This is a genomic window from Halomonas citrativorans (assembly GCF_014898005.1).
GTDB classification, from domain to species: Bacteria; Pseudomonadota; Gammaproteobacteria; order Pseudomonadales; family Halomonadaceae; genus Vreelandella; species Vreelandella citrativorans.
Genome location: NZ_JABUYX010000007.1, coordinates 1 through 57,671, shown reverse-complemented (window position 1 = coordinate 57,671; position 57,671 = coordinate 1). Strand labels below are relative to the sequence as shown.

Here is a 57,671-nt window from a genome sequence, read left to right as displayed (position 1 = left end):
ACACCGGCACCCGCCAGCAGCGGTGTCACGTTCACCCCCAGGTTAGCCAGCCCGACAATAAACGCGATAATCAAAATGGCGACAAAGATCACGTTGCGAATCATCGGCGTAATGGTTTGCGCCCGCGCCTGGTTAACCCGCCGACCCCGAGCGCGGCCCGAGGAAGTCAGCGCCCGCTGAATGGCCGTGTCGGCAAATATCCACACCAACCATGCCAACAAAATTGTCGCCCCCAGGCTAACCAGCGCTTGGCCGATACGCGTACTGGCCACCGCTTCTTGACCTAGCCCAAACAGCGATCCTCCCCACACTTGCATGGAGAGTTCAGCAAATACCATCCATGAACAGATATGCGCCAACACAAACCCAAAGCGCTCGAGGCGTTTTCGGTACTGGCTAAAGCGCCGACGGCGACGCTTACTCAAGCGCTCGGATTGACGGCGTATCAACCCGGTAACCACCAGGGTAAGTACCAGCAAGCTCGCAGAAATTATCGAACGTGCCAGCGCGGTCCCGACATCGCCCACGGTGATAAAAATAGCCAATAACGAGCCGCCCACCAGTAGCAGTGCCGGGATATGCCATAAGCCGCCCAGGGTACGAACCATCTCAACGGCCGTGCTGGCCTCCCGGCGCTGCTTATAGGGCCGATTACAAATGAGATGGCGTACTGGCTGCTTGAACTTGATAATAAAGCGCGCAGCCAGCAGCGCGGCCAGCATATTGGACAGCATCGAGACAAGGCTTGAGAGTTCGGTCCCCAGTAGATCCACCAGGCGCGCTGAATTTACCGCATCGCCCAAAGCGATCAACGCCCCGATCACAAACAGCCCACGCAGTGCCTGCTGCTGCAACAGCTGCACAGCGGTAAAGCGGTGCCCTCGACTAAAGAAGGCAATGACGGTCTCGAACACTACCGATAACGCACGCCCAAACAGGCAGACATACGCAATAACCAACACCACCGTGCGCCCAGGGCTGTAGGGCAGCAGTTGGGCAATGCCCAGGATAATCGCAAAGGCCAGTGCCCAAGGCAGCATGCGGCGTAGAAAATGCGCCGCCAGCAGCCACGCCTTGGGGTCACGAGGCAAATCCAGGGGCCACTCTCGGCGCGTCGCAACCAAGCGGCCAAAGGCAATCATCAGTACCAGCAGCGTGACCCAGATAATCCCCATCACTGCGCCGTCAACAACTTCGCGGATCGCCTGCCCACGGTCCGTGCCAGCATTTAAGGCACGCAGATCAGCGGCCCCTTGCACCAGTTGCCGTGACCACTCATCAATCGGTGAGTTGCCTGCTTGGGCCTGCTCACCGAGATCCGTTAGCGTGTCGGCAAGCGCGCCCAGCAGCCCTTGGCGTACGATGCCTTCCTCTTGAGTAGCATCCGTTGTTACCTGTAGCTCGCGCAGCGAGTTAAGCAGCGCCGTACGCTGCTCTTCATTGTCGAGCATGGCGATAACATCATTCAGCGAGCGTTGGAATTCATCACTGCTGACCTCTTCTTCCTGGTTCGGCTCATTTCCACTTAAACCGGAAAGCGAGACGACCTGGGCCTGAACCTGAGCCGCCATTACGCTGACCAGTACCGTTAACGCAATGTAAATGGCAGTGTTAATTATCCAGTGCTGTCGCACACCATGCTCCTAAAATGGATTCAAAAATGACACCGCGCCTACTCCCTCTCGCCTCCCGGAATCCGCTCAGCCTACCTGCGCGACTATGATAGGCTGATGGTCTAAACGTTCACCTCACAGGATGCCGAGATGACGCTGCAAGCTCCCCCAAACCGGTTAAATAGCGACGGTAAGGTACGCCGTGTGGGCATTGAGATCGAATTTGCCGGCTTGCCACCCCACGACACGGCATTAGTGGTCCGCGATCTGTTTAAAGGTGAGCTTAACGTGGTAAGCCCCCACCGGCTACTGGTTGAGGGAACCCGCTGGGGTGTATTTGGCATTGAGCTTGACACCCAGTATGCCCACCCCGATCAGGCATTGCTTGAAGAGCAGGCCAACCAGGATAGCGAATGGGAGCGGCATCGGCACCAGCGCCGCCTGGAATTTCACCAAAAGACCCGCGAATTTATTGGCGACATGGTAACAGGCCTGGTGCCCACCGAGCTTATTTGTCCGCCGGTGCCGTGGAATGAACTTGAAGAGCTGGATACTATTTTTCAGGCATTACGCGACCAGGGTGCAAAAGGCACGGATGCTAGCCTGCTGTATGGTTTTGGTTTGCACCTTAATTTGGAGGTAGCGCGTCTGGACGTTGACTACCTGCTGGCGGTGCTGCGTGCTTATCTCTTGCTGGCCCATTGGCTGCGCGATGAGATCAAAGTGGATATCACCCGTGAAGTGTTGCCCCATGCTAATCCTTTCCCCAAGGAGTACGCATTAAAGGTGCTGGATAGGCGCTACCAACCAGACCTTGCATCGTTTATTAACGATTACCTGCACTATAACGCCACGCGAAATCGTGAGTTTGACCTACTGCCATTATTTGCATATTTGTGTCCAGAGCATCCTCACGCGCTGCTGCATACCAAACTTATAAAGCCGCGTCCCGCGTTTCATTACCGATTACCCAATACACAGCTCTCTCAGCCAGGCTGGGGGGCAGTAGTGGAATGGAACCGCTGGGTTGAAGTGGAACAACTCGCGGCGGACACTCCGCGTCTTCAAACACGCTGTGATGAATATATCGCCAAGCAAAATCGACCGTTCATGATGCGCTTAAAAGACAAACTGACAACGTGGATGCGCCGTTAAGACAGCGTTCCATGTCAGCAGCACGGCTATTTTTGACGACTCAAGAGAACCTATCTGAATGCAACGGCCGCTTATTGGAATTACCACCTCGGATTATAAAAGCCACCTTGCCTGGTGGTTTGACTGGTTTGCCGTATGGCGGCATGGCGGAAAACCCTTACGGCTATCCCCTTCCCGCCCGTTGCCAGCGTATCTGGATGGGTTAATTATTGGCGGTGGCGATGATATTCAGGCGACCCTTTACGGCGGTGAACTCCAGTTGGATGTACGTCTTGACCCAGCACGCGACGCCCTAGAACTTGCCTTGCTCGAACGATTCATTCCCTTAAACACACCCGTTTTGGGTATTTGCCGAGGTGCGCAATTAATCAACGTGCATTTAGGCGGCACGCTGGACCCCGATATTTACACCACCCACGAAGGCTTAAAACGTCGACGCACGGTACTTCCCCGTAAGACGGTCGATATCGTGGGGGCAAGCCAACTGTATCAACTACTCGGCGTCACCTGGTGCCGGGTAAATAGCCTTCATCATCAGGCCGTTAACCAAGCGGGCCAAGGGATAGAGATTGTCGCGCGTGACCGTGATGGCCTGGTGCAAGGCATCGAATCGCGCGAACATGATTTTTTAATCGGGGTTCAATGGCACCCCGAATGGCTGATATTTAATCGCCCCCAGCAACGCCTGATTAGTGCGCTGCTGGAGGCCGCTAAACGTTGTCAGCAGTCAGCTACGCCGTAAGTACGGCCAGCGCCGCATCGTAGTTCGGTTCGTTTTTAATTTCACTGACCAGCTCGCTATGCAGTACGCGATTATCGCTATCCAGCACCACCACGGCACGTGCACATAAGCCCTCCATAGGGTTATTACGCAGCGCGACACCCCAGGCTTCTAAAAACTCGGGATGGCGGAAGGTGGAAAGCGTTTTAACATTGTCCAACCCTTCCGCACCGCAAAATCGCTGAGCGGCAAAGGGCAAATCAGCTGACACCACCAACACCACGGTATCGTCCAAATTAGAAGCAAGCTCATTAAAACGCCGTGTCGACATGGCGCAGGTCGGCGTGTCGACGCTGGGAATTATATTGAGGACTTTCCGCTTGCCTGCGTAGGTATCCAGCGTTACGTCTTGAAGATTGCCATCGGTTAATACCATCTCTGGCGCGGCTTGATCAACGGAAGGTATTACCCCGGCGACATCCATCGGTTCACCGGCACGCGTCACGTGTTGCATTGTCATCTCCTTATTAAAGCTTAATGAGCAGGATCGCTCATTATTGGCGTTACTCACTGAATGGCGGTTACATCCTATTCGCCCTGTCGCATAATGACATGCTTTATCCCCCTGGTGCTCGCATCAACAGTGTGCGCACCAGGCTGCCTTTTTTCACAGGAATCAATATGGCCTCTGTCGTCATTATTAAAACCGGCGATGCATTTTCTGACGTTGCCGAACAGCACGGTGACTTTGAAACCCTCTTTGGGCAACAGCTAAACGATACGCTGCCTGAGCATTTAACACTTCGCGTATGGGACGCCCGAACGGAGTCTTCGCCGCTACCGCTAAACGCGCTGGCAGGCATTCTCATTACTGGCTCCCACAGCATGGTGAGCCACCAAGAGCCCTGGAGCGAACGCTTAAAACCCTGGCTACAGGAGGCGCTTCAAGCGGACATTCCCATGTTAGGCGTTTGCTACGGCCATCAGTTAATGGCAGCGGCTTTTGGAGGTGTCAGCGACTTCCATCCCAAGGGGCGTGAGCTGGGTACGCATAGCGTTACGCTGACGGATGCGGGCCTTCAAGACCCCCTGTTTAGCCAGTTACCCGCACATTTCATGGCCCACCTGACCCATGCGCAGTCTGTGTTAGGGTTGCCTTCCAATACCCAGGTGCTGGCCTGTAATTCCCACGATGCGCACCAGGCACTGCGTTACGGACCGCGCCAGTGGAGCGTGCAGTTTCACCCTGAGTTCACTGTACCTGTCATGCGCGCTTATATAGCGCATCAGCGCGAAGTGCTGCTTGAACAGCAACAAGACGCAGAGGCAATTGCCGCTCAGGTGGTTGAAACACAGGAGGCTACAAGCTTACTCAAGCGCTTTATCACGCTTTTATAAAACGCTCATCACATGGTCACGTGGGCCAGACATCTTAAAACAGCAAATTCTGTGGCTTTTTGACATGCTGGTCGCGCCTTGAAGCCAACCTGTCGGCCAAGCGGGTAGGCTCTGGCAACTTGGTACGCCCCAGGCAACGCATTACCCAATCAAGCGATGTTTCAAGACTAATTCGGTGGCCAGGCGAGACAAATACCGGCTTCACCTTGTCACGCGAGCGCAGTACGGCGCCAATCGTCTCGTTACCGGCTCGCAGTGGCACCCAATCCCCACGTACCTCGCCTACCTCATCGTGCTTGCCGTAAAGGCGTGATTTGGCAACGCCGATGGTAGGCAGGTCCAGCCACAACCCCAAGTGCGCGGCGATCCCGAGCCTTCTGGGGTGGGCGATCCCTTGTCCATCCACCATGATTAATTCGGGCAGTATATTGAGCTGCTCAAAGGCGCCCAGAGCCGCCGGTATTTCGCGAAAAGAGAGCAGTCCTGGAATATACGGCATTCGCGTCGGCTCACGATGAACAACGTGCTCAACAAGCGTTAAGTCAGGTGCTGTTTGTGGGTCCCACTTGAGCACCACCACGGCTGCCCGCGTGGTATCTCCGTTGTCTTCAAAGCCAATATCCATCCCGGCGATGTGCGTTACCGGCGCAATACGGTCATCAGACTCTAACCGTGTAGCAAGCTCTTTCTGAAGCGCGATAGCCTCTTTAGGCGCCAGGTTCCATTCATGCAAGGCTGCTTTCACTGTCGACTCCCTGTCGCTTTTTTGGTGTGTCATCTTTTAGCGTAGCAAAAAAATGCCCCCGCACCGGAAACCGGTACGAGGGCATTTTAGGCGCGGTTAATACCGCTATCGCATGCTTAAGCGATTACGCTTCGCGGCGACGGATCGGCGCATCGCCATCATCACGACGACGGCGCGGAGCACGCTCAGGCGCACGGTCTTCGCTGATTTCCAACGGACGACCAGCGACACGAGCACGGGCCATCTTGGTCAGAATAGTGGAAGGCAAACCGCTAGGCAGCTCAACCACTGAGAAGGCGTTACGGATATCGATACGACCGATACGCGCACCTTCAATGCCGCCTTCATTCGCTAACGCGCCAACCAGCTGGCCAGGCTTAACGCCATCTTTATGGCCAACGGATACACGGTAGCGAGTCATGCCTTCGCTAGGTGCGCGCGGACGCTCACCACGTTCGCCACGCTCACGGCGAGCACCTGGCTTGGCGCTGCCACCTTCACGCGGTGCACGCTCTTTACGCGGCGCTTGCAAGCGGCCAATCGGCGCTTCATCAGCACGTGCCATGGCAGCAAAGGCGCAGGCCAGCTGAATAGCGTCGTGACCTTCTTCTACCAGGCGCTCTACCAGTGCCTGCTGCTCTTCTGCACCTTTGGTAAGCGCTGCCACCACACGGTGGTGGAAAACTTCGTCACGGTGAGCGCGAATAGCAGCTTCGTCAGGCAGCGGCATTTCGGTCATTTTCTGACCGGTTGCCTGCTCCATCCAGCCTACTTTACGACCTTCACGGAAACCGGCAAAGGTAATCGCGATGCCGCTACGACCAGCACGACCAGTACGGCCGATACGGTGCGTATACGCTTCTGCATCTTGCGGAAGATCGTAGTTGATAACGTGCGTAATGCGCGGCACGTCAAGACCACGGGCAGCAACGTCAGTCGCAATCAGTACGTCGACCTTGCTACGCTTCAGGCGAGTAATCGTACGCTCGCGCAGGCTTTGGTCCAGGTCACCGGACAGGCCAGCGGCGTTGACGCCACGAGCCGTCAGTTGCTCAACCAGGGTAGTACAAGCGGCGCGAGTACGTACGAAGACAATAGCGGCATCGACCGGCTCGACTTCAAGAATACGTGCCAGCGCTTCAAGCTTGGCACCGCCGTCAACGCGTACAATGCGCTGCTCAATGTTTTCGCCAGTGGTCGTGCGCGACTCAATCGCCACTTTTACCGGGTCAACCAGGTAGCGGTTAACAATGCGCTCAATTTCAGTTGGCAGTGTGGCCGAGAAAAACACACGCTGTGCATCTTTCGGGGTATCGGCGACCACGCGTTTAACGTCGTCGATAAAGCCCATGCGCAGCATTTCATCAGCTTCGTCTAACACGAGTGCTGACAGGCCGTCCAACTTCAAGCTGCCGCGATCCAGGTGATCAATAATACGGCCGGGGGTGCCAACGATAACCTGGGCACCGCGCTTCAGCGCGCCTAACTGCTCACGGTACTCTTGGCCACCACACAGGATTGCCACTTCAAGGCCCTGCAGGTTTTGGCCATACTTACTAAATGAGGCTGCCACCTGCTGAGCAAGCTCGCGGGTTGGGGCCATGACTAATACTTGGGGTACACGACGTTGAAGTTCCAGTCGTGACAATAACGGTAAAGCAAATGCTGCGGTTTTACCGGTACCCGTTTGTGCTTGGCCCAGCATATCGCGACCTTCCAGCAACGCAGGAATAGTTTGCGCCTGGATAGGTGAAGGGGTTACATAGCCCTGTGCTTCAACAGCAGACAGAACGGCAGGCAATAGAGCCAGATCGCCGAAGCTCGGCGAGGCGACAGAAGTCGAGGTCATTAATCACACCTTGGTAGGCCGGCAGTACCGGCAAAAGAGCATCGTAAGCGTCTCTGACTCTGACATCGACGTGCGCTAAAAGGCAGCATCGAAAAACAGGTTCCGTCAATAAGCGGATAATGTCATCAGTGGAGTCGGAGACGCCGGTCGCACCTGGCATACGGCTGGCAAACCTATATATTTTCAAATCTATATAAAGGGCCAACCGCTGTGGCGACCTTCTGCGCCGATTTCACCCGTTTGGTGAAATGCTGGAGGCGCGCCATCTTCACAGCAATGAACATCTGCAATCATAGAGATGTTCCAGCAAGCCTTGCTACGCATCAAATATAAAAACTACGTAGACATCGCTTATCGTCGTGATGGAGGGGTCAACACATGCGAGGAGCGCGCATCCTAACACCTCAAATAATGAATGACCAGCCTTTTTACTTCACCTTCTTTTACTTCACCCAAAACAAACATCTTCACTTGCACTTGTGTAAACATCGTCTAACTTAATTAGATGCCTCAACACGTTCAGCCATTCAAGGAGTGATGTATGAACTGGGATCAAATTGAAGGCAAGTGGACGGAAATGAAAGGTAAAGCACGCACTAGCTGGGGCGACTTTACCGATGATGAGCTTGATCAGATTGGTGGCAGGAAAGATCAGCTAGTGGGCAAGCTTCAGCAAAAATATGGTCTGACGCGTGAAGAAGCTGAAAGACGTGCTGATGATTGGGCCAACACGCTATAACCCGTCAGCGCCATAAGCCTACTCGCTTCTATTTTAGTCAAACGTTGCAAGTTATTGGTGACGAGTAATGAATGGGCAGCCAATTGTTGACCATTCTGTATTTTAGCCACATGGAGAGAAGCTATGCGTAAGACAATGTTAACCACCGCTATCGGTACCGCCCTGCTAGGCAGTCTGGCCTTCGGAGTGCAAGCGTCAGAAGAGCCCCAAGGCATGTACTCCGCTAAAGATATCCTTGACGCTGACGTCTACTTCAACAATGGATCCGGCGATGAGATCGGTGAAGTCGATAATATTCTGTTCGATGAAGAGATGCGTATCAATGCGCTGGTCATTGAGAGTGGCGCCGTATTAGGCCTTGGTGGTCGTGAGATCGTTGTAGGCACTGATTACTTCTCGCTTGAAACTCACACTGAGAGCGACGGGGATACCGAGCACCGCATTATTCTTGATGCAACCCCCGAAGAAGTTGAAGAATTTCCTGCCTACAACCATGACTGGTGGGAACAAACCAAAGTAAATGCGCGCGATGCGTGGGAAACTACCCGCGATGGCGCACAAAGCGCTTGGCAATCAACACGTGAAGCCATTTCAGATCACGATTAACACCGTTAATCATCAAGCTAACGTAATAACAGAAGACCGCCTTTTCGGCGGTCTTCTGGTTTGCAACGGCGGCTGTGCTGAACAGGCTGCCTAAGCGCTCTGCTTAGAACGTACCCCACGTCCCGGCAAGCGCTCTCGATCATGGGGGCGTTCAAAATCAAGCAGCGGCCCAGCGGGTACAATGCGTGTTGGGTTAATCGTATCGTGGCTATAGTAGTAGTGACGTTTTATATGATCCATATCAACCGTTTCAGCCACCCCCGGCCACTGGTAGATCTCACGCACATAGTTGGACAAGTTGGGAAAGTCTTCAATACGCTTAAAATTGCATTTGAAGTGGCCGTAATACACGGCATCAAAACGAATCAGCGTCGTAAACAGGCGGATATCCGCTTCTGTTAGCCACTCCCCCGCCAAGTAACGCTGGTTACCCAAGCGTTTTTCCACACGCTCTAGTGCTTCAAATAGCGCGTGAACATGCTTTTCATACACAGCCTGCTCGGTGGCAAAACCGGTCTTGTAGACGCCATTGTTAATATGGTCATAGACATCGGCATTCACTTGATCGATCTGTTCGCGCAAATCCTCCGGATAAAAATCCAAGTGGTTGCCAGTAAGATCATCAAACGCGACATTCAATATACGTAACAAGTCGGCCGACTCATTATTAACGATGGCACTTCGCTTTTTATCCCAGAGCACCGGGACCGTTACCCGACCGGTATAGGTGGGGTTAGTCATGGTGTATAGCTGATAGTGGTAATCAACGCCGTTAACGGCGTCACCGCTTGAGCCTTCATTCTGCTCATAGGTCCACCCCTTATTTAACATCAAAGGGCTCACATGTGACTCGCCTATCAACGACTCCAGCCCTTTTAGCTTACGCATTATGAGGATGCGATGCGCCCAAGGGCAGGCTAACGAAACGTATAGATGGTAGCGGTCCTTTTCAGCGGGATAGCAGGCCCCGTCAGTTCCCGGTTGATCACCGACCCAATCACGCAGCTGAGCAGACTCACGCACAAATTCACCGCCGCTCTTTTTCGTGTCGTACCACTGGTCGTGCCATTCACCATTAACAAGCAAGCCCATAAGGCATCTCCTAAAGGGGGTAATAAGTATCTGACGACGCTACCTTCAGCATACCCCCGGTGCACAGATGCTCAAGCGGATGTTTTACGGTGTTTCATTCGAGATAATCGAACCATGAGAATAGAGTTCGTCGACCGCCTGCTTTAACGCAGTAGCCATGGCATGAGCGGCAGGCCCCGCACGATCACGATCCCGAAAAATCATCTGAACAGGTACTTCACGTATGCCACCCGCCGGAAGCGGTAGCGGCTTTAACTCGCCACGCGCTAGCTCTTCTGTAATATGGGATTCAGGCATCCAAGCGAACCCCAGGCCACGCTTTAACATATCCAGAGAGGTGTTCAAATGACCTACCGTCCAACGCTGCTCGGCCTTTAACCACCCTGCATCCAAAGGCTGACGCAAGGCTGAGTCACGAACCACCAACTGGCGATGCTGCGCCAGATCGCGGAGGTCCAGTGATCGCCCCAACTGGTGTAGGGCATGATCCGGATGGGCAACCGCAATAAAGCGAACGAGCACCAGAGGCTCGCCTAAAAAACCCTGCGCCGATATACCCGAAACCACGAGGTCTGCACGGCCGTCATAGAGCATTTCAATTCCACCGTGGAGCACGCTCTCATGTAGCTGCACGCGTACTTGTGGGTACTCTTCCGAGAAGCGCTCTAGCGCCTTCGCCTGGACCGCCGCAGGGAATATCTGCTCGATTGCCACGATAATTTCAGCTTCCAGGCCTGCCGCCAGCCTTGACGCCACATCTTCTAAAGAGGCTGCGCTTTCTACCAATTGACGTGCGCGACGCAGCAGTAATTCACCGGCCTCCGTCAAGCGCACCTGACGCCCAACCGGCTCAAGCACCTGAACACCTAACTGCTCTTCCAGCTTATGAACGGCATGGTTCAACGTAGAGGGGCTTTTATGGATCGCTTCCGCTGCACGCGCAAATCCTCCATGGTCTACCACGGCTGCCAGCATTTGCCATTGCGCAAGTGTTACCCGGGACATTTCGATTTCCTCGATGCTATACAGCGATACAATCCGCTTAATCTTCGAAAAAATCTCACTAGAATGCCAGTAATCAATAAAAAGTACCGCTTATTCAGCGCTTATTTATGCCACCCGGCACGATACAGCCTCTTTCTGAAAGAGCTTGCTTGAAAGGGCTTGCTTGAAAGCGCCTATCAGCAAAGACCTGCCAGTGCATGTTGGTTTTATCTGCGTCGCTCAAATACGCAGCGCGCTCTATTGCTCGTCTGGCCAACGCCCTAACCACGTTAAAACGCTAAAAAACCCGCAATTAACCTTTTGTTACAAAAAAAACGTCAAGATTAACCCCGCCTTAAGTCTGACAGACAGTATCCACGGCTCACGGTATTATCTTCGCCCAACCTAAAAATTCTTAACTAATATTAACAATAGCTTAAGTTCTTGTTTTCAAACAACAACAATAATAATTCCTATTAGACCTTACTTACCCGACACTCCTAACCGCCACAAAACCTCTACACTACTCTCTGCCTGTCTATGGTTAGGTTAGTAATTCTCATGTTTTTCATGATCAGAAGTATGCAATACACAGAGGTAGCCGACTCGCTTTATCCAAGCTTTTATTTACCTTTGTTAGCAAACAGTGTTCACAAACAGTGATATCTGCCATTTACTTATGCTCATATAGCAAAAGTATCTTTTATGTATAGACATACAGTCTATGCACCTTTTGCTCCATGGGGTATGGTTCCGGGGTTTGTTTACTTTCATATTCGTTTTCGATCACGAACTCGGCGGTCTATTTACCCATGTTGCGAATCCTTCATTCGCTGCCCCGCACGCATAAGTTGTTACTGTTACCTGTGGCTACAATGGTCACTGTGCTGGGCGCACAAAAATTAATTACAACGTATCACGATTTAAACCAACCCCATACACCGCTTGAAAGCGTGTTAGTACCGCTTCCCAGCGATTCAGCGCCAGGTCTGCCTTCCCTTGGTCAGGAACGAGCGCCGGTTGCTGATGCCATCAATCGCGCCTCAAGGGCCATTGATGCCACCCGCGAACATATTCCCCTTAGCGATTTAGCGGCAACAGAAATCGTTGATCTTGATCTTATCTCTAGTGCGGATGCGGCGGTAGCAGAACACCAGCCGCCCAGTGCAGTACTCAACGACAGCGCAATCGATAACGGCGCACTGCATATGTCGATTGTCGTAGGCACACTTTCAAGCGGCATGCTCGATATCGATCCGTCGTCCTCTGTCGAAATCGCAGATGCTACTTCTTATGAAGATTACGGCATTGATCTGTTCGATGACGTCTCTTTTCTTGAGTTGGAACTGGCTGCTGAAGAGCCCTATGCCCCTGAATGGAAGACCCACCTTGTTGAGCCAGGTGAAACCTTTGCCGTTCTGGCACAAGATGAGCTGGGGCTAGGCTATAGCGAAGTACTGGCACTGTTAGATGACATGCCAGAATCTCAAATGCTGACAAACTGGCGTGCAGGCCACAGCTTCGACTACCAGCTAGATGAGGACGGCCGCCTGCTTGCGCTTCGCATGATGAAAAACATGCGCGACGGGGTATTAATAGAAAGCGATACTGACAGTTTCGCCATTACGTCTATTGAGCGACAGGGTGAGCCGGTTCAACGCCTTTTTGCGGGTAGTGTTAGCGGTAGTTTCGCCCGTTCAGCTCAGGCAACAGGTTTGAGCAGCAGCTCGGTTACCGAGCTTACTCACTTGCTAGAGAAGAAACTTGATTTTCGCCGGGACAGTCGCCGTGGCGACCAATTCCAGGTGCTGGTTGAGTCCGACATGATTGATGGAGAAACGCTGGGCTCCCGCGTACTAGCAGTAAAGTATGCCGGAGAGCGCATGGACCTCACTGTCGTACGTAATGCCACCGACAATAACTTCTATACGCCCGAAGGCAATAGCCTGGATCCCTCTTTTGCACGCTACCCCTTTGACGGTAGTTACCGCCTTAGCTCCGGTTTCAATCCACGCCGTAAACATCCGGTAACGGGTCGGATCAGCCCGCACAACGGTACTGACTTTGCAATGCCTATTGGTACGCCGGTGACTGCCCCCGCCAATGGCCGTGTTGAGAAAATTGCCAACCACCCAGCCGCAGGCCGCTATATTATTATCCGCCATGACAATGGCTATCGTACGCGCTACCTGCACTTGTCCCGGCAGTTGGTAAGCCAGGGGCAGCGCGTCACCATGGGCGAGCGCATCGCGCTTTCGGGTAACACTGGCCGCAGTACAGGCCCTCACCTGCATTACGAGGTCATCGTTAATAACTCGCCCGTTAATGCAATGACGATAGACCTTCCTGAAAACATGGGCTTAAACGGCGACACACTAATTGCCTTCCAACGCCAGGCCGAGCCGATGCTTGCTGCGCTTGAAAGTGGCGAAACCGGCACGATTAGCGTGGCGGGCTACCAGTCAGAAAGCGATACTGAGTAATCCAGGTTTTTGTAATCCAAGTTTTGTAATCCAAGCTTTAACACCCTATAACAATGCCGCCCCCAAGGGCGGCATTGTCGTTTTTACCCTCTGAACGGTAGCCACGCACCTTGCGCTATCTACTCGCGGGCCTGCTCCTCTACGTTCATACAGAACGCTGGAGTGCTGCCAATAGTGACGCATCTCGCCGGTAGATATCCGTGCGAAACTCCACTTCCCCTTGGGCGTTGGGCCATGCGGTTAAGTAATGTAGCGCGACAGGAATGCGCTGAGGCAAGTTCACATTACGGTCGCTGCCACCACTATTTATTAGTGTGCTGAGCTGGTAACGACTGCCACTATCTTGCAAGAGCATTTGGGCAAATTCGCGCACCCCTTCCACGCGTACGCAGCCCGAGCTCAATGCCCGTTGATCACGCTGGAAAAGCCCCTGTGCTGGTGTGTCGTGTAAATAGATCATGTCATTATTGGGAAAGCGCACCACTACCCGACCCAAAGGGTTACTGCTCCCCGCTACCTGGCGCAACATAACGCCCCCAGGGCGTTGCCAATCGACCTCGGCGGGGTCTAGCTGCGCACCGGACATATTGATCACCTGCATATTATGCTGGGCTAAATAGTCGGTGTTCTGACGTATCCGGGGCAGAACATCTTCACGCAGGATGGTAGGCGGAATCGTCCAACTGGGATTGATCGTTAGGTGGCTGATGGATGAGTGAATAATAGGCGTTTCACGGCGCGGCGACCCAACGACCACCCGGGCATTCCACTGCTGGCCGTTTGGCCGAATATAGTGCAACTGGTAGCCTGCGATATCTACCCAGACCCGCGGCTCACTAGACTGCTGGGGGCCTATCCAGCGAGCACGCTCCAGATTAACCCGCAACTGATCAACACGTGAGGCGGCAGGTGCATTAAGCGCCAAGCGAGTACGATCACCGACGACGCCATCGGCGGTTAGTTGATGGCGCCGCTGAAAGCGTTTTACGGCCATTTCGAGTTCAGTATCAAAGGTGCGTCTATCGCCGCCTGGCGCCTGAACGCCAATCATGGGATAGGCGCTGCTGTCTGCCGAGACCAGGCCATCTTCTCCCCACATCGCCAAGCGTTGGCGCAGCAGGATTACGGCATCATCCCTATCACCCGGGCGCAGCGAGTCTTCGCGCGACGGCAAATACGGGGTGCTGCCTAGCGTGGCCACCTGGCGATAGCGACTGAGCGCCTCTCGCAACTGCTGATACTCACTTGAGGCTGGGCGAGCCAGCTCAAAGGCGCGCTCCAACGCCTGGTCATCAACGGCCTGAGCAACGCGAGCCAGCGAATAGCGACGCTCAGGGCGTGGGGCATCCCAATTTGGCTCAACGTCACGCGGGTTGACCTTGCCACGCTCCAAGTGATCGAGCGCCAATAACAGCGACGACGTTGCCTGAATATCAAACGCGACCTGAGCGGACTCTCCAGCGTTTTGGCTACTCTGGAAAGCGCTCAACAATCTATCGGCACGGTAGTCACTAGGGGTCAAACCATCACTTTCAAGCAGGTTAAGCGCATTGGCTAACGCCTCAACCGATGAAGCCTCGCGCCAAGCTAGCTGCTCATTACGCAATTCATAAAATTCACGGATCGGCAGCGACGCCTGATCTTCAGCCGCCAAGCGCTGTATAAGTGCCTGTTTAAGCGGCTCAGAGGCCGCATACGCCGGTGTTACACCGAAGGGGATATGGGACAGTGCTAGACCTAGAGCGGCCCCTATCGCCCATTGTCTTAGTGACTGCATCTCGTTCATCACCCTCTCCTTGCGTTACTATGAATTCCCATTCGCGGCATGCTTACTTTCATCATAGCCGTTTACTGTTTTTCGTCGTCGCTCTTGTCAGCAGGATTGTTCTGTATGGTAACCCGTTTGCGCCCACTATCGTTGTCATGCTGTTTACCTTTCGCGTTCATTAGCCTCCCTTTATACGCGAGCAGTTTCTTTTCTGATGTCGCCTCAACGCCCCCTCCCGGTGTGTTATCGCTTAATCATCAGTTGCTTCAATTAGCGCCTTCGGCTACCCCAGAAGCGCTGCGCCTTGCCGCCCAAGCGCTCAGCTGTGCGGACCCCAATGTCGAGCGGCTGGCAGTTATCGACTATTCACTGCCTTCCACCGAGCGGCGCTTGTGGGTTTTTGACCTGCGCCAGCACACGCTACTGTTTGAGGAATTGGTCTCCCATGGTCAGGGTTCTGGTGATGCGCAAGCCGAAACCTTCTCGAATATTCCTGAAAGTTATCAATCAAGTCTTGGCTTGTTTCGTACCATGAATAGCTATTACGGACGCAACGGCTACTCCCTTAGACTTAACGGGCTGGAACCCGAGGTCAACGACCTCGCCTACGAACGTGCCATTGTGATTCATGGAGCCGACTACGTTAGCGACGACTTTATTGCGCAAACAGGTCGTCTCGGCCGCAGCCATGGCTGCCCCGCTGTACGCGAGGATATCACTTACCCGCTGATTGATAGCTTAAGAGAAGATCAGTATGTGTTTGCCTATTACCCCGATGAAGAGTGGCTCGCCAGCTCAGATTTCTTACGCTGCCAAACGCCAGGTGCCCCCCATTTAGCGCAGCGTTAAATTCGTCTCATACGCGTTGGTGGTGGCATGTGTTGGTTCTTATGCCATGCTGAGAAGCAGTGCAGCATAAATAAGCTTACTAACGCATGAGGCCTTATGACTCAAGTCAAGAAGCTGGATCTCGCATTGCAAGGCGGTGGGGCGCACGGCGCTTATTCATGGGGCGTCATTGACCGCCTGCTTGAAGATGAGCGCATCGAAATAGAAGGTATTAGCGGCACCAGCGCCGGCGCCATGAATGGCGTGGTGATGGCAGATGCCCTTACCAGGGGCGGCAAGCCGTTAGCCAGGCAAGCACTTACAGATTTTTGGCAGGCGGTCAGCCGCGCGGGTATGGCAAGCCCGGTACGCCGTTCGCCGATGGATGTCTGGACAGGCAACTGGAGCCTTGATCATTCGCCTGGCTATATCGCGATGGACCTTATGACGCGCCTGATCTCGCCCTATCAATTCAACCCGTTAAACGTTAACCCACTGCGTGACATCGTTGATGCACACATTGATTTCGAGCGGGTGCGCCAATGCGAGCAGCTTAAGCTGTTTGTGGCGGCCACCAATGTGCGCACGGGCAAACAGCGTGTCTTTCGTCGTGAAGAGATGAGTCTTGATGCTGTAATGGCCTCTGCCTGTTTACCCTTGATGTTCCAGGCCGTTGAAATTGATGGCGAGGCCTACTGGGATGGTGGCTACATGGGCAATCCTGCGCTGTTTCCCTTAATGGAGGAGTGCAGTTCACGCGATATCCTGCTGGTACAAATTAATCCTATTAGCCGCGACTCAGTACCGACCTGTGCGTCATCCATCCTGAACAGACTTAATGAAATTACCTTTAACGCCGCGCTGATTAAAGAGATACGCATGATTGCGCTACTGCAACACGCCCTGGAAGAGCAAGGGATCAACAACTGTTACCAGCAGGCCCTCTTTCACCGTATTAGCGGCGAGCAAGCGCTGGAAAACCTTTCCGTTTCCAGCAAGATGAATTCGGAATGGTCGTTTCTTTCACACCTTTTTGAACAAGGCCGAGATGCCGCGCAGCGCTGGCTGGATGAGCACTTCGAGGCAATCGGCAATCACTCAACGCTGGATATCGACGCCGTTTACCTGCACGACTAAACAGCACTATTGTGATGCATGCCGCCTACGGCATGCCCATCAACAGCGCATGGGGCTATTCCTCTTTCTGTAAATCTTCGGCCTATAAAAAGTAACCAACTGATAAGGCTTATAAAAATCCCCGATGGCGAATTAATTGCTTAACTATCTCTTGTGATGGTAGGCGTAGACCAGGCCCAACCGGGTACGAGTGCGTCGAGCCTGACCTTCAATGACGAAGGCATGTTCTCGTGAACACGTAACGCAACAGAGCGATTTGGCGTTGCGTGATGCTCAACTGGTTAAGATCCTGTGAGGCCATCCCATGGACATACGCAATAAAGCCAATCGTATTCGACTGCTGACGTTCTCCACGCCTCAGATGCGTGCCTTCCACCTGTCGTGGTTTGCTTTTCATATCTGTTTCTTTGGCTGGTTCGGCATCGCGCCACTCATGGCGGTGGTGCGCGATGACCTTTCCCTGACACAGACACAAATTGGCAACACGATCATCGCGTCTGTCGCGATTACCGTTATCGTACGGCTCCTGATCGGATTGCTGTGTGACCGATTAGGACCGCGCAAAACCTACACGGGCCTGCTCATTTTAGGCTCCCTACCGGTCATGGGCATCGGCTTTGCCAATAGTTTTGAGACGTTCCTGCTAGCCCGCTTAGCCATTGGCGCTATCGGTGCCTCATTCGTGATTACGCAGTACCACACCACCATGATGTTTGCGCCCAATGTCGTGGGTACCGCCAATGCAACGAGTGCGGGCTGGGGTAATCTGGGAGGCGGTACCACGCAAATTCTCATGCCGCTTATCTTTGCAGGCATGCTAATGCTGGGCGTTAACGAAGCGCTAGGCTGGCGTCTTGCCATGGTCGTGCCCGGCATTGTGATGTTTATCACCGGGCTCGGTTACTGGTTCCTCACGCAGGATGCGCCTGACGGCAACTTTAGTGACCTGCGCGCACGGGGTGAATTGCCCGAGGCAACGGGCGAGAACAGCGCCACTCAATGCTTTTTAGCAGCGGCGAAAGACATCCGCGTTTGGGCACTGTTTGTCGTTTATGGGCTCTGTTTTGGTGTTGAACTTACGATCAACAATATTGCGGCTATCTACTTCTTCGACAAATTCGACTTAACGCTGGCAATGGCTGGCATGATTGCAGGGCTTTTTGGGTTGATGAATATTTTTGCCCGCACACTGGGTGGTGTTTTCTCGGACCTATTCGCCAAACAGGGCGGGTTAAAAGGACGCGTGCGCTGGCTATTTATTGCGCTGCTTTGTGAAGGCATTGCGCTGGTCGCCTTTTCGCAAATGCACATTCTAAGCTTGGCCATTGGCATCATGCTGGTGTTTAGCCTCTTCGTACAAATGGCCGAAGGCGCCACGTTCGGTGTCGTGCCGTTTATCAATAAAAAAGCCTTGGGCGCAGTTGCCGGGATTGTGGGTGCAGGCGGAAATGTCGGCGCCGTCTCGGCAGCCTTTCTGTTTCGCAGTGAAAGCTTAAGCTATCAACAAGGGCTATTTTACCTGGGCGTGACCGTTCTGGTACTGGCCTCGTGTGTATTAGTCGTTCGGTTTAACGACGTAACGGAAGCACAAGAAGCAAACGCTTACCGTGATGCCGTGGGCGATGATACCGGTGCGGGGGCCCTTTCATTACGTTAGCGCTAGGCATTACGTTAACACCAGGCATTACACTCAAGCAGCCCCCTACTCTCCGCCGCAAGCCAGCCATGGGAGAAGGGGGCAACGCGGCGAGTAAAAGGAAATCGTTATGTCATCTGCCCTGCAGCTACTCTTAACCGCCATTCGTTGCGATATCGACAATTTTCGCTATTTAGCAACGACCTCAGAAATCGTTGCGGATATTAGCCGTTTTATCCATGTGCTTCAGCGCGAACGCGGTGCCTCAACGATTTATCTCGCCTCTCAAGGTCAGCGCTTTAAAACACGCCGCCAGACGTATATTAACAAGAGCAAAGAGGCCGAAGCGCTGATGCGCAGGCGCTTAGAGGCGCTAAGCCAGGAAGCACGCCCACAGGCAGCGGCGCGCCTGCTGCGCCGAATAGCCGCCATGTGGAACGCCCTGGACGACTTAAGCGCACTGCGCAGCGCCATTGATAACGTTGCTATTTCTCCCGATGCCGCCACCCAAGCCTTTAATCACCTTATTGGCGGTTTGTTAGCGATTGTCTTCGAAGCTGCCGACACTTCAGACGATCCAGATATTACCCGCGCGCTGGTGGCTATTTTCCATCTCATGCAAGGCAAGGAGCTGGCCGGACAAGAGCGTGCCTGTGGCGCCTTTGGCTATACCCTTGGCCATTTTGATGACAGTCACCGCCAACTTCTCGGCCAACTGGTTAACGACCAGCAGCGCTGTTTTGACACTTTTATCGAATTTGCTACTCCAGACGCCGCGCTTGCCTGGCAGCAAGCCGTTTCAACCAGCGCGCTAACCGGCATTCAACAACTGCGCGAGGCCGCCTGCCAGCCAGCGTCGCCGCACATAGCGTCTAACCCGCTGGGTGAAACCTGGTACGAGCTAACCACGCTGCGCATTGATGCAATCAAAAGCGTCGAAGATACGTTAAACGCACAGCTAGCCGCGCTTTGCTATCGCAAAATACACCAGGCAGAAGCAACGCTTGAGCAGACCAAAGCCAAGCCTTACGCGCATAAACCCGCGCCTTGCGAACCGTTACTGGCCCTTAACCATCCTCAGCCGTCGGGTGATTTAACGGCCAGCGCGCTGACCTCACCGCTTGGCCGCTCCCTGATAGCGTTAACCCAGACCCAGTCCAGCCGCCTACAAGGATTAAGCGATGAGCTGGAAAATACCCGTAAGGCACTGCGCGAGCGCAAGCTTATTGAACGCGCTAAAGGGCTTATTATGGCGCACCAATCAATGAGTGAAGAGGAGGCTTACCGCTTCCTTCGCAAGACATCAATGGATCAAAGCAAAAGCATGGCAGACATGGCGCAAGCCATTCTCGACCTCTCCTCCATGCTCAAAGAGGCTCCAGCATACTCACGCTAAACGGGCCATCCACTGATGTCACCTCGTTTGATTGAGCCAGGCATGTCGATACGCCCTTTTTTGATGGACCGCCTGAAACGGCGCTGGAAGCTCGCGATATTGCCAACGCGGTTATTTATGCGCTCTCTCAACCGGCTCATGTCGACGTTAACGAGATCCTGGTTCGCCCCACCCCGCCGAGTGACTAACCGATCAAACAGGTTACGCAGCCCAAAAGGGCTGCTCCTTGCATTTGGCCTTCGTAGCCCGCATACACTCTACTAACAAGCGTGCTAATGATTTAACCGCGTACCGTCTCATTGCATACGCGCCCAAATTCTTAAGCATGCTCCACGTCTTTATTAGTAGGTGAAATATGAGCCAACTCTCTTCGACCGCGCTCTCTGTTCTCGACCTTGCCCCTATACGCCAAGGCGGCAGCGCTGCTGAAACGTTCCGTGATAGCGTTTCACTGGCACAGCGAGCCGAGCAGTTGGGCTATACCCGTTACTGGCTTGCCGAACATCACAACATTCCTGGAATCGCCAGTGCCGCCACGTCCGTTCTGATTGGCCATTTGGCAGGCCACACTTCCACTATACGGCTAGGCTCGGGCGGGGTAATGCTGCCTAATCATCCTCCGCTTGTGATTGCCGAGCAGTTTGGCACGCTGGAAACGCTCTACCCTGGGCGCATTGACCTGGGGCTTGGGCGGGCGCCTGGTTCTGACGGTGCCACTATGCGTGCCATGCGGCGCAGCATGCATTCTGGCGTAGATGATTTCCCCGAGCAACTAAGCGAGCTGCGTCGTTACCTGGGTGATGCAGAGCCCGGCCAGCAGGTGAAAGCGGTACCTGGCCAAGGAACTAACGTGCCTATCTGGCTGTTGGGTTCAAGCGGCTACAGCGCCCAACTGGCCGCCAGGCTGGGCCTGCCCTTTGCGTTTGCGGCGCAGTTTGCACCCGGCTATCTATTTGAAGCGTTACGCCTCTACCGCGATAACTTCCGCCCGTCTGAGCATCTGGATAAGCCTTATGCCATGGTCGGACTGCCGGTGATGGCCGCTGAAAATGATGCCATGGCGCATTACCTTGCTACCTCCGCCCAGCAGAAGTTTCTGAACCTTATTCGTGGCAAGCCGACTCAGTCGCAGCCCCCGGTAGAGCAGCTGGACTGGTCACCCATGGAGCAGTCGCAAGTCAACCAGTTCCTGGGTGCCGCGATTATTGGTGGTCCAGAAACAGTTAAAGCGGGACTTGAAGACTTTCAGGAACGTACAGGCGCCGATGAATTAATGATTAATAGTGACTTTTTTGATCATGCCGACCGCGTGCGTAGCTACGAAATCGTTGCTCAAGTAGCAAAATAAGTGCAACGTGCAGCCGCTTAAGGGGCTTCAGCAGATGCCCCTTCCATGTTGACAGCCGCATGTATCGCTGCGGCCTGGTACCATTAACGCCCATCACATGCTACGCGGCTTATCTCTACCAGGTATTAACCATGTCTACACTTACCTTCACCTTGATGACGCAAGACGACTTCGCTATTTTCTGGCCCACTTTTAAGGCGATTGTGGCGGAACAACACACCTATGCCATTGACCCCGACATTAGCTACGAGGCGGCCTACTCACTATGGTGCCAAGTACCCAAAGCCACGTATGCCGTAAGAGACTCAGCAGGCGAACTGGTGGGAAGCTACTACCTAAAAGCCAATGCGGCAGGCCCGGGTAGCCATGTGTGTAACTGCGGCTATATGGTCACCGCTGCCGCCCGCGGTAAAGGCGTTGCGCGCGCGATGTGTGAACACTCTCAGCAACTCGCCCGCACCCATGATTTTAAAGCCATGCAGTTTAACGCTGTCGTAGCTACGAACGACGCAGCGGTAGCGCTTTGGCAGCGTTTAGGATTTAGTATTGTGGGCACGGTGCCGAAGGCTTATTGTCACGCGGCACAAGGACTCGTAGACAGCTACGTGATGCATAAATTTTTATAAATTAATCGACTAACATATTAATTTTTATGATTTTTAATCGATATTACAACCACCCCGATGAGCCTTCCTGATTCATTAAGAAGCGGTTGTCCCTTTCCTGCTCCACTGCCCTTAAGTGAGAGATTAACGTAAAGAAAGATCTACCTGTGAACTATGCTCTTGCAGGTGCATTAGGTTTACTCGTTGTCATGTTGATTGTAGTGGCGGCGCTTGGCATACAAGCAGAGAAAAGCGCAACAATCGATCCAAAGCAAGGGCGTTTGAGCTTTACATAAACAGCACGAATAAGGCGTTATGGCGTTTTACCCGGAAATGCCCGTTGCGCTAACGCATCCTGAAGATAGCGCTCTGCCCTACTGCTCCCCATCGCGGTCAAGTGGGCCACATTGCGTTCCGGGATGACCGAGGTATCACCATAAAACTCAATGGCTTTTTCAACGCTCGCTTCGCGCAATAGGTGCACCATTGCGTAGGGTGAGCGGTTGGTGTAGTTCGAGGCGTCCTCTGGCGTGGCGTCCTCAAAGCAGTAGTCCGGATGAAAAGTCGCCAGCTGATAAACACCTTCATAGCCCTGTTCGGCCAGCATGCTTTCTGCCAGTTCTACATAGTCCAGATAGTGGTCAAAGTGCTTAAAAAGCGTGGGAAAGACCAGCAACGTGGTTTCTGTTTCCGGATGCTCATCCAACCACTGCACTTCGACCATCAGCTCTTCCAATGCCACCTCAAGCTTTTTTGAGCGTACGACGCCCACACGAATAGTGTCACGTTCTACTTCTCGCTGAGCAAAGGGACATACGTTTTCAGCCACAATAAAGTTGCGCACCCAGCTCAACGTTTGCTCAATGACATCACTATCTGAATATTGCATCGCTCTTTTACATCCACTTTATCGTGTTTAGTACGCGCCAGTGTACACTGATCGCTGACGGCTTAGCTGGTGCTTTTAGCCGTGCTGCGCAAAGCACGTTAGTGCAGCCTCATAGGATTTAAGGATATGCTCATCAAGAAGCTTTCGCGCTGCTTTCACGTCGCGCTTTAAAGCGAGCGCCACTAGCTCATGGTGCTGCTGATCCAACTCCTGGCGAATGACCGGCATTTTGGGGCCCAAGCGCCGGTACCGATCAAATTGATCGTGCAGCTGTTCAATAAACCGCAGCGACCATATAGAGCCGCACGATGCGACCAGCGTGCGATGAAACTGGGTATGCAATCGCTCCCACTCATCGTCATTATCCAGCGTCATGTCGGCACATTTCAGGCGATGCTCTGCCGCGAGAAGGTTTGCCTCCCACGCCGCATCCCCCAGCGAAATTGCCTGTTCAAATGCCATACTTTCCAAGGCCAAGCGCGTTTTTACAATATCATCCAGTTCACTGCGTGAAAGAGTCGGCACCCGAAAACCGCGCTGATTTTCCTGTATCAGCAGACCATAGGCGGCCAACTTGTTTAACGCTTCACGCAAGGGGCTTAAGCCCACTTGATACAGCTCTTTAAGCGCATTGATTGCCAACTTTTCGCCAGCAGCAAAACGCCCATTAACCAGGTCTTTGCGTAAAATATCGTAAATACGGCTAGATGCTGTCGTTGTGGAGGGCTGAATGTACTGGTTCATGGTAGGGTCCTTTCATCCACCGGTGAGCGCATATCATTTATTCCGTTTGACGCCTGCTAACGCTCTTGATTATATTATTCTACCCTGAAAAATAATCGATTTTATCACTTATAAACGATATAAAGAGAGAATATGGTTTTTCAACGCATCTACTACCGTTTTCGGCCTGCTTACCATAGCGTGACACGCTGATGAAACAGACAGCCCTGTTCTGGGCCTTTTTTCGAGTCGGTATTTTTGGTTTCGGTGGCGGCCCTTCAATGATACCGCTGGTACATGCAGAAGTCGTTACACGCCACCAATGGCTGACGGACGAAGAGTTTGCCGATGTATTAGCCATTGGCAACACCTTACCTGGTCCTATCGCAACTAAAATGCCTGGTTATATCGGCTACCGTGTAGGCGGCATTAGTGGCTGTATAGCGTCGGTACTTGCAGTTTGTTTTCCCATGATAGTTGCCATGGTGGTCATGCTGGGCGTTTTTAGCCGGTATCGGGATGTGGCCTGGATTCGTGGGATGGGGCAAGCCGTGGTTCCCGTCGTGATGGTGATGATGGGGCAACTGGCCTGGGACTTCTTTGATAAATCGCAAAAGGCGCTAGGTTGGCTTGTCAGTAGCCTAATGGCGATTACCGCTGGCATATTGATTTATTGGCTGGGCATTCACCCCGGTTTTATTATTGGTGCGATTTTGCTGGTGGCGCTGTTACGCCCTTCCACGGCTAAAAAAGCGGAGCGCTCAGCATGATTTATTGGGAGCTCTTCCTGGCGTTTTTTGTACCGAACATTGTTGGCTACGGCGGTGGTCCAGCCATTATCCCTCTGCTTGAAGCCGAAGTAGTCGGCCGCTATGGCTGGATGACGTCTCAGGGTTTCGCGGAAACGCTTGCACTTGGAAACGCGCTGCCTAGCCCGATTGCTACTAAAATGGCCGGCTACGTGGGTTATGAAGTGGCCGGCATCGGCGGTGCCGCCGTCGCGATAGCGGCAACGGTTGTACCTTCGTTACTGCTGATGATTGCCGCACTAGGACTTTTGTACCGTCATCGCGAGTCGCCCCAAGTCAAGCGTATGAGCCAATGGGTACGCCCAGTGATCGCCATTATGATGGTGTGGTTAACGTTTGGCTTTTTCCTTGAAGGCGTTAATGGCGCGGGGTGGGTACATACGCTGATTATCGGCGCCATTGCCGCGATTGCGCTGGTACGGTTCAGCGTTCATCCCGCGTTTGTGGTAATGGGTGCGCTTGTATACGGTGCCTTTATCCTTCCCTAAGATTTGTACGAAAAGAGCCTGTGCTCATCTTCTTCTCCTGCTGCAACCGTCGCGCGCTATAAGGCTCTGGCGGTTGAAGTGGCTATTGCGACGCAACCCACGCATCATAATAGCTTCTTTCGTTCTCGGTTCATGTTAACTCCCTATGCCCCCACTGTTTTCCACCTCTGGTAACGCCCCGTCGGTTAACGGTTTTTTCAACGTGTTTCGCTACAGCAAGCGAGCCTTGGGCCTTGTTTGGGAAACCTCCCGCTGGATGATGTTCGGGCTGGCGCTTTGTACTCTGGTGGCTGGCGTGTTGCCTGCGGCGGGTGCCTGGGTGGGCCAACTGATCGTTGATGGCGTCGTCAACGCGATGGACACCTATCACGACAATCCTTCCGCTAACCTGACGGTTATTATTATGCCGGTGCTTGAGCTTGTGGCTTTAGAGGCTCTCATCATCGCCTTGATCGCACTGGCCCAACGCGGTCTTTCTGCTCAGCAGTCGCTGCTTCGCGCCCTGCTGGGCCAGAAAGTCAATGTCATGATTTTAGAAAAAGCGGGCACGCTATCATTAAGCCAGTTCGAGGATTCAGAGCTTTATGACCAATTAACACGTGCTCGCCGTGAAGCCTCCACGCGACCTTTAGCGCTGGTTAATAAAACCTTCGGGCTGCTGCAAAATGCCATCTCACTGGTCAGTTTTAGTGTACTGCTTGTGCAGTTTTCCCCTTGGGCGCTGCTGATTCTAGCGGCAGGCGCCCTGCCGGTGTTCGTTTCAGAAGCCAAGTTTTCAGGTGATGCGTTTCGCTTGTTTCGCAGGCGCTCACCCGAAACGCGTATGCAGGGCTATTTGGAAACCGTGCTGGCCCGCGAAGACAGCATTAAAGAAGTCAAACTGTTTGGCCTTGAGACGCTTTTTTTGCAACGTTATCGCGACATTTTCAACCGGCTATTTAGCGAAGACCGGCGATTAACACTCCGCCGTGAGGGCTGGGGCTTCTTGCTTGGTTTGCTGGGCACGCTAACATTCTACGCGGCGTATGGATGGGTAGTGGTTGAGACGATTGCAGGTGCTATCACGCTGGGGCAGATGACCATGTACTTGATGGTGTTTAAACAGGGCCAGTCTGCGCTTTCTGCAAGCCTGACAGCTATCAGCGGCATGTACGAAGACAACCTCTATCTTTCCAACCTCTACGAGTACCTGGAACAACCTACCCAGCAGGAAGGCGGCACGCGCTTGCAAGGCGCGCTTCCCGGCGATGGGCTGCGCTTTGAAGATGTAAGCTTTGCTTACCCAGGCGGCAAGCAGGTATTGCAGCATATCTCACTGCACCTGTCTCCCGGTCAAAGCCTTGCCTTGGTCGGCGAAAACGGCTCAGGAAAAACCACCCTCATTAAGCTTTTAACGCGGCTTTATCACCCTACAAAGGGGCGAATTCTGCTGGATGGCAGTGATCTTCGTGATTGGGAAAGCAGTGCGCTACGCAAACGCGTCGGGGTTATTTTTCAGGACTTTGTCCGCTATCAATTGCCGGTTGGCGAAAATCTGGGCGTGGGCGACATCCAGGCGTTTAATAATCAAGAGCGCTGGCAGCAGGCCGCTCGCAATGGCATGGCTGACAGTTTTATCAAACGCATGCCTCAAGGCTATAACACTCAGTTGGGCCGCTGGTTTAAGGACGGACAGGAACTCTCCGGCGGGCAGTGGCAAAAAATAGCGCTCTCACGTGCTTACATGCGCGAAGAGGCCGATATTGTAGTACTGGATGAACCCACCGCCGCGATGGACGCTGCCGCTGAAGCCGACGTATTTACCCGGTTTCGGCAACATAGCCACAATAAAATGACGATTCTTATTTCGCACCGCTTCTCAACCGTTCGCAATGCGGATCTCATCCTCGTTATCGACCAGGGAGAAATTATTGAACGCGGCACGCATGAAGAACTACTCGCGATAAACGGCCGTTACGCCCATTTATTTCACCTGCAAGCGAAAGGCTATCGCTAAGAGGGATTGATCTATACCTGGGTAGAGCAGAAGCATTGCCAAAACGCCTGATTAAGCGGCTTGGCGATACCCCCGCAGGGCCTTGCGCCCTTTACGGGAGTAGCTGCCTTTGCCCTTTTTGGGCGTTTGTTGTTGCATCTTGAACATGGGGGTTCGTAGCTGCGCTTTGAGCGCGTTGTCGCGAATCTTTTGCTTCATGGAATCTTCCTGTACAGCCGATTATTTAAAAGCTATATAAAAGCGGTGCCTGCTAAAACAGGCACCGCTAAGACATTATAAGAAGCTTAAGGTTCCTCAGCACTCATTTAAGATCACTCGTCCCAGGCGGGCGCAAAGTCAGGGTTGGCGATGCGCTCCTTGCGGTCCAGCTTGGCAATGTCGGTCATTTCGCTGTCGCTTAGCACAAGATCAAACGCGGCAATATTGCTTTGGATGTTACGCGCCTTGGTGGAAGAGGGAATGGTGACCATATTGCGCTGATTGACCCAAGCCAAGGCAATTTGCGCAGGCGTTACGCTATGTGCATCAGCAATCTGCTTGAGGGTCGCATCGTCCATTACCTTGCCCACCGCCAGCGGCATAAAGGCCGTTACCTGAATACCGTGATGCTCGCAGCGCTCAACCAGCTTGCGGTTTTGCAGAAAAGGATGCACTTCGATCTGGTTGGTGAGGATTTCGCCTTTACCCAAAATCTCCACCGCTTTATCAAGCTGCTCGATGGTGAAGTTGGATACGCCGATATGGCACGCCTTGCCCAGTGCCTTTACTTCTTTGAGAGCAGCCAGATACTCTTCCATCGCCACTTCATTATCCGGCGATGGCCAATGGATCAGTAGTAGGTCAACGTAATCGGTGCCCAGTTTTTCAAGGCTTTCATCAACGCTCTCTTTCAAGCGCTGCGGCGCCAGGTTGTCGTGCCACACCTTGGTGGTTAGAAAAATGTCGCCACGTGGCACGCTGCTGTCACGGATCGCTTCACCAACGCCCTTCTCATTACCGTAAAACTGAGCGGTGTCGATATGGCGGTAGCCTGCTTCAAGCGCCGCATGAATGCTCTCTTTTAGCGTATCGCCTTCCAAGCGAAAAGTACCGAAACCGGGGTTAGGCATAACCTTTTGCATCATTAACATCCTTTTCTATTGATAGCGTGTTAATTAACATGGGGCAGCCGTCACGTGACTTCAACCACTCACTAGAAAAACCCCTTAATAGGCTTGGCATTAACCAGGCGGAATTTACGGGCATTTTGATCCACGTTTGGCGCCATAAGCGATAGAATTATAAAAATTCGCTTGCTAACATTCTCTTGCTAACCAAGATACCGCCCATGCCCCCAGACAACAACACGCTTGCAGCGACCGATGCCCCGCTGCTTCCCATTCATCGCCAACCGGGCTTTCTAAGCTTTCTTCTCTCCCGCCTTGCAGCCGTTTTTGCCATGCAAATTCAGGCCATTGTGGTGGCCTGGCAGGTATATGACATTACCCGTGATGCCATGTCGCTTGCCTATGTGGGGCTTGCGCAGTTTCTGCCTATGGTGATTTTACTGCTGCCCGCCGGCGATGTGGTCGACCGTTTTCCGCGCAAGCGCATTCTGCAACTCAGCTGGGCAGTACAAGGCATTTGTAGCGCACTGCTGCTTTTATTGGCGCAGGCCAATCACGGTAGCGTTATTGAATTTTATGTTGTGCTGGCTCTGTTTGGCTGTGCTCGGGCGTTTACCGGCCCCACGCTGCAAAGTATGTTGCCCAATATTGTGCCCCGCGCTCAGCTTGCCCAGGCCATTGCGCTGAATAGCTCGATCATGAAAGTCGCAGTGATTAGCGGGCCATTGCTGGGCGGCGTACTTTACAGTGTGGGCGGCGGCAGCCTGGCTTATGCCGTGTGCTTGGGCTGCTTTATCGTCGCGCTGGCCTTACTGATGCTGGTACCAGTGCTCTATGTTGAGAAAGCCAAGGTATTGGAAAGCACCGCCTGGAAGCGCTTTTCCGCAGGCATTCGCTATATCCGCTATCAGCCGATTATTCTGGGCGCCATTTCGTTGGATCTATTTGCCGTGCTGCTGGGTGGCGTCGTGGCGCTGCTGCCCATTTACGCTCAGGAAGTTCTGCATGTTGGCCCTGAAGGGCTAGGTGCATTGCGCAGCGCAATTGCGGTGGGTGCATTATTGATGGGGCTTTATCTTGGCGTTCGCGGCATCAAGCGCCGCGCCGGGCATGTGATGTTTGCCGCCGTGGCCGTGTTTGGCTTGGCGAATCTGGTGTTTGCCTTCTCAACCCTGTTCTGGGTGTCAATGATCGCCATGCTGGTGGCGGGTGCGGCCGATATGATCAGCGTTTATGTACGCACCACTGTGATTCAGCTGGCCACGCCGGATGAAATGCGCGGCCGGGTGAATGCCGTCAATATGCTGTTTATTGGCTCAAGCAATGAGTTGGGCGAGTTCCGCGCAGGCAGCATGGCTGCCGGGTTTGGCGTAGTGCCCGCCGCGGTGATTGGCGGCGTGGGCACGTTGGCGGTGGTCGGCCTGTGGATGCGCCTGTTCCCAACGCTACGTCAGGTCGACCGCTTCGATGATGCCCGCTGAGGCAAGCGCATTAGCGGGGCTGCTCGCCACCATACTCACCACGCTGCCCACCAGAATCACGCAGGGTGATGGCAGCGGATGATCCGCCAGGCGTTGGGGCATATCGTTAAGGGTACCCACCAATGCCTGCTGTTCAGGCAGGCTGGCATTGGCGACCAACATGATCGGCCACTCATCGGGCAAGCCGGCCTGACGTAGCCCTGCGCAAATGGCCTCTACCTTGGAAAGCCCCATATAAAACACCAGGGTTTCATCGCGGCGGGCCAGAGTTTTCCAGTCGGGCGCGCCGCCCTCACGGCATAGCTGTGCGGTAATAAAGCGCAGCTGCTGAGAGTGGCCCCGGTCGGTTAGCGGGATCCCCAGGCTTGCGGCGGCGGCAGACGCCGCAGTAATGCCGGGCACGATGTGCGCGGGCACATTGGCATCCGCCAGAGCGGCAAGCTCTTCGCCCATACGCGCAAAGATACCGGGGTCACCGCCTTTCAAGCGCACCACCGATTTTCCGGCGCTTGCCAGCTTGACCATCAAAGCGCCAATTTCCGCTTGAGGCATACTGTGATGGCCACTGGCTTTGCCAACGTAGTAGCGCTCGGCGGAAAGCGGAATCAGCCCCAGCACATCGTCGCCTACCAAACGGTCATACACGATAGCATCGGCCTGCATTAACAGCCGCGCGGCTTTCAGCGTTAACAGCTCCATATCACCACTGCCCGCACCAACCAGATACACATGCCCAGCCGTGCATTCGCCGCGTAGCTTAAGCGAAGGCGCACTTGAGGCGCTGCGCGGGGAGCGCTGGAATGGCGACAGCACACGCTGCGTAAAGCGCATCGTGGCCTCAGGCCACTTCTGTAGTAGACGCTTGCTTAGCACGCGCATGTGAACGCTCCTCTTCAATCAGGGACTTCAATTCAGGCAAACAACTACCGCATTGGGTTCCACAGGCAAGCCGTGCGCCCAATGCTTCAACGCTGGCATCACCGGCACGAATGGCATTAACAATCGCCGCCTGGCCCACCTGGTGGCAGCTGCATACCACGGGGCCGGTATCGGCGGCTCCATCGTCACACCCCGCTAACAGCCGGCGCCGGTGCTTATCACTTATGACTGTTTCATTAAAACGCGCTTCAAGCCAGGCAAGCCCGGGCAATTCGCGCGGCGGGCCGACCATCAGCCACCAGCGCAGTTTGCCCTGCACAATAGCCGCAGCGCGCAGGCGGCCATTGCCGCTGTCTTCACACCACAAAGAAGCCCCTTCGGGTAGCCACGTAGCGAGCAGCGCCACCCAGTCATGTACCGGTTTTGCATCTGCCAGCTGCCAGCGCTGACAGCCCTGCATGGGTACGCGTGCCCAATAATCGCTTCTGCACCACGGGGGCACTTCCTGACTATTATCCCCTAATGGATGGGCAATCAACAGCGTTGCCTCCCAGGCTACTTCAAGCGGTGCCAGCGCCACAGCGCCGTGCTTGGCTTCTGGCTGGCCTGACACAGGGTCGGTCAAAGCTTTTAGCATGGCACCGCTACGCGCCGATTTACTGAACGCATCGCTCCAGTGCATGGGAATAAACACCTCGCCACGCCGCTGGGCATTCGAGATACGCACGCGCCCCCGGTACTCGCCGCTGGCGGCGGACAATACTGCCAGTTGCTGGTCGCCAATGCCATAGTTCGCAGCATCGCCTGGGTGGAATTCGATAAACGGCTCGTGGCGATGATTCATCAGCCGGGGCGCGCGTGCCGTGCGCGTCATGGTGTGCCACTGGTCGCGAATACGCCCGGTGTTCAGGCGCAGCGGGTAGGCGTCACTCAGGCGTTGCTCCGGCAAGCGCGGCGTTATGGCGATGAAGTTGGCGCGCCCATCAGGCGTGGCAAACTTGCCATCTTCAAATAACCGCGCCGTTCCGTGAGGCGCTGAAGACGTCACCGGCCACTGAATAGGCGCCAGCGCGTCGTAGCCCTCGCGCCCAAGTCCCACAAGGCCGGAAATATCGAATAGCCGTTTGCTCTCTCCCTCATTCTCAAAGCCGGAAAGGCGCGCGTGCTCATCAAAAATTTCATGGGGATGGCTATAGTCAAACGCCTCCTGAAAGCCTAACCGCTTGGCGGCTTCGCACATAATCCACCAGTCGTGACGCGCTTGGCCAGGCGCGGGTAGCAAGCCACGCTGGCGTGAAATACGCCGCTCGGAATTGGTCACCGTGCCGTCTTTTTCAGACCACCCCGTCGCGGGCAGAATGATATCGGCGTAGGCCAGCAGGTCGGTATGGCTTGCGCACTCAGACACAATTACCAGTGAGCACTTTTCAAGCGCACGCCGCACGCGGGCGGCATCCGGCAAGCTGACCGCTGGGTTGGTGGCCATTATCCAAAGCGCCTTTATTTCGCCCCGCTCAACCGCGTCAAAAAGCTCGATCGCCTTATAGCCAGGCGCCTGGGGCAGTTCGGGCATTAACGTTTCCGTCGCCCAAAAGCGGGTGATTCGGCCAAGGGCGCCAGGGGTGTGATAATCCATATGCGCGGCCAGCTGGTTGGCAAGCCCACCCACTTCGCGTCCGCCCATGGCATTGGGTTGGCCGGTGATCGAGAAAGGCCCCGCCCCGGGCAAACCGATTTTGCCGCCCGCCAGATGGCAGTTAATGATCGCATTGCACTTATCAGTACCGCTTGTGGATTGATTGACGCCCTGGGAGTAGAGCGTCACGACATGGAGTTGGCTGGCAAACCAGTAGTAAAAGGTCTCCAACCGCTCAGGGTCGATATCACATATCGCCGCCACGTCATTAATATCATGCTGGCTCGCGGCCAGCAGCGCTTCGTCGAAACCTTGTGTATGGCGATCCAGATAGAGCTGATCCAGCTTGTTATTCTCAGCCATCCAGGCCAGCAGGCCATTGAACAGCACCGCATCGCTGCCGGGTGCGATGCCCAGGTACAGGTCGGCAATTTCGCAGCTGTCGGTCACGCGCGGGTCGATGACCACCACCCGCATCAGCGGATTGCGCGTTTTGGCGACCTTCAAGCGCTGGTAAAGCACCGGGTGGTTCCAGGCCAGATTCGAGCCCACCAGCACCACCAGTTCGGCCTCTTCAGTATCTTCATAGTTGCAGGGAACGGCGTCTGCGCCCAACGAGCGTTTATACGCCGCCACGGCAGAAGCCATGCAGAGTCGCGAGTTGGTATCCAGGTGCGGCGTGCCTAAAAAGCCTTTAAACAGCTTATTGGCCACATAGTAATCTTCGGTTAATAGCTGACCTGAAAGGTAAGCACCCACGGACTCTGCGCCGTAAGTTGCGCGAGTCGTTTGCAACCGCTCTGCCAAGGTGGTTAATGCCACATTCCAGTCAACGGCCTGGCCATCGACCCAGGGCGTGGTGAGCCGGTCATGGTGGCCAAGGGTTTCGTGCAGTGCCGAGCCTTTCACACACAGCCGGCCAAAATTGGCGGGATGGTCGCGGTCGCCTTCAACCGCGCTGATTGTGCCGCCTGCCACAGTGGCGGTTACGCCGCAGCCGACACCGCAATAAGGGCACGTCGTGTTTGCTTTACAAGCCGAGCGTGTGGCCTGGGACATACTGATTTCCTCCCGCTTAAAAAGCAAAAAGCGCCCAAGCGAGCCTCATAAGAAGCCTGCCTGGACGCCGTTGTCTCAGGGACACCTGCACCGGTGCCGAATGTCGCACTGCTGGGATTGGACACATTTATTAATGGCCTGTCGTCTGATGGCGTTAGCGTTGTTATTTGCCCGTCAAACTCGATGGCTGCATTTTATTGTGCCGATAAACCCGTCTGTGCTTTGTTGCTTGTTACCAAGGTAATAGCAAGGCCTGCGCCAACCAGCCTATTAAAATAAAAATACCAGCTTAAACAGCAGGTTAATAAACAATAGAATATCTTTCGACCGACCGTGTAGACAGTTTATTTTCAAACGCTGACTACTCTCGGTGCATCTTTACCGCTTAGCGCACCAAGAGCGTGCGCAGGCTGAGCTTAAGCGGCTGAAAAGGCGCTTTCTTCAACCTATTTATTTAAATCAACCTATTGATAAGTAATATAAAAATAAATAACGAGCGATGTTTGGCTGATTAATTGCCCTGTACTGATTAGATAAATTCAAGTCTAGCTGGCAGCCAACGGTGGCTGCTCTGTGCTTAACCCACGAACGGGTTTGGCCTCAGCTACCGGGCAACGAAGCCCCTGATACGGTTTTCCTGGCAATCCACTTGCCCGGGACGCTAACTCAGGGGCTTTTTTATTGTTTTTTCTTCAGCGCTGCGCCACGACAGCATTTATCGCTGCCAGATATTTGTAGCCAGGTCTTTGTAGACAGGTATTGGCAGCCAAGCGCGAAACAGTAAGGAGCAACCCATGATCGCTATCTCTCGGTGCTCGTCTGATGATCACTTGGTCATTATCGGCAACGGCATGGCGAGCCAGCGTCTGCTAGAGGCGGTCGTTAAATTGCCTCACCGACCCCAGCAAATAACGGTGATTGGTGCAGAAGCATCTCCCGCTTATAACCGGATACTGCTATCGCCACTGCTCGCCGATGAAATGCCGCCTAGCGCCCTCACCTTGCGGGATGCGCAGTGGTACGCCAAGCAAGGTATCACCCTGCACTTAAATGAATGCGTGCTGGAGATCAACCGTGCAGAACAGCGCGTTGTCACTCCCTGCCGCACGCTAACTTATGACCGCCTGGTGATTGCCACCGGCTCACGCCCGACGCTGCCCGAGGTACCCGGCATTGGCCTTAACGGCGTGCATGGGTTTCGTACCCTGCAAGATGCCGACACGCTCGCAAAGTTTGCCTTGCAGGGCGGGGAATGCGTCGTGGTCGGCGGCGGGCTGTTGGGGCTCGAGGCCGCTGAAGGGCTTCGCAAGCGGGGTGCCAGCGTCAGCGTTCTACAGCGAAGTAAGCGGTTAATGAATCGTCAGCTGGATAGCATGGCCGCTGGGCTTCTAGAAACGACGCTTACCCAACGTGGCTTGACCATCTTAACCAATGCACGCATCAGCCATTTTGAAGACGACGGCGCGGGAAGCCTGGCCGCCGTTGTACTGGAGGATGGCCAGCGCCTGCCTGCCCAAAGCGTCATCGTGGCAACCGGCGTTACACCTAACGCAGAACTTGGCCATCAGGCAGGCTTGGCTACACAGCGCGCCATCATGGTTGATGACACGCTCACTACCTCCGACCCGCATATTCATGCATTGGGCGAGTGTTGCCAGTTCGAGCAGCACACCTACGGCCTGGTCGAGCCGATCTGGCGCCAGGTAGATGTGTTAGCCAACACGCTGTGTGGCGATGGCAGCGTCCGCTATCGTGAGGCGCCAACCGCTACCAAGCTTAAAATCAGCGGCCTGGCCCTCTACGCGTTTGGCCCCACGGAGGCCGCGCCAGAACATGAAGTACTGCATTACAGCGACCCGGAAAACGGCGACTACCGCCGCCTGTTACTGCGCAACGGAAGGCTTGAAGGCGCCGTGCTGTATGGCGATACCCATTCCGGCCCCTGGTATTTCGCCCAGGCGCTAGCCAAAACCGATCTGGGCGCCTGCCGCCAGGCGTTGTTGTTTGGTGAAGCCGATGCCAACGCCCTGCTTCTTGATACCCCACCCACTCCCTCATCGACGCTGGAGGCAGCTTAGCCATGTCCATCACCTCTAAACGCAACGTGATTATTATTGGTAACGGTATGGTCGGCCACCACCTGGTCGAGCAGCTGGTTGAAAACGGTGCCCTGTCACAGATGAACGTCACCGTGTTTGGCGAAGAGCGCCATCGTGCTTATGATCGCGTGCACCTTTCTGAATACTTCAAGGGCCGCGACGCCGAAGCGCTGGCCCTGTGTGATGCCGACTACTACGCAAGCCATGGCGTGACATTCAACAGCAGCGAAGCGGTGATCTCCATCGATCGCGCGGCAAAAACGCTAGCCACCGAGCACGGCCATTACGCCTATGATCATCTGGTACTGGCCACCGGCTCTTACCCTTTCGTGCCGCCCATTCCCGGTAACGATCGCGAAGGCTGCCTGGTGTATCGCACGCTGGACGACCTGGACGCCATCCGCGAGGCGGCGCAAAGTGCGGCCACCGGCGTTGTAGTGGGCGGCGGTCTGTTGGGTCTGGAAGCGGCCAACGCACTGCGCGGATTGAATCTGGAAACCGCGGTGATTGAGTTCGCCCCACGCCTGATGCCCATGCAGGTGGATAGCGAGGGCGGCGAGCTGCTGCGCGAAAAAATCGAAGCCTTGGGTGTTCAGGTACTCACCGAGCGGGCCACTCAGCGCATTGAAGATGGTGCAGCCAGCCGCCATCGCATGGTGTTTCAGGATGACAAAATACTGGAAACCGACCTGATCGTGTTCTCGGCGGGTATTCGCCCGCGTGATCAACTGGCCCGGGAGTGCGGCCTGGAGATCGGCGAGCGCGGCGGCGTAGTGATCAACGATCAGTGCCAAACCAGCGACCCGGCGATTTTAGCCATTGGCGAAGTGGCGCTGTGGAATCAGAGCATTTTTGGCCTGGTGGCGCCTGGCTATCAGATGGCAAAGACAGCGCTTTCGACGCTCACCGGTGGCGATGCTTCTTTTACCGGTGCCGATATGAGCACCAAGCTTAAACTTCTGGGTGTGGACGTCGGCTCGATTGGCGATGCCCACGGCACTCAAAACCCCGGCGCACGGATGTTTCGCTACCTTGACCCACTTACCCAGATTTACCGCAAGATGGTGGTCTCAAGCGACGGCAAGAAGCTCTTGGGCGCCATGCTGGTGGGCGATAACAGCGTCTACGACACCTTGCTTCAGTATTACGCCAACGGTATCGAGCTGCCCAAAGAGCCCGCCTCATTGATTTTGCCGCAAAGCGGCGCCGCCCCGGCACTTGGCCCGGACGCGCTGCCGGAAACGGCAATGATCTGCTCGTGCCATAACGTCACCAAGGCCAGCATTTGCGCGGCCATTGACGCAGGCGCCAGCGACTTGGCATCCGTGAAAGGTGACACCCGCGCCAGCACCGGCTGCGGTGGCTGCGCGTCGCTTTTGAAAAGCGTGGTGGATCATGAGCTGGCCGCACGCGGCGTTGAGGTGGACAAGTCGATTTGCGAGCACTTTCAGCACACCCGCCAAGAGCTTTACGACATCGTGCGCGTGGAGGGCATCAAGACCTTCAGCGAGTTGATCGAAAAGCACGGCGCGCCTAGCACCCACCACTTGGGCTGCGATATCTGCAAGCCTGCGGTCGGTTCCATTCTCGCCTCCTGCTTTAACGAGCCGATTACCGACGCTGCGCATATCCCGCTTCAGGATACCAACGACACTTTCATGGCCAATATGCAGAAAAACGGCACCTATTCGGTCGTGCCGCGCATTGCAGGCGGGGAAATTACACCGGATAAACTGGTGGTGCTGGGTCAGGTAGCGCAAAAGTACGGCCTTTATAGCAAGATCACCGGCGGCCAGCGGATTGATCTGTTCGGCGCACGCCTGGAAGACCTGCCTGATATCTGGGGCGAGCTGATCGAAGCTGGCTTTGAAACCGGCCACGCCTACGGCAAGTCGCTGCGTACGGTGAAATCCTGCGTGGGCAGCACTTGGTGTCGCTACGGCGTGCAGGACAGCGTGGGCATGGCGATCAAACTTGAGAACCGCTACAAGGGCCTTCGTGCACCGCACAAGATCAAATTTGGCGTATCAGGCTGTACCCGCGAATGCGCCGAAGCGCAAAGCAAGGATATCGGCATTATCGCCACCGAAAACGGCTGGAACCTCTACGTGTGCGGCAACGGCGGCATGCGCCCACGCCATGCCGAGCTGTTTGCCACCGATCTTGACGACGAAGCCCTCTACCGCACCATCGACCGTTTTCTGATGTTCTACGTGCGCACGGCGGATCGCTTGCAGCGTACCTCGGTATGGCGGGAAAACCTGGAAGGCGGGCTGGAGTATCTGAAAGAGGTGATTCTCAACGACAGCTTGGGCATGGGTGATGAACTGGAGCGCCAGATGCAAACCGTGGTGGATAACTATCAGTGCGAATGGGCAGGCGCCATCAGTGACCCGGATAAGCTCAAGCGCTTTAGAAGCTACGTCAACGATAGCCGCCCCGACCCATCGATCATCATGACCAGTGAGCGCGGCCAGCTACGGCCTGCCTAACCAACATCACTTTAAAGGGCTACTCCATGACCGCTACCGCAGTGAAGCAAGCAACGGTTACACAAAGCAGACAGGCACCGACCGGCCATAAACTGTGCAGCAAAACCGACCTAGTCGCGTTTTCCGGGGTTGCTGCGTGGCTTGAAACACCACAGGGGCCGACGCAAGTCGCGCTATTTTACTTGCCGGGCTTTGAGCGTGAGCTTTACGCGATTGATCACCACGACCCGTTTTCCAACGCCAATGTGATTGCCCACGGCATTGTGGGCGATATAAAGGGCGCCGCCGTGGTGGCTTCCCCCATTTACAAGCAGCACTTTCGTTTGGAAGATGGCCAGTGCGTGGAAGACGACAGCGTCACGCTAGCTACCTGGAAGGTGAGCTTTAAAGAAGCTGATGTGTGGATTGAGGGTTGATACCAAGAAACAACGATGAAGAACATCAATCCGCCAAGCCGCTTACTCAAGCGGCCTGGCGTCAGTCCATTAAGCGCTGGGCGCGACCGAGACTCCTTGAACACCGTGCTTCTCCAGCAAACGGGCTACCTCACCTTGCGCTTTGACTTCTTCAATAAACGCGGAAAGAAATGCAGCCGCTTCGGGCGAGCGGCCTTTAGGAACGCCCATGGCCTGCTGAATGGTCATGAAGTGGCCGGGCAGTAACCGCATGCCACCAAACTCTTCGATACCGGCTTCCAGCTGCTGCTTAACGCCTGCGGCGATATCCAACTGATGCTCTCTAAAGAACGCCACCACCTTGGGCGACGTGGGGGCTCTGACCAGCTCGGCCTGTTCAATGGTGCGGCTTAGGTACAGATCATAAGCGCTGCCTTTACCCACCACGATACGCTGCCCGAGGCGATCTACCTCTTCCTGCGCCGTGATCGGAGAGTCTTCACGGACCAGGTAACACCCCTCAATGAATACATAGGGTGCGGTAAATTCGATGCTCTCGCCGCGCCTGGGGTCGAGCGCAAAAAAGCCCATATCGGCTTCCTCTCGGCTGACAACGTCAACGGCCTCACCCGCAGAGGCAACCACCTGAAGTTCAAGCTCGACCTCCAGTCTATGTGCAATCAATGTTGCCAGATCAACCGACACACCAAACGGCTGGTGCTCGACATCAAGCCCTGCCAGAACAGGATTACCGACATTGATGGTGGCGCGCAGTACGCCAGTAGGTGCCATTACTTTTCTTAACGCTGATGCGTCACTCATCGTTAACTCCTGGTGTTAGCGCTTTAATGCTCCGCCATTAAAAACGCCGCCCCGGGGGCGGCGCTAACGGCAAGATAATCGTTTAATCAGCTCTTGATAAAATCGATCAGCACTTTATTAAACTCATCAGCATGAGTTGCGTTAATCGCATGTGGGCCACCCTTAATAATATGCGTTTTCGCCTCAGGTAAAAGCTCGGCGGCGCGTTTGCCGCTGACCTCAAACGGTACAATTTGATCGCCGTCGCCATGGAGTATCAGCGTAGGCACGTCGATTTTGGGCAGGTCTTTGCGAAAGTCGGTATAGCTAAACGCTTTGACGCATTCATAGGTGGCTAGTGGCGAGGCAAAGGCGGCGATATCGCGATGATAGAGTCGATTTGGCTCGCTGATTAAGTCACTGTTATCAGAGGTTGAGAAAAAATCCTTGGTGAAGTCTTCCAGAAATGCGATCCGGTCACCGCGAACACCGTCCAAAAACCCGTTAATGGTCGCGTCATCCAACCCACCATCCGGGTTATCATCTGCCTTATACAGGTAAGGCGGAACGGCAGCGGCAAATACGCCTTTCGTCACGCGGCCAGTGCCGTAGCTTCCAATATAGCGGGCCACTTCTCCACCGCCCATGGAAAAGCCCACCAGTGTGGCATCGTTAAGATCAAGCGTATCAATCAGCTTTTTCAGGTCGGCGGCCAGCGTATCGTAGTCGTACCCGCCATCTGCCTGGGTGGACCAGCCAAACCCACGGCGGTCGTAAGTAATAACCTTGTAGCCTGCTTCTACCAGGGCGGGCACCTGCTTTTCCCAGGAACGGCCGCTCAATGGCCAGCCGTGGATAAGTACCACGGGCTTACCTGCTCCGTATACTTCGTAATAAAGCTCTACCGGCGTACCCTGCTCCGTGCCGACGCTCAGCATAGGCATTGTTAAACCCTCCCGTTGGCGTAATGTTTGTCCATTAATGCGTTTAAAGGTTAGTACACGTTATTACCACTTACCAAAAGACGATCAGCCCGTATGGGAACAGCTTGAACTTACGGGCATTCAATCTTTTCCCTTAGCGCACATTGATACACCAAGCACTCCAGGTGCTGATCGGCTACGTGAGAATAAGCCGACAGTTTTTCAACTAATGTGAACTTGGCTTTTTCGAGCACGCGCTGAGATGCCTTGTTTTCAACCGAAACGGTCGCTGTCAGCGTGTCCAGACCATAAATACAGCGGGCCTCTTTCATCAGGTGATGAAGCGCTTTTTGGGCGATTCCCTGCCCGCAGGCGTTTTCAGCAAGGCGATAGCCGACCTGAGCACTGCCCTGATCAATATCACGCAGATTGGCGAGCCCGATAATGACGCCTTTATGGCGAATAAGCTGAGGGCTCATACGCCCATGAGCATTGAGTGCCAGACACTCAACAATATGCTGTGACACACCATGCGGGGTATAAAACTGCTTCCTGCGCGCTTCGATATGCTGCTCAAACCACGCCCGCTCTGCGGTCTCAAACGCCAACAGTTCAAAGGCATCTTCCGGGGTTAACAGGCTGAAGGTTAAATCCTTGGTATGGCGAATACGTACATCTCTTTGTGGAGTCATCGCCGTTCGTCCTTGTGGGCGCCGCTATCGTTAGTGAATAAGCTATCAATATTGCTATGCTTGCGGGTTCTACGAATGGCGTTGGAGCCAATACATTCATGAAGACAGAAGCACGCACGCTGGCATTTTCCGCCTTTATGGCACTCTTAATCGGCTGTGCCGGCATTACCGCCACGCTAGCCTCTAATTCCCAGGCTATTTTGCTCGATGGGTTATTTAACCTTATCTACTTTAGCGTAGCGTTGGTGACGATCAAGGTAAGTAAACTAGCCAGCCGCCCTGATAGCGAATCCTACCCGTTTGGTTACAGTTACTTCGAGTCGCTGGTTAACCTATGCAAAGGGCTACTGATTCTAGGGGTATCCGTCTTTGCCTTGGTGGACGCCATTGCCGCTTTACTGACAGGTGGTCGGGAAATTGCTGCAGGCCTTGCCGTTATCTACGCGCTGTTTGCGACGCTTGCCTGCTCGGTGACCGCGTGGGTTATGCATCGTAGCCAGCGCTATACCCATAGTCCGCTAATTGCGGCTGACAAACTCAATTGGGTAGTCAATAGCATCATTTCCGCCGCAGTACTCGCAGCGTTTTGTATGGTTATGGTGTTTGAGTGGCTGAACTGGAACAACGTGGTGGCGTATGTCGATTCCGTTCTGGTCATGGCAGTGGTGTTGCTTTGCTTGGGCGTACCCGTGCGTATGGCGTCCCAGGCGCTCAAAGAGCTGCTCAATAAAACACCTGATGAAACCATTGCCGCTCCCGTGCGACAAGCCATCTCCACGGCGCTGGCAGGCGCGCATACCCAGGAGGTTCGTGTTCGCATGGTGCGGCCCGGCCGCTTGCTTTATGTCATGGTACACATTGTTCTGCCCGAAGAAGGCACCGGCGCCTCGTTAAAGGCACAAGACGCTCTACGTGAACGTATTGATGATGAGATACGCCGCTGCTATTCGCCGGTGGTGTGCGATGTGGTGTTTACCGCCAATACACACTGGGCCGCGCCTTCCTGTGGATTGCTGATTGATAGGACGCCTTAAAAGCTAATGCCTGACGGATGCTGCGAATACCTAGCCTGACTGATTAGCAGCAGGCCAATGGTAGTGATGGCGCCCATTGATAGCGCTAGCCCAAAGATGGTTAAAGCGGCCACATGGCCTACGGCATCAATTAAAGCGCCGGTGGTAATTACCGGCAGACTAAATCCTATGTAGGCCATCAAAAAATAGCCTGCGCTTACCTGGGTGGACGCCGCTTTGGCTATTTCCAGCACTCCCTTCAAGCCACCTAGATAGATAAACCCGTAACAGGCGCTACTAGCGGCAACCGTTCCGACCAACACAGCCACAAGCATTCCCTGAACCGCTCCCCAGGCGATCACTGTGTAGGCGATCGGTAAGATGACAAGACCCAGCACTGTGGAATGAGCTGGCCGCAGCGCTCTTGCCCAAGGTTGAAATAACACCCCACAGCTACAAATACCGAACGTAGCAAAGCCGCTCCAGGCCGTTAAACCGTGCGCATGTAATGCAGAAGGCAAAATAGCAATCACCAGCCCCACCGTTGCCCAGGCAAGCAAAATGGCCAACCCATAGCCGAGCGTACCGGGTGGGTAGCTGGGTAGTCGCAGCATCGCGCACTTGTTAGGGTTTGGGGCCGTGTTTTTCAGTGTACTAACGGCCACTAATGCGACGACGCCAGCACCCAAATACAACCATAAGCTGGGTGGCGTTATGCTGGGTGTATGGAAGATAAACAAGCTGGTAACCGCCGCCCCCAGGCCAAATCCCATCGCAGTACTGGTTGTCACGTACTTGGTTGCCATGCTGCTATCCCCGCCAGTGAGCAGCCGGTGCATGTAGGTTGGCGCAACCGCTGACGTCAGGGCGGTGCCTATTCCGAGTAAAAACCGAGCCGCTCCCAGGGTCACTAAACCTGGCACGATCAATGTTAGGGAAGTAGCCACAAGGCATAAGAGCAGTGCAGCAATAATCAACGGCTTGCAGCCTACCCGCTCAGACAAACCATTAAGCCCCAACAATACCGGCATAATACCCGCTACATAACAGGCAAAAGCGAGTGTTGTTGCGCCAACGCCCAAGCCATCACGAGCCGCTAATGCTTCATAAAGCGGTGCTTGTAAATTGACCGCCGTGGTAATCATGCACAGCGCAAAAGCCAGCTTGAGGGCGTTCGATCGTCTCGTCACTTTGTACCTGCCTCAGTTTTCATGTGAGCCGTTACGTTCGCACTCTTAAAGAACCGGGATAAGGTACACTCAGCCATTATTACCCAGGCACTGTTCTGCCATTTTGAAGAACAGTTGAGGGCAACAAGGGCGCTTATGAAACTACAGGTTGACCGACACGCTGCCACCCCCATGGCTCAACAGCTGGAAGAAAGCCTTCGCCAGTGGATTCAACACAACGGCGCAGGCGGCGGTCTTCGTTTACCTTCAATACGCCGCTTGGCAGCGACACATAACATCAGCCGTAATGCGGTCATCGATGCCTACGAACGACTAGTGTCGTCAGGTTTAATTCGCTCAAAACCCGGCTCAGGCTTCTATGTTGCGGATAGCGTCGCCGTACAGACCAACCAACAGCGCGCTTCTAGCCCGCTACAGGAAGTCACCAATGGACTATGGGGGCTTTTCGGCGCAGAAGAGAACACCCTCAAGCTCGGCTGTGGGTGGTTGCCCAACACTTGGCGCGAGAGCGACGATCTTACCTACGCTATCCGCCAAGTTACCCGTCACAGCCGCTCAGGAATTTTTGAATACAGTACGCCGCACGGGCTTTTAACCTTACGCCGTCTGCTACAAGAGCGCCTGCGCCCGCTTGCGATTACCGCAGATGCCCAACAGATCGTGACAACCAACAGCGGTAGCCATTCTCTAGATCTGTTAGTACGTTTGCTGCTTGAGCCCGGCGATGTTGTATTTGTGGAATCACCCGGTTATTACAACCTGTTTGGGCTACTGCATTTGCAGCGCATTCGCGTGATTGGGGTCCCCCGCTTAGCCGATGGGCCCGATATCGAGCGCCTGGAAGGTTTGTTAGCCCACCACCAACCCAAACTTTTCTACATTAATAGCGTTTTCCACAATCCTACCGGCAGCACATTGACTCCCGCCGTAGCGCACCGCGTTTTACAGCTTGCCGAGCAGTATGATTTCAGGATCATTGAAGACGATATTTATGCTGATTTTCAGCATACTCCAACCACACGGTTAGCAGCCCTTGACGGGCTTAAACGTGTTATCTATTTAGCCAGCTTTTCAAAAACTCTTTCCTCGTCACTTCGCGTGGGTTTTATCGCTACTCCCCCGGATCTAGTACAACGCCTGGTAGATATCAAAATGCTGACCAGCATTTCTGCATCACTGTTTTCAGAACAGGTACTGGTTATGCTGCTGCAAAACGGCAGTTATCGAAAACTCACTGAACGATTAAGAACCCGGCTTTCCAATCAGATGGCACTAGCATTAACGCTACTAAGAAAATCAGGGTGGGAAGTGTTTACCGAACCGGCGGGCGGTATGTTTGTCTGGGCCAAGCCACCCACGGATGATGAAACGCTTAAGGCAGCTGCACAGCGCTACGAAATCATGCTTTCGCCGAGCCATCTATTCCTACCCGACAATGCGACAACCCCCTGGTTGCGTCTCAACGTTTCCTATATGCAGGACCCTAGAGCCAAAGCGTTTATTGAAGCTAATAGCCGTTAAGCCAACACGCCGAAATAGGTCATCAAGCCAACGATAATGCTAATGGTGATAAAGAACATGAGCGTGCCCGCCATCAAGGCGCCTGCCGCTACGTTGCCCATACCATAACGTTGGCCTAGCAACGGATAGACACTTGCCATGGGAGCGCCTGCAAACAGTAAGCCACCGGCAATCAGTAAAGCGTCATTGCCCGCAATCAGCCACATGCAGATCAAGACACCCAGTGGATGAATGATGAGCTTACCCGTAACGATCTGGCTCACCTCCCCCACTACGCCGCGAATTTGCAGGCCATAGAGCGCGCCGCCAATCGCAAATAGCGCGGCAGGGCCCGCCGCTTTTGCCAACATATCAACCGCCTGGATAACCGAAGTAGGCAGATGTGTATCGGTAACGGCGATCAGAACTCCGATAAACAGGCCAATGAGGATGGGATTTTTAACCAGTTGCTTGAGCGTTTTCTGGAGTGATTTCATAACGCCGCGACCGGCCTGCTGACCCGTTTCGGCTAGGATAAGCGCTAGCGGAATGATCAGCAGGTTCTCGATGATCATATTCAAAGCTAAAAAATTAGCCGCAGGCGGGCCGATAATCATCACCGCGACCGGGTAGCCACTAAACGCGCTATTGGACATCGACATCCCCAGCGCGCTGATACTTCCGGTGGTCAGCGGCTGTTTTTTCAGCATGACGGTGTACCCAAGCGCCAATCCGAAAACACCCAGCGAGCCTAGCCCGTAGGCCAGCAGGTAGTTGATATTGAAAACTTCTTCCAGAGGGTTCTGGGTAATGGCGCGGATTAACAGTGCAGGGAGGGCGATATACAGCACAAATCGGCCCACTCCCTGCATTTGCTCGCGGTTGAGAATACGGATCCGCATGGAAAAATAGCCAACAGCAATCAATAAAAAGATAGGCATGATGATGGCGGCAACTTCAAACATGCGGTGTATCCATACGAGCGTTGATCCTCATGAAGTGTCTGTTTCTGACAATATAAAGCAGATCATAAAAGCGCTATCGTATAACGACAGTGCTATTTACTCTCGATGAATCAATGGGTCAGTGCGATAAGCTCATTATAAAGCGCTTTGGGTAGGGTGATACCATCACGCAGGCTATTTTCTCGGGCCTCAAAACGGCGCTGTGAGGGTAGCCGAGCGCCCTGGCCTAAAATGTTTTCAAACAGCACTTCAGCATGCTGAAGATGACGAGCAGCATCCTGGCCCAAGAAAACGTCCGGCGATATGGCGATAATCAGCTCACCATGAAACGGCTTACCGGTTTTCTGTTCGTTGGCGGGCTGGGTTTCATGGCCCAACACATCACCAATTAGCGGCCCGGCCAATAGCTCAATCATGGTAGACAGCGCCGAGCCCTTATACCCGCCAAACGTGAGCATCGCCCCCGCCAGCGCATCTACAGGGCTGGTCGTCGCTTCACCTTGAGCATCAATTGCCCAGCCTGTGGGAATCTGTTTGCCTGCGCGCTTATACAGTTCAATCTCACCGCGCGCCACCACACTGGTCGCAAAATCAAACGTATACGGCGCGCTACCCGGACGTGGCCAGGAAAACGCGATAGGGTTGGTGCCCAACAAAGGCTTCGTGCCACCCGCTGGCGCTACAAAAGCGTGGCTGGGGGTCATGGCAATGCCAATGAGCCCTTCACTTGAAAGGGCCTCGACCTCAGGCCATAGGGCTGAAAAGTGAAAGGCGTTATTGATCGCCAGCGCGGCTAGCCCTGTTTGCCTGGCTTTTTCTACAAGCTGTTCTTTACCCATTTCAAACGCTAACAAGGAGTTACCCTGGCGGGCATTGACCTTAACCACGCTGGGCGCTTGATCAATTACTTCCGGTACGGCATGCGTATCAACGCCGCCATTGAGCGCCGTTTGAACACAGCCGATCAGGCGATATAAACCATGGGAATGGCATTCATCGCGCTGAACCGTCAGCACATTGCGCGTAATGGCTTCTGCATGGGCCTGGTTATAACCATTATGCTGAAGTACGTTCAGGCTCAAGGATTCAGCATCCTTAAGCGATAGGGTAATCTCTTCGCTCATCATCAACTCTCTTCATTTTTATTAGATAGAGGCGTTAAAAAAGCAGGTAATTGCTTACCTGCTTAGGAGTCTGTTCATCATTGAATCAATGTTGCGCATCCCATCCCATGACGACGCTCTGCTGCAGTAAACACCCGAAGATGCCCATAGCTCGCTACGCCTGATCGCGGTACTGCGCGTAGGTATCACGCGCACGGCTAAGATGCTGGTGCATCATTTCTCGTGCGGCGCTGCCGTCACGAGCAAGGATAGCGTTAAGGATATGCGCATGCTCTTCCTGTACCCGCTCCAGGTAGCGTTGGGATGAGAGCGGATTGATATCGTTACTCAGCAGTTTGGCGCGAGGGATAACGCTTTGGCTCCACTGTTCGTAGAACGATTTGAAGAAAGGATTTTTAGTCGCCGTAGCAATAGCAAAATGGAACAGGTAATCCTCTTCTCGAGCTTGCGACTGAGTGGCGTACGCGTTGGCAAACGCTTGGTGTTGCGCTTCCAGCCGCTTCTGGTCTTCAGCATCGTAGCGTAAGGCAGCAAGTTCCGCCGCGGCGGGCTCAAGCGTTAAGCGAAGCTCCAGAAGATAGAGAATGTCTTCCACCGTAGTGGGATTGATACGCTCGGCTGGAAGCGCCTCCACTTTAGAGGAACGCAAGACCGACGTGCCGACACCACGGCGTGTTTCAACCAATCCCAGAGACTTGAGATGAGTGATAGCTTCGCGAATGACCGTGCGGCTAACGCCAAAAGATTCACACAGGCTATTTTCGGTAGGCAGCTTATCGCCAACCGCCACTTTCCCCTGGGTAATCAGCGTCTCCAACTGGTTCGCTACGTGAACAGATAAACTGCCCTGCTGAGCGATCCGGTTAACCTGAAACGACGCCATAGTAGGCGTTTGCTTGGCCATGCCTGTTATCCTTTCCATGTATATATCCAGTTGCACCATAACGTACAACCAGCGCTCTATGTGCTATTGGCTATCGTCTGGATGACCAATAGCAGCAAATTTGCCACCGTGATAACGCACGGCAACATCATCGCAGTCAAGATTACGATCGCGCTGTTCCGTCTCTTCCCGCCAGGGTTCAGAGCTATCTTTTGGAACCCAGCCAAGGAAACCGGCATGAGTATTATCCCACCACTGTTCAGCATTGTCAGATGCCCCATAAACCACGGTATGCTCCAGCCGAGGGGTTGTAAAGGCACGTTTTAACAGGCTAATGAAGTCATTCAGGCTCAGCCAAGTGGCCATCATGCGAGTATCAACGGGCTTGTCAAAACAGGAGCCAATGCGCACGCTAAGTGTCTCGACACCAAACTTATCGTGATAGAGACTGGCCAGATTTTCGCCAAAGCATTTTGAGACGCCGTAAAGCGAATCCGGCCGCTGAGGAACCTGATTATCTATTCGCTGATGGCGCTTATAAAAGCCTATCGCATGGTTGGAACTAGCAAACACGATACGCGGTTTACCATTAAGCCGTGCGGCTTCAAAAAGATTGTAAGTACCAATAATATTGGCATTCAATATATCATTCCAGGGACTTTCAACCGACATCCCGCCCAGATGAATGATGCCATCGCATCCTCGTACCAGCTCGGCTACAGCCTGTTGATCGCTGAGATCCGCCTGGATCAGTTCCTCACCTGGCTGAGCATTGTCCAGAGGTGCAATATCCGAAAGGCGGACATGCTTGGCAAACCCGGCAAGATGCGGACGCAAACTTTTCCCCAATCCGCCAGCCGCCCCAGTCACTAGAATACGATTAAACATGCTATCTCCTGCTTAGTCTGTTGTTTGCCTTGTTGGCATTGAGCGAAGGTGATATCCATCAAAATTGAAATCTAAAAGCCGTAAAGCTTGGCCGGGTTATCAACCAGAATTTTTTGCTGGACGCTGTCAGAGGCCCAATCCAAAAGTACATCAAGCTGCTCGGCGTCATCAGGATAGCGTTCCCGGGGCACCCCCACATGCGGCCAATTTGAGCCCCATAGCACGCGCTCGGGCGCATGCTCAATAAGCCGTTTGGCAACAGGCCCTACATCGTTATACCCCGGACCGCCGGTTAGACTGGTCTCATACGCCCCGCATATTTTTATCCACGCGTTGCCCCGGTCGAGCAACTCGACAATACGGTCTACGCGTTCATCATCAGCCGCTACGGGATCCATGAATTTGCCAATGTGGTCAATGATATAGTCGGTTTGGATGGCCTTGAGAGTGGCCATATAGTCGTTGATCATTCGGCCGTTGAACTGCACCATCAAGTGCCAACCAAGTGGCCGAATGCGCGCTTCAACGTCGCTCAATTGATCCATCCCCACGGCACCACCGGGAAGCTGCATGATACGGGCGCCCCGGGCACCTTGAGAATGAAAGGCATCAATATCTGCCTCCGTAGCATCAGGCCTGACGGCAACAATCGCACGTGCATTTGCCTGCCCGATTTGGGTAACGCCTTCAAGCACGGCCCTGTTATCAAATTGATAAGCATTGGACTGGGTAACAACCACGCGCTCAAGCGAGAGCCTGCGCTGTACTACTTGATAATTTTCAACCGTCGCCAGTTCTTTAACATCGGGGCCGCCAGGCTGTGCGGTGTAGCCCGGCAGATACAAATGCATATGGCAGTCGGTCGCGCCAGCCGGCACTTTCAAACGCGGCGCGCCCCCTTCCAGTGGACGCGTGTTGGCTGGGATGGACATACTCAAAACTCCTTCAAAGCATAGGTAATCAGCGCATCGCGGTTGATTTCAATCCCCAAGCCAGGGCCATCGGGAATGTTCATAACCCCCTGGTGATGCTCTAGGGGCGTTTTAACCACGGCCTGACGAAATGGATTTTCAGTGCGGTCAAACTCCATGATGGGTTCAAGTGGCGAGCGCCGTGGCGGATTGGGCGGCAGTGCAGCCATAAACTGAAGGCTCGCCGCCAGGCATACTGCGGTTCCCCATACGTGAGGCACTAAGCGCACGCCGTGCATGGCGGCCATATCTGCAATTCGGCGCATTTCGCTAAAGCCGCCGACGCCACAGATATCCGGCTGGATGATATCGATAGCCCTGCGTGCAAGCGGCTCCTGCATGGCGTAGCGGCCGTGCCAGTTCTCGCCACTTGCCACGGGAATGGGCTGGCTCGCTCTTACCGCTTGGTAAGTCTCAATCTGCTCAGGGAGTACCGGCTCTTCAAACCAGTCGATACCAAACGCCGCCGCACGCTGGCCTACCTCGATGGCTTCCAGATAATCGTAGCCGTGATTGGCATCAATCATAAGGCGCACATCCGGCCCGATTGCTTCACGCACGGCCTCAATCACTTTCAGATCTTCTTCAACATCAAAGCCGATCTTGATCTTTACGGCATGAAAGCCTTCGTGACGATAGCGCGCTACTTCCGCCGCTACGTCGCTGACACGCTCAACACCCTCGCGGCAAAACGAGCCGGTGGCATAGGCGCGCACAGATTCACGGAACCTCCCACCAAGCAGCGTGGAAACAGGTACGCCGAAGTGCTTGCCCTTGATGTCCCAAAGCGCAATATCGATACCGCTCAGAGCAGTCATGGTTAAGCCACGCTGGCCCTGATCACGCAGCCGATTATAAAGGTTAAGCCATACTTTCTCTGTTTGCAGCGGGTCTTCGCCAATCAGCGCCTGGGCGTATACCTGGACAATGGCCGCATTGGGCTTGGCAGGCCCCAAGCACTCGCCCCACCCAATGGTGCCGTCTTCACAAATGATTTCGACTAAGCAGTGCTGGCGGCGCGTGAATGACATCGAAGCACTTTCAAACGCTGTTTCAAGCTTATGATCCAGAATATAAGTCTTGACCGCTTCTATTCTCATGGCTGATTTTCCTGTCATGGCGTTATCTAAAAAGGCCAGGTAGCGTTAATGAAACTGCCGGGATGTAAGTCACCAGCATTAGCGCTACAAACAGCGCCAGGAAGAAGGGCCAGATGGTGCGAACTGCATGCTCAATTTTAATTTTCCCGATCACGCAGCCCACAAACAGGCACGCGCCTACCGGCGGGGTACATAAACCCAGCCCCAGGTTCATCATTAAAATGATGCCGAATTGGATAGGATCCATGCCAAACTGCATGGCTACCGGCAGGAAGATGGGCGTGCAGATCAGGATTAACGCCGCCATATCCATGATCATGCCCAATACCAGTAGAATCAGGTTAAGCATCAAAAAGATAACCACAGGCTTGTCTGAAATCGTCATTAACCCGGTGGTCAGCATTTCAGGCACGTTATAGAGCGCCAGCATATAAGAGAAAGCCGATGCGCAGCCCACCAGAATCATGACCAGCGATGTGGTTTTAACCGACTGAATAACGGCAGCCTTGAAGGACGACCACTTAAGTTCACGGTAGACAAGCCCGGTCACGATAATGGCGTAGATGGCGCCAAAAGCCCCGGACTCCGTTACCGTCAAGATGCCCGAAAGAACGCCGCCGACAATAATGACAGCGGTCATCAAGCCAGGCAGCGAGGCGATCAGGCTAAGAAACAGGGCTTGCCAGCCGGGAAATGCCTCACCTTTATAGCCACGCTTAACGGCCACGATATAAGCGGCCACGGCCAGGCTTAAGCACATCAGGATGCCAGGCACGATACCGGCAATAAAAAGCTGGGTAACGGAAATACCGCCGCCCGCCGCTACGGCATAGAGAATCATGTTATGGCTGGGCGGAATGACCACGCCGGCGACCGACGAGGTCACCGTAACGTTGACGGCATAGTCAGCGTCGTAGCCCTTCTCTTTCATCACCGGGATAAGAATCGAGCCCAAGGCAGACGTATCGGCTACCGCTGAACCCGAGATGCCGCCAAACAGCATCGAAGAGCTTATATTGACCATCCCCAGACCGCCGCGCATCCTCCCCACCATAGCGGAGGCCAGGCGAACAAGCCGGGTTGAAATGCCGCCGTGAAGCATCAGCTCACCGGCGAAAATGAAAAACGGAATCGCCAGTAGCGAAAAAACGGAAATGCCGGATAAGATACGTTGAAAGGCGACAAACAGCGGTAGCCCTTCATACATAAACGCAGCGACAGCGGCCAGCCCAACGGCAAAAGCGACCGGTGCACCTGCGACAAGGCCGAGAAAAAAAATTCCAAACAGTATCATCAGCCCCATGACTTATGCCCTCCCAGCGTTTCGAGACAGTAATCGTTGCACTATATCCGCCCCTGCAAACAGCATGATCAGCACGCCACAAATTACCAGTGGGGCTGCACGCCAGCTTTCAGAGAGACCAATCATTGGAATAGCCCTTTCCATGTTTGTCATGACCAGCTTCCAGCCCTGAGCCACCATAAAACCACCAAATACAAGAATGAAAAGATCCGAGATGTGGTGCATTAATCCGCGCAGAAAAGGAGGAAAGCTCTCTCGAACAAAGTCGATATTCAGATGGCTGTGGTATCTGACGCCGGCAGCGGCGCCCAAACAGGTGATATATACCACTAATATCAGGGAGGTTTGCTCTACCCAGGTTGGCGTGTTGTTAAGCACATAACGTCCAAAGACTAGCCAACCGAAAGTAGCAATAAGAACGACCAGCATGATGCCCGCCACAAGCACGCATAGCTCAGCCATGCCATCCAACACGCGGTCTACAGAGCCTTCTTTTGTCGTGCTTTTTCTACTGCTGGGTGTTTCAAGTTCTATACTCACGACACATTTCCTTTTAATCTTTCGGCGGCATCAAGCCGCCGAAAGGAAGTCATAAGAAAATTATTGAGCGGCTCTGATTTCCTCGATCAGCTCACCCGTGCCCGGGTTATTAGCGATAAAGTTTTCATACATCGGCTCCATCAATGTTTGGAAAGCCGCTTTATCTTCTACTTCATTAATTTCCACGCCGTTATCCAAGATAATCTGACGGCTCTCTTCAGAGCTTTCGACCCACAGCTCACGTTGCATGGTGGAAGCATTCATCGCTTCTTCACGAACGATTTCCTGGTCTTCTTCGGATAACTTGTCCCAACTGGCTTTGGCAACACACAGGCACTCGGGAATAATCAAATGCTCGGTTAAGGAGTAGTATTCCGCCGCTTCGTAGTGGTTGCTGGATTCAAAGGAGGGGTAGTTGTTTTCAGCACCATCCAGAACACCGGTGGTTAAACTCTGGTAAACCTCGCCATACGCCATTGGCGTCGCATTGCCGCCAAGCGCCTCCATCATCTCGACGTAAAGATCGTTATTCATGACCCGGATCTTTAAGCCCTGAACATCTTCTGGGGTGTTGATCGGATGCTTGGTGTTGTAAATGCTTCTGGCGCCTGAATCGAACCAGGAGAGCACTACCAGACCTTTATCTTCCAATGCATCAGCAAAGCGCTGACCAATCTCGCCATCCATTACCGTGTGCATATGGTCTACATCGGTAAATAGGAAAGGTAGCGAGAAAACATTCGTTTCCTTAACAATGGGTCCCATGGGCCCCATATTGAAATTAGCGAAATCCAACGCACCATTGCGGGTTTGCTCAATCGCATCAGACTGATCACCCAGCACGGCATTGTTGTAAACACGGGGGGTAACGCGCCCTTCTGTTTGCTCTTTAACTGCCTCGGCAAAGGCTTCAAGCGCTACCGTATTGGGGTAACCGTCAGGGTGAATATTCCAGCCCCGCCAGTTATCGGCTTGGGCAGAAACAGCAGCGGCTAATAGCGAGACACCCGTTAGGGCAAACAGCGCTTGGCGACGGATAGTTTTTGTTTTCATCACTTAAAACCTCTTATTATTACTTGTGGTTTTTTTCAGCTTTTAGAAAGAACGCGCTACACCAACCAGGCGCTCTAACTGCTGGCGTTGCTCTTGGGTGGGCATGGTTAAAGGCGCACGAACGCTTCCAGCCGGGCGGCCGATAATATCCGCGCCTTCTTTAATCAAGCTAACCGCGTAACCGGCTTTTTGATCACGCAGATCAATAAATGGAATAAAGAAATCGTTCGTGATTCGTTTAACGACGTCTTTATCACCGTTGCGGAGCGCTTTATAAAACGTAACCGCCATATCGGGTACAAAGTTGAATACCGCAGATGAATAGGTATTAACGCCAATTGACAGGTACGCTTCTGCGAAAATCTCTGCCGTAGGCACACCGCCCACATACACTAAGCGATCACCGACCGTTTTAATGATTTTGTTGAGTGCCTGAATATCGCCTTTACCATCTTTCAAACCGATAAGGTTCGAGCAGGCATCCGCGAGTGCTTGCACCGACTCGGCATTCAGAACCCCGTTCCCTCGGTTGTAGTAAATGACGTTGATATCAGTGGCATCACAAATTTGCCGCGCATACTCGACTAATCCATCCTGCGGACACTCTGTCAGGTACGGGGGCATCAACAAAATACCATCGGCACCGGCTTCAGAGGCGGCATCAGCAAAGGCCTTGCCCGCTTCAACACTTAACCCAGCGCTTGCGATTACCGGCAGCTTACCATCGACTACTTCCACCGCTACACGAACAATCTGGCGATACTCTTCAAGCGTCAAATTGAAAAATTCGCCCGTACCACCAGCTACAAACACGGCAGAAATGTCGTGGCTGATAAACCACGCTAAGCGCTCGCGGTAGCTTTTTTCGTCAAATTTTCCGTTCTGATCAAAATCGGTAATGGGAAATGACAGTAGTCCATCTCCAACTGCTTGTATTACTTCTTGTTTGGAAAATTTCACAGAAACGTCCTCATGCTTTCTCATCCATGTTTAATTACATGGCAATAGGTAAAATCGTAGTAAACTAGTTATTTGTCATACATCATACAAACTAGAAAATAATCAACACGCGCAACACCTGCAAGTAAAAAGCTTTAAGCTTCGACCAAAGTGCTAGCGTCTAAAATATCTTTTAAAAACCCAGTAATTTTTTTAAGCAATAAAAACAAGATTTTGCCCTAGAGGGTGCACCTTCATGGAGAACAATAGCCCCTAAGCAATTTTGCCGGAACCAACTTAATATCGGTAGGCATCAAATATTGATGATTAAATCCGGCTTAAAAAGCGGTGAATTAAACTCATCCGGATATCCGCCAGGGTTAGCCAGTACGCGCGTACCGGCATATATAAGATCCACCGGTTCATGAACGTGACCGTGTATCCATAGATCCATTTTGCCCATCAACTGCGGCAGATGAGAGGCAAAGGCTGGGGATAGCGCATCACCTAAATATTGATCAGGAATGCAGTGGTGAAGCGGCGCATGATGGCTGATCACTACCCTGGGACCATCAAACGGCTTGGACAGTTCGCCTTCAAGCCAAGCGAGGGCTTCAGTGTGCAGCTGCTGACTCGCTTGGGGTGTCAACGTCGTGCCCGGTGACGTTTGGATGATTCTGAAATCGGGCATGTAGCGCAGCGCTTTGGACTCGGTATGGGCTGGATTTTTCGTCGGATCACTGGCGTAAAGCGCAAAATCGGTCCAGAGGGTCGTGCCATAAAAGCGTACGCCGTTGAGCGTGACGGCGCGGTTATCCAGCAGTTCGATATCAAGCCGCTTGGCCTCTTTCTTAAGCTCTTCGCGCATCAGCGGCATACAGGTGCCATAGAACTCATGGTTCCCCGGCACAAACAGAATTGGCAGCGTGGGAAACTGCGCCCGTGCCCAGATTAAGCCTTCAGCTTTATGATGAATATCCCCCGCTAACATCACAACATCGGCCTTTACATCGGATAACGGGCGGCTGTCCGCAAAGTGCTCCAAGTGCAGGTCGGATAAAATACGCAGACGCATCCAATCTCCTTAACGGGAAAGCTCTTCGATAAACGAGTCGATAAGCCTGATCACCTGCGCTTCATCTTCGCGGTGAGGGGTGTGGTGAAGGTTTTTAAGTATTTCGCAGTGCGCCGGGCCTTGGATATACCGGGCAATACGTTCCGGCTGGCGGTGCGAGCCATATTCATCTTTCTCGCCGTGCAATACCAATGTGGGGCAATGCACGCGTTCAAGCGCGGGTACCAATGACCAGTTGATGAAGTCAGGATGCAGCCACGTATTAACCCAGGCATCTAACACCCAGCGGGCTTTATGACCGTGATATTTTTCCAGCTTTGAAAACTGTTCTGGCGCTTTAAAAGCGGCTTTTGCCTGTTCGATACCAGAACGTGTACGCGCCTCGTTAGCCGATTGAGCAGCAATCGTAATCAGCCCCAGACACCGTGACGCATAAGCGCCAGCACAGTGAATGGCCATGCAGCCGCCCACGCTATGGCCTAATACAATAAAGCGGTCTATCGCAAGCGCTGCACATAAAGCGGCAAAATCAGTGCCGGGTTCATCGTCAATAAAGCTCAACGGTGGCGGCTCAAGACAGGCGCTCGATTGACCAAACCCCAGCCGGTCATAGGCAATAACGCGGTGTCGGGTCTTTTCGCATAGCGCTGCTGGAAAGCTACGCCATAAGGCGGTACAGCCGAGAGAGTCGTGTAATAAAATAATCGGTGTATCAGAACTCAGCGCCGAGGGTTCCCAGCTGCGTGCAAACAGGTGTCCGTGAGACAATGACACCCAGTGGTCGTGATAAGCGATTGATGAGGTCATGGCGTAGCTCTATTGTTATTAAGCCTTTTTAAAACATATGTTGAAGACATAAGCTATGTGCCTAAACCAACATAGCACGTCGAGATATTCCGCAAAAACAATCTGCCAAAACAATCTGCCAAAACAATTTTTCAAAGACTATCTATCAAAAATTGTCTATCAAAATCTATCTATCAAAACCTATCCATCACAACACTGCATAACCACTTAGCATTTTAAGAAGCAATTCTGCAGCAAGTAGACGACTTCATCTATGCGTCTGTTTAAGCCGTCCTTGGCCGGATAAAGTGCGGCAGACGCTATGTGTCAGTCATTTACCTTGCGCGGCATTTTAAGAGCCAGTGAGAACGGTCGTTCCTTGCGACACTTGACAAAGCGCTTTACAGATATCACACGCGCTCTCCCCCCGACCCATCAGTTAATTCTACTATCGTGAGTTTTCAAGCCCACAGAACCTAGCGGCTCAGAACCCATTTTTTGCCATTTCCTCTCCTCGCATCCACTTTTCCACCTACGTGCATAATCTATCGAACGGAGCTTTCACACCCCTGCTGCATCGCAGCAAAAAACCGCTACACTTTACGAAGTACCCTATCTGGAGAATCCCACGATGGCCTTCCCGCTAATTCCTACTTCTTACGATGGTGATGTTCTACCCTTCTGGAGGCTCCAAGCATTATGGCAACGCACCTCCATGGAGCACTGAAAGCACACCTAGGCTAAGCATTTGGTTTTAAATGTAGTGTGATAAGAATAATCACCGGGACCAGAGCTTTTTTTGGCTCCGTGAATTATTTATGAAAAGCTTTTCCATTCAACGATGTAAGCAATTGCTTACAAGCGATGGTCATTTACCTACACCTTTTTGGCTAGCTCTGTGCTTAAAAAGCGCCTACTATCTAGCTTCGCAAGCCAATGCTGCGTCGCACAATAGAAAGTTTCATAACAAGGATATTAGATAACCTTCACAACAGGAGTGCATGCCATGCAACACTCAGCAACTCAATATTCGGCAACCAGCGCCTACATTATGGAAGTATGGGCACAACATGCCCTAAAGCAGCGCGCAGCGTTTGATGCGCTGGCTGCCTACATGCTCAAGCTGTAAGCGCTTTACAATGATATGCTTGAATCAACGCCTCACTATGAGGCGTTATTTGTTTAAATAAAGGCAAACCTAGGCCGGGCTATGCCTCAACGCTTTCGACTAGGTTTCCTTAAAAATATTCATGCGCTTTATAGCCTGACATGGATCACTGTCAAAGAACATTTGAACCAAGCATCCCCTCTCGATAAATCCGCTCTCTTCATAACAATGGAACGCCTTGACGGTTTTCACCGTAACGATCAAAACGTCTTATGAATATTGATGTTAGCTAAGCAGCTGAGAATTTTATAGTTATTTTCTCGGACAGGTATGGAGTTATATAACGAATTAATCTAATATTAATTAGGCTCATTAAAGCATTATTTTCAACGTGCCATTTTACTCGTATATAAACACATTGACTAAGGAACTGACAATGCCATCACCTTTGCTAGCCCGGATTTCTCACAGGGTATAAAAGAAAGCGGCTGAAAGTGTTAACGTTTCAGGGCCTTACACCAAAAACCAACACCAACAGCCGCTTCCAAAATGGTACCTGAAAAGCTGACCTTCTCGCCACTCTCTCGCCGCCAAATTGAAGCCGACTTCTCCGGGGGCCACATTACGTCGGACGCCGGATTACTCCTGCTTCGTGAAGTCGA

General features: G+C 53.5%; 52 protein-coding genes and 1 pseudogene (1 of these 53 running past the window's edge). 24 read left to right on the top strand and 29 right to left on the bottom strand.

The genetic code is table 11. From position 1 onward, the window contains the following. Positions 1–1,634: the 5' portion of a mechanosensitive ion channel family protein gene (locus tag INT20_RS09585; RefSeq protein ID WP_193053996.1), read on the bottom strand. 718 nt of this gene lie to the left of the window's left edge; 1,634 of the gene's 2,352 nt are visible here — the first part of the coding sequence; its start codon is at positions 1,632–1,634; its stop codon lies beyond the left edge, outside the window. Between the two features lie 129 nt (positions 1,635–1,763). Here INT20_RS09585 and INT20_RS09580 point away from each other — a divergent pair, with 129 nt between their 5' ends. Both INT20_RS09580 and INT20_RS09575 read left to right on the top strand, forming a co-directional pair. After that, the gene (locus tag INT20_RS09580) at positions 1,764–2,768 is read left to right on the top strand and encodes an amidoligase family protein (protein ID WP_193053995.1); all 1,005 of its coding nucleotides are present in this window, start codon (positions 1,764–1,766) and stop codon (positions 2,766–2,768) included. A gap of 58 nt (positions 2,769–2,826) precedes the next feature. Then, a complete protein-coding gene (locus tag INT20_RS09575) occupies positions 2,827–3,510 on the top strand; it encodes a gamma-glutamyl-gamma-aminobutyrate hydrolase family protein (protein WP_087108347.1) in 684 nt (227 codons plus the stop codon). Here INT20_RS09575 and tpx read toward each other — a convergent pair. Continuing rightward, positions 3,500–4,003, bottom strand: a complete 504-nt coding sequence (gene tpx / locus INT20_RS09570) for a thiol peroxidase (RefSeq protein WP_087108345.1) — start codon at positions 4,001–4,003, stop codon at positions 3,500–3,502. The two genes, INT20_RS09575 and tpx, sit on opposite strands and share 11 nt — an antisense overlap. Before the next feature lie 167 nt (positions 4,004–4,170). Here tpx and INT20_RS09565 point away from each other — a divergent pair, with 167 nt between their 5' ends. Next, positions 4,171–4,887 carry a glutamine amidotransferase gene (locus INT20_RS09565; protein ID WP_193053458.1) on the top strand — a complete coding sequence of 239 codons (717 nt, stop codon included), beginning with the start codon at positions 4,171–4,173 and terminating at the stop codon, positions 4,885–4,887. 34 nt (positions 4,888–4,921) lie between these two features. On the opposite strand, the gene nfi is transcribed toward INT20_RS09565, so the two are convergent. Both nfi and INT20_RS09555 read right to left on the bottom strand, forming a co-directional pair. Then, positions 4,922–5,632 (bottom strand): deoxyribonuclease V, encoded by a 711-nt coding sequence (nfi, locus tag INT20_RS09560; RefSeq protein ID WP_192526694.1) that lies wholly within the window; start codon positions 5,630–5,632, stop codon positions 4,922–4,924. A gap of 124 nt (positions 5,633–5,756) precedes the next feature. Beyond that, positions 5,757–7,481, bottom strand: coding sequence for a DEAD/DEAH box helicase (locus INT20_RS09555; protein WP_192526693.1), 1,725 nt, complete (start codon positions 7,479–7,481; stop codon positions 5,757–5,759). Between the two features lie 541 nt (positions 7,482–8,022). On the opposite strand from INT20_RS09555, the gene INT20_RS09550 reads away from it, so the two are divergent. Together INT20_RS09550 and INT20_RS09545 are read left to right on the top strand one after the other, a co-directional pair. Beyond that, positions 8,023–8,220 carry a CsbD family protein gene (locus tag INT20_RS09550; protein ID WP_087108335.1) on the top strand — a complete coding sequence of 66 codons (198 nt, stop codon included), beginning with the start codon at positions 8,023–8,025 and terminating at the stop codon, positions 8,218–8,220. A gap of 123 nt (positions 8,221–8,343) precedes the next feature. Further along, complete coding sequence (locus INT20_RS09545; protein WP_087108333.1) at positions 8,344–8,826, top strand: PRC-barrel domain-containing protein; 483 nt, start codon at positions 8,344–8,346, stop codon at positions 8,824–8,826. A gap of 90 nt (positions 8,827–8,916) precedes the next feature. Here the strand turns inward: INT20_RS09545 and INT20_RS09540 are convergent, their stop codons facing one another. Together INT20_RS09540 and INT20_RS09535 are read right to left on the bottom strand one after the other, a co-directional pair. After that, entirely contained in the window at positions 8,917–9,918 is a 1,002-nt protein-coding gene (locus INT20_RS09540; RefSeq protein ID WP_087108331.1) for a glutathione S-transferase family protein, read from the bottom strand. Positions 9,919–10,002: 84 nt separating this feature from the next. Further along, positions 10,003–10,923 carry a LysR family transcriptional regulator gene (locus INT20_RS09535; RefSeq protein WP_192526692.1) on the bottom strand — a complete coding sequence of 307 codons (921 nt, stop codon included), beginning with the start codon at positions 10,921–10,923 and terminating at the stop codon, positions 10,003–10,005. A gap of 791 nt (positions 10,924–11,714) precedes the next feature. Here INT20_RS09535 and INT20_RS09530 point away from each other — a divergent pair. Continuing rightward, complete coding sequence (locus tag INT20_RS09530; protein ID WP_192526691.1) at positions 11,715–13,385, top strand: peptidoglycan DD-metalloendopeptidase family protein; 1,671 nt, start codon at positions 11,715–11,717, stop codon at positions 13,383–13,385. Positions 13,386–13,530: 145 nt separating this feature from the next. Here the strand turns inward: INT20_RS09530 and INT20_RS09525 are convergent, their stop codons facing one another. Then, entirely contained in the window at positions 13,531–15,171 is a 1,641-nt protein-coding gene (locus INT20_RS09525) for a L,D-transpeptidase family protein (RefSeq protein ID WP_192526690.1), read from the bottom strand. A 105-nt stretch (positions 15,172–15,276) separates the two neighbouring features. Here INT20_RS09525 and INT20_RS09520 point away from each other — a divergent pair, with 105 nt between their 5' ends. The 8 genes and pseudogenes from INT20_RS09520 to INT20_RS18230 all read left to right on the top strand — a co-directional run bounded on the left by INT20_RS09520 (position 15,277) and on the right by INT20_RS18230 (position 22,399). Beyond that, positions 15,277–16,002, top strand: coding sequence for a murein L,D-transpeptidase catalytic domain family protein (locus INT20_RS09520; RefSeq protein WP_193056817.1), 726 nt, complete (start codon positions 15,277–15,279; stop codon positions 16,000–16,002). Positions 16,003–16,098: 96 nt separating this feature from the next. Continuing rightward, positions 16,099–17,118, top strand: coding sequence for a patatin-like phospholipase family protein (locus INT20_RS09515; protein WP_193056816.1), 1,020 nt, complete (start codon positions 16,099–16,101; stop codon positions 17,116–17,118). Between the two features lie 304 nt (positions 17,119–17,422). Next, entirely contained in the window at positions 17,423–18,775 is a 1,353-nt protein-coding gene (locus INT20_RS09510; protein WP_193056815.1) for an MFS transporter, read from the top strand. 109 nt (positions 18,776–18,884) lie between these two features. Beyond that, complete coding sequence (locus INT20_RS09505; RefSeq protein WP_193053457.1) at positions 18,885–20,150, top strand: nitrate regulatory protein; 1,266 nt, start codon at positions 18,885–18,887, stop codon at positions 20,148–20,150. Positions 20,151–20,165: 15 nt separating this feature from the next. Continuing rightward, positions 20,166–20,338: pseudogene (locus INT20_RS18070) on the top strand (short-chain dehydrogenase); the annotation flags it as partial. Positions 20,339–20,505: 167 nt separating this feature from the next. Continuing rightward, a complete protein-coding gene (locus INT20_RS09500; RefSeq protein ID WP_192526685.1) occupies positions 20,506–21,498 on the top strand; it encodes an LLM class flavin-dependent oxidoreductase in 993 nt (330 codons plus the stop codon). A 131-nt stretch (positions 21,499–21,629) separates the two neighbouring features. After that, a complete protein-coding gene (locus INT20_RS09495) occupies positions 21,630–22,124 on the top strand; it encodes a GNAT family N-acetyltransferase (RefSeq protein WP_087108423.1) in 495 nt (164 codons plus the stop codon). A gap of 146 nt (positions 22,125–22,270) precedes the next feature. Next, positions 22,271–22,399, top strand: a complete 129-nt coding sequence (locus INT20_RS18230) for a hypothetical protein (protein WP_264299230.1) — start codon at positions 22,271–22,273, stop codon at positions 22,397–22,399. 17 nt (positions 22,400–22,416) lie between these two features. On the opposite strand, the gene INT20_RS09490 is transcribed toward INT20_RS18230, so the two are convergent. Continuing rightward, on the bottom strand, positions 22,417–22,992 hold the full coding sequence (locus tag INT20_RS09490; protein WP_192526684.1) for a DUF1415 domain-containing protein: 576 nt from the start codon (positions 22,990–22,992) through the stop codon (positions 22,417–22,419). Between the two features lie 75 nt (positions 22,993–23,067). Then, complete coding sequence (locus tag INT20_RS09485) at positions 23,068–23,736, bottom strand: GntR family transcriptional regulator (RefSeq protein WP_192526683.1); 669 nt, start codon at positions 23,734–23,736, stop codon at positions 23,068–23,070. A gap of 191 nt (positions 23,737–23,927) precedes the next feature. Between INT20_RS09485 and INT20_RS09480 the strand changes: the two genes are divergently transcribed. The 3 genes from INT20_RS09480 to INT20_RS09470 all read left to right on the top strand — a co-directional run bounded on the left by INT20_RS09480 (position 23,928) and on the right by INT20_RS09470 (position 27,008). Continuing rightward, positions 23,928–24,485 (top strand): chromate transporter, encoded by a 558-nt coding sequence (locus INT20_RS09480; RefSeq protein ID WP_192526682.1) that lies wholly within the window; start codon positions 23,928–23,930, stop codon positions 24,483–24,485. Then, positions 24,482–25,012 carry a chromate transporter gene (locus INT20_RS09475; RefSeq protein ID WP_192526681.1) on the top strand — a complete coding sequence of 177 codons (531 nt, stop codon included), beginning with the start codon at positions 24,482–24,484 and terminating at the stop codon, positions 25,010–25,012. The genes INT20_RS09480 and INT20_RS09475 overlap by 4 nt, the downstream gene beginning before the upstream one ends. 145 nt (positions 25,013–25,157) lie before the next feature. Beyond that, positions 25,158–27,008, top strand: coding sequence for an ABC transporter ATP-binding protein (locus tag INT20_RS09470; protein WP_192526680.1), 1,851 nt, complete (start codon positions 25,158–25,160; stop codon positions 27,006–27,008). A gap of 51 nt (positions 27,009–27,059) precedes the next feature. On the opposite strand, the gene arfA is transcribed toward INT20_RS09470, so the two are convergent. Further along, entirely contained in the window at positions 27,060–27,206 is a 147-nt protein-coding gene (gene arfA / locus INT20_RS09465) for an alternative ribosome rescue factor ArfA (RefSeq protein WP_087108287.1), read from the bottom strand. A gap of 113 nt (positions 27,207–27,319) precedes the next feature. Then, on the bottom strand, positions 27,320–28,129 hold the full coding sequence (gene dkgB, locus INT20_RS09460) for a 2,5-didehydrogluconate reductase DkgB (protein ID WP_407647897.1): 810 nt from the start codon (positions 28,127–28,129) through the stop codon (positions 27,320–27,322). Positions 28,130–28,335: 206 nt separating this feature from the next. Here dkgB and INT20_RS09455 point away from each other — a divergent pair, with 206 nt between their 5' ends. Then, positions 28,336–29,595 (top strand): MFS transporter, encoded by a 1,260-nt coding sequence (locus INT20_RS09455; RefSeq protein WP_192526678.1) that lies wholly within the window; start codon positions 28,336–28,338, stop codon positions 29,593–29,595. On the opposite strand, the gene cobA is transcribed toward INT20_RS09455, so the two are convergent. Next, positions 29,560–30,474 (bottom strand): uroporphyrinogen-III C-methyltransferase, encoded by a 915-nt coding sequence (gene cobA, locus INT20_RS09450; protein ID WP_192526677.1) that lies wholly within the window; start codon positions 30,472–30,474, stop codon positions 29,560–29,562. The two genes, INT20_RS09455 and cobA, sit on opposite strands and share 36 nt — an antisense overlap. Continuing rightward, on the bottom strand, positions 30,434–33,169 hold the full coding sequence (locus INT20_RS09445) for a nitrate reductase (protein ID WP_193056814.1): 2,736 nt from the start codon (positions 33,167–33,169) through the stop codon (positions 30,434–30,436). The genes cobA and INT20_RS09445 overlap by 41 nt, the downstream gene beginning before the upstream one ends. Positions 33,170–33,963: 794 nt before the next feature. Here INT20_RS09445 and INT20_RS09440 point away from each other — a divergent pair. Genes INT20_RS09440 through nirD form a run of 3 tightly spaced genes read left to right on the top strand, consistent with a single transcriptional unit; the run spans position 33,964 to position 38,176 of the window. Then, entirely contained in the window at positions 33,964–35,247 is a 1,284-nt protein-coding gene (locus INT20_RS09440) for an NAD(P)/FAD-dependent oxidoreductase (protein ID WP_193053455.1), read from the top strand. A 2-nt stretch (positions 35,248–35,249) separates the two neighbouring features. After that, a complete protein-coding gene (nirB, locus tag INT20_RS09435) occupies positions 35,250–37,760 on the top strand; it encodes a nitrite reductase large subunit NirB (protein WP_193053454.1) in 2,511 nt (836 codons plus the stop codon). A 26-nt stretch (positions 37,761–37,786) separates the two neighbouring features. Beyond that, on the top strand, positions 37,787–38,176 hold the full coding sequence (gene nirD / locus INT20_RS09430) for a nitrite reductase small subunit NirD (RefSeq protein WP_193053453.1): 390 nt from the start codon (positions 37,787–37,789) through the stop codon (positions 38,174–38,176). A gap of 69 nt (positions 38,177–38,245) precedes the next feature. Here nirD and INT20_RS09425 read toward each other — a convergent pair whose 3' ends face one another. From INT20_RS09425 to INT20_RS09415, 3 genes are all read right to left on the bottom strand, one after another. Next, positions 38,246–38,977 (bottom strand): ABC transporter substrate-binding protein, encoded by a 732-nt coding sequence (locus tag INT20_RS09425; RefSeq protein WP_193053452.1) that lies wholly within the window; start codon positions 38,975–38,977, stop codon positions 38,246–38,248. An 86-nt stretch (positions 38,978–39,063) separates the two neighbouring features. Further along, positions 39,064–39,900 carry an alpha/beta fold hydrolase gene (locus tag INT20_RS09420; protein ID WP_193053451.1) on the bottom strand — a complete coding sequence of 279 codons (837 nt, stop codon included), beginning with the start codon at positions 39,898–39,900 and terminating at the stop codon, positions 39,064–39,066. Positions 39,901–40,010: 110 nt separating this feature from the next. After that, positions 40,011–40,571: a GNAT family N-acetyltransferase gene (locus INT20_RS09415; protein WP_193053450.1), complete on the bottom strand. Its 561-nt coding sequence runs from the start codon at positions 40,569–40,571 to the stop codon at positions 40,011–40,013. A 98-nt stretch (positions 40,572–40,669) separates the two neighbouring features. Here INT20_RS09415 and INT20_RS09410 point away from each other — a divergent pair, with 98 nt between their 5' ends. Beyond that, entirely contained in the window at positions 40,670–41,605 is a 936-nt protein-coding gene (locus INT20_RS09410) for a cation diffusion facilitator family transporter (RefSeq protein WP_193053449.1), read from the top strand. Here INT20_RS09410 and INT20_RS09405 read toward each other — a convergent pair. Next, the gene (locus tag INT20_RS09405) at positions 41,602–42,774 is read right to left on the bottom strand and encodes an MFS transporter (protein WP_328515003.1); all 1,173 of its coding nucleotides are present in this window, start codon (positions 42,772–42,774) and stop codon (positions 41,602–41,604) included. The genes INT20_RS09410 and INT20_RS09405 overlap by 4 nt on opposite strands. A gap of 135 nt (positions 42,775–42,909) precedes the next feature. Here INT20_RS09405 and INT20_RS09400 point away from each other — a divergent pair, with 135 nt between their 5' ends. Beyond that, positions 42,910–44,295, top strand: coding sequence for an aminotransferase-like domain-containing protein (locus tag INT20_RS09400; protein ID WP_193053448.1), 1,386 nt, complete (start codon positions 42,910–42,912; stop codon positions 44,293–44,295). Here INT20_RS09400 and INT20_RS09395 read toward each other — a convergent pair. The 12 genes from INT20_RS09395 to INT20_RS09340 form a co-directional block, all read right to left on the bottom strand. Continuing rightward, positions 44,292–45,239, bottom strand: a complete 948-nt coding sequence (locus tag INT20_RS09395) for an AEC family transporter (RefSeq protein ID WP_193053447.1) — start codon at positions 45,237–45,239, stop codon at positions 44,292–44,294. The two genes, INT20_RS09400 and INT20_RS09395, sit on opposite strands and share 4 nt — an antisense overlap. Positions 45,240–45,349: 110 nt before the next feature. Then, complete coding sequence (locus INT20_RS09390) at positions 45,350–46,366, bottom strand: Ldh family oxidoreductase (protein WP_287077032.1); 1,017 nt, start codon at positions 46,364–46,366, stop codon at positions 45,350–45,352. Positions 46,367–46,517: 151 nt separating this feature from the next. After that, positions 46,518–47,267 (bottom strand): FadR/GntR family transcriptional regulator, encoded by a 750-nt coding sequence (locus tag INT20_RS09385; RefSeq protein ID WP_226912116.1) that lies wholly within the window; start codon positions 47,265–47,267, stop codon positions 46,518–46,520. Between the two features lie 63 nt (positions 47,268–47,330). Beyond that, on the bottom strand, positions 47,331–48,134 hold the full coding sequence (locus INT20_RS09380) for an NAD-dependent epimerase/dehydratase family protein (protein WP_193053446.1): 804 nt from the start codon (positions 48,132–48,134) through the stop codon (positions 47,331–47,333). 71 nt (positions 48,135–48,205) lie between these two features. Further along, positions 48,206–49,066, bottom strand: coding sequence for an amidohydrolase family protein (locus INT20_RS09375; protein ID WP_193053445.1), 861 nt, complete (start codon positions 49,064–49,066; stop codon positions 48,206–48,208). A 2-nt stretch (positions 49,067–49,068) separates the two neighbouring features. Beyond that, positions 49,069–50,205: a mandelate racemase/muconate lactonizing enzyme family protein gene (locus INT20_RS09370; protein ID WP_193053444.1), complete on the bottom strand. Its 1,137-nt coding sequence runs from the start codon at positions 50,203–50,205 to the stop codon at positions 49,069–49,071. A 22-nt stretch (positions 50,206–50,227) separates the two neighbouring features. Beyond that, a complete protein-coding gene (locus tag INT20_RS09365; protein WP_193053443.1) occupies positions 50,228–51,508 on the bottom strand; it encodes a TRAP transporter large permease in 1,281 nt (426 codons plus the stop codon). Positions 51,509–51,511: 3 nt separating this feature from the next. Next, positions 51,512–52,048 (bottom strand): TRAP transporter small permease, encoded by a 537-nt coding sequence (locus INT20_RS09360; protein WP_193053442.1) that lies wholly within the window; start codon positions 52,046–52,048, stop codon positions 51,512–51,514. Between the two features lie 60 nt (positions 52,049–52,108). Then, positions 52,109–53,101, bottom strand: coding sequence for a TRAP transporter substrate-binding protein (locus INT20_RS09355; RefSeq protein ID WP_193056813.1), 993 nt, complete (start codon positions 53,099–53,101; stop codon positions 52,109–52,111). A 42-nt stretch (positions 53,102–53,143) separates the two neighbouring features. After that, on the bottom strand, positions 53,144–54,061 hold the full coding sequence (kdgD, locus tag INT20_RS09350) for a 5-dehydro-4-deoxyglucarate dehydratase (protein WP_193053440.1): 918 nt from the start codon (positions 54,059–54,061) through the stop codon (positions 53,144–53,146). 292 nt (positions 54,062–54,353) lie between these two features. After that, positions 54,354–55,115, bottom strand: a complete 762-nt coding sequence (locus INT20_RS09345) for a metallophosphoesterase (RefSeq protein WP_193053439.1) — start codon at positions 55,113–55,115, stop codon at positions 54,354–54,356. A gap of 9 nt (positions 55,116–55,124) precedes the next feature. Beyond that, on the bottom strand, positions 55,125–55,922 hold the full coding sequence (locus INT20_RS09340; protein WP_193053438.1) for an alpha/beta fold hydrolase: 798 nt from the start codon (positions 55,920–55,922) through the stop codon (positions 55,125–55,127). A gap of 985 nt (positions 55,923–56,907) precedes the next feature. On the opposite strand from INT20_RS09340, the gene INT20_RS18225 reads away from it, so the two are divergent. After that, positions 56,908–57,030: a hypothetical protein gene (locus INT20_RS18225; RefSeq protein WP_264298634.1), complete on the top strand. Its 123-nt coding sequence runs from the start codon at positions 56,908–56,910 to the stop codon at positions 57,028–57,030. The last annotated feature ends 641 nt before the right edge of the window (positions 57,031–57,671 follow it).

Excerpts from the sequence above, each read along its gene's own strand:
- dkgB (WP_407647897.1), bottom strand. The coding sequence starts at position 28,129 with ATGCAAAAGGTTATGCCTAACCCCGGTTTCGGTACTTTTCGCTTGGAA.
- INT20_RS09470 (WP_192526680.1), top strand. The coding sequence starts at position 25,158 with ATGCCCCCACTGTTTTCCACCTCTGGTAACGCCCCGTCGGTTAACGGT.
- INT20_RS09525 (WP_192526690.1), bottom strand. The coding sequence starts at position 15,171 with ATGAACGAGATGCAGTCACTAAGACAATGGGCGATAGGGGCCGCTCTA.
- INT20_RS09545 (WP_087108333.1), top strand. The coding sequence starts at position 8,344 with ATGCGTAAGACAATGTTAACCACCGCTATCGGTACCGCCCTGCTAGGC.
- INT20_RS09455 (WP_192526678.1), top strand. The coding sequence starts at position 28,336 with ATGCCCCCAGACAACAACACGCTTGCAGCGACCGATGCCCCGCTGCTT.
- INT20_RS09500 (WP_192526685.1), top strand. The coding sequence starts at position 20,506 with ATGAGCCAACTCTCTTCGACCGCGCTCTCTGTTCTCGACCTTGCCCCT.
- INT20_RS18225 (WP_264298634.1), top strand. The coding sequence starts at position 56,908 with ATGCAACACTCAGCAACTCAATATTCGGCAACCAGCGCCTACATTATG.
- tpx (WP_087108345.1), bottom strand. The coding sequence starts at position 4,003 with ATGCAACACGTGACGCGTGCCGGTGAACCGATGGATGTCGCCGGGGTA.
- arfA (WP_087108287.1), bottom strand. The coding sequence starts at position 27,206 with ATGAAGCAAAAGATTCGCGACAACGCGCTCAAAGCGCAGCTACGAACC.
- INT20_RS09485 (WP_192526683.1), bottom strand. The coding sequence starts at position 23,736 with ATGAACCAGTACATTCAGCCCTCCACAACGACAGCATCTAGCCGTATT.
- INT20_RS09380 (WP_193053446.1), bottom strand. The coding sequence starts at position 48,134 with ATGTTTAATCGTATTCTAGTGACTGGGGCGGCTGGCGGATTGGGGAAA.
- INT20_RS09580 (WP_193053995.1), top strand. The coding sequence starts at position 1,764 with ATGACGCTGCAAGCTCCCCCAAACCGGTTAAATAGCGACGGTAAGGTA.
- INT20_RS09530 (WP_192526691.1), top strand. The coding sequence starts at position 11,715 with ATGTTGCGAATCCTTCATTCGCTGCCCCGCACGCATAAGTTGTTACTG.
- INT20_RS09340 (WP_193053438.1), bottom strand. The coding sequence starts at position 55,922 with ATGACCTCATCAATCGCTTATCACGACCACTGGGTGTCATTGTCTCAC.
- INT20_RS09495 (WP_087108423.1), top strand. The coding sequence starts at position 21,630 with ATGTCTACACTTACCTTCACCTTGATGACGCAAGACGACTTCGCTATT.
- INT20_RS09440 (WP_193053455.1), top strand. The coding sequence starts at position 33,964 with ATGATCGCTATCTCTCGGTGCTCGTCTGATGATCACTTGGTCATTATC.
- INT20_RS09515 (WP_193056816.1), top strand. The coding sequence starts at position 16,099 with ATGACTCAAGTCAAGAAGCTGGATCTCGCATTGCAAGGCGGTGGGGCG.
- INT20_RS09490 (WP_192526684.1), bottom strand. The coding sequence starts at position 22,992 with ATGCAATATTCAGATAGTGATGTCATTGAGCAAACGTTGAGCTGGGTG.
- INT20_RS09555 (WP_192526693.1), bottom strand. The coding sequence starts at position 7,481 with ATGACCTCGACTTCTGTCGCCTCGCCGAGCTTCGGCGATCTGGCTCTA.
- INT20_RS09550 (WP_087108335.1), top strand. The coding sequence starts at position 8,023 with ATGAACTGGGATCAAATTGAAGGCAAGTGGACGGAAATGAAAGGTAAA.
- INT20_RS09540 (WP_087108331.1), bottom strand. The coding sequence starts at position 9,918 with ATGGGCTTGCTTGTTAATGGTGAATGGCACGACCAGTGGTACGACACG.
- INT20_RS09520 (WP_193056817.1), top strand. The coding sequence starts at position 15,277 with ATGGTAACCCGTTTGCGCCCACTATCGTTGTCATGCTGTTTACCTTTC.
- INT20_RS09575 (WP_087108347.1), top strand. The coding sequence starts at position 2,827 with ATGCAACGGCCGCTTATTGGAATTACCACCTCGGATTATAAAAGCCAC.
- INT20_RS09410 (WP_193053449.1), top strand. The coding sequence starts at position 40,670 with ATGAAGACAGAAGCACGCACGCTGGCATTTTCCGCCTTTATGGCACTC.
- INT20_RS09385 (WP_226912116.1), bottom strand. The coding sequence starts at position 47,267 with ATGGCCAAGCAAACGCCTACTATGGCGTCGTTTCAGGTTAACCGGATC.
- INT20_RS09480 (WP_192526682.1), top strand. The coding sequence starts at position 23,928 with ATGAAACAGACAGCCCTGTTCTGGGCCTTTTTTCGAGTCGGTATTTTT.
- INT20_RS09390 (WP_287077032.1), bottom strand. The coding sequence starts at position 46,366 with ATGATGAGCGAAGAGATTACCCTATCGCTTAAGGATGCTGAATCCTTG.
- INT20_RS09375 (WP_193053445.1), bottom strand. The coding sequence starts at position 49,066 with ATGTCCATCCCAGCCAACACGCGTCCACTGGAAGGGGGCGCGCCGCGT.
- INT20_RS09425 (WP_193053452.1), bottom strand. The coding sequence starts at position 38,977 with ATGAGTGACGCATCAGCGTTAAGAAAAGTAATGGCACCTACTGGCGTA.
- INT20_RS09345 (WP_193053439.1), bottom strand. The coding sequence starts at position 55,115 with ATGCGTCTGCGTATTTTATCCGACCTGCACTTGGAGCACTTTGCGGAC.
- INT20_RS09400 (WP_193053448.1), top strand. The coding sequence starts at position 42,910 with ATGAAACTACAGGTTGACCGACACGCTGCCACCCCCATGGCTCAACAG.
- INT20_RS09420 (WP_193053451.1), bottom strand. The coding sequence starts at position 39,900 with ATGCCTATGCTGAGCGTCGGCACGGAGCAGGGTACGCCGGTAGAGCTT.
- INT20_RS09535 (WP_192526692.1), bottom strand. The coding sequence starts at position 10,923 with ATGTCCCGGGTAACACTTGCGCAATGGCAAATGCTGGCAGCCGTGGTA.
- INT20_RS09565 (WP_193053458.1), top strand. The coding sequence starts at position 4,171 with ATGGCCTCTGTCGTCATTATTAAAACCGGCGATGCATTTTCTGACGTT.
- INT20_RS09365 (WP_193053443.1), bottom strand. The coding sequence starts at position 51,508 with ATGGGGCTGATGATACTGTTTGGAATTTTTTTTCTCGGCCTTGTCGCA.
- INT20_RS09395 (WP_193053447.1), bottom strand. The coding sequence starts at position 45,239 with ATGTTTGAAGTTGCCGCCATCATCATGCCTATCTTTTTATTGATTGCT.
- INT20_RS09445 (WP_193056814.1), bottom strand. The coding sequence starts at position 33,169 with ATGTCCCAGGCCACACGCTCGGCTTGTAAAGCAAACACGACGTGCCCT.
- INT20_RS09510 (WP_193056815.1), top strand. The coding sequence starts at position 17,423 with ATGGACATACGCAATAAAGCCAATCGTATTCGACTGCTGACGTTCTCC.
- INT20_RS09370 (WP_193053444.1), bottom strand. The coding sequence starts at position 50,205 with ATGAGAATAGAAGCGGTCAAGACTTATATTCTGGATCATAAGCTTGAA.
- INT20_RS09505 (WP_193053457.1), top strand. The coding sequence starts at position 18,885 with ATGTCATCTGCCCTGCAGCTACTCTTAACCGCCATTCGTTGCGATATC.
- nirB (WP_193053454.1), top strand. The coding sequence starts at position 35,250 with ATGTCCATCACCTCTAAACGCAACGTGATTATTATTGGTAACGGTATG.
- cobA (WP_192526677.1), bottom strand. The coding sequence starts at position 30,474 with ATGCGCGTGCTAAGCAAGCGTCTACTACAGAAGTGGCCTGAGGCCACG.
- INT20_RS09355 (WP_193056813.1), bottom strand. The coding sequence starts at position 53,101 with ATGAAAACAAAAACTATCCGTCGCCAAGCGCTGTTTGCCCTAACGGGT.
- INT20_RS09475 (WP_192526681.1), top strand. The coding sequence starts at position 24,482 with ATGATTTATTGGGAGCTCTTCCTGGCGTTTTTTGTACCGAACATTGTT.
- nirD (WP_193053453.1), top strand. The coding sequence starts at position 37,787 with ATGACCGCTACCGCAGTGAAGCAAGCAACGGTTACACAAAGCAGACAG.
- INT20_RS09415 (WP_193053450.1), bottom strand. The coding sequence starts at position 40,571 with ATGACTCCACAAAGAGATGTACGTATTCGCCATACCAAGGATTTAACC.